General features: G+C 32.6%; 56 protein-coding genes, 1 pseudogene and 1 riboswitch (1 of these 58 only partly in view). Of the genes and pseudogenes, 20 read left to right on the top strand and 37 right to left on the bottom strand.

Going from position 1 to position 57,671, the window contains the following annotated elements; all coding sequences use genetic code 11:
• Positions 1 to 349: 349 nt before the first annotated feature.
• Positions 350 to 1,585, bottom strand: coding sequence for a cell division peptidoglycan polymerase FtsW (gene ftsW, locus KA833_RS05150; RefSeq protein ID WP_046207857.1), 1,236 nt, complete (start codon positions 1,583 to 1,585; stop codon positions 350 to 352).
• A gap of 357 nt (positions 1,586 to 1,942) precedes the next feature.
• Positions 1,943 to 2,218, bottom strand: a complete 276-nt coding sequence (locus KA833_RS05145) for an Fpa/YlaN family protein (RefSeq protein ID WP_019469266.1) — start codon at positions 2,216 to 2,218, stop codon at positions 1,943 to 1,945.
• A 344-nt stretch (positions 2,219 to 2,562) separates the two neighbouring features.
• Here KA833_RS05145 and KA833_RS05140 point away from each other — a divergent pair, with 344 nt between their 5' ends.
• Together KA833_RS05140 and KA833_RS05135 are read left to right on the top strand one after the other, a co-directional pair.
• Entirely contained in the window at positions 2,563 to 3,045 is a 483-nt protein-coding gene (locus tag KA833_RS05140) for a hypothetical protein (protein ID WP_046207858.1), read from the top strand.
• Entirely contained in the window at positions 3,046 to 3,219 is a 174-nt protein-coding gene (locus KA833_RS05135) for a DUF2197 domain-containing protein (RefSeq protein WP_073342466.1), read from the top strand.
• 613 nt (positions 3,220 to 3,832) lie between these two features.
• Here the strand turns inward: KA833_RS05135 and typA are convergent.
• Entirely contained in the window at positions 3,833 to 5,680 is a 1,848-nt protein-coding gene (gene typA, locus KA833_RS05130) for a translational GTPase TypA (RefSeq protein ID WP_046207859.1), read from the bottom strand.
• A 100-nt stretch (positions 5,681 to 5,780) separates the two neighbouring features.
• Between typA and KA833_RS05125 the strand changes: the two genes are divergently transcribed.
• A complete protein-coding gene (locus tag KA833_RS05125) occupies positions 5,781 to 5,972 on the top strand; it encodes a DUF5325 family protein (RefSeq protein ID WP_046207860.1) in 192 nt (63 codons plus the stop codon).
• A gap of 193 nt (positions 5,973 to 6,165) precedes the next feature.
• Here the strand turns inward: KA833_RS05125 and KA833_RS05120 are convergent, their stop codons facing one another.
• Positions 6,166 to 6,981, bottom strand: coding sequence for an inositol monophosphatase family protein (locus KA833_RS05120; RefSeq protein WP_046207861.1), 816 nt, complete (start codon positions 6,979 to 6,981; stop codon positions 6,166 to 6,168).
• A gap of 246 nt (positions 6,982 to 7,227) precedes the next feature.
• Here KA833_RS05120 and KA833_RS05115 point away from each other — a divergent pair, with 246 nt between their 5' ends.
• On the top strand, positions 7,228 to 7,839 hold the full coding sequence (locus tag KA833_RS05115; RefSeq protein WP_046207862.1) for a YktB family protein: 612 nt from the start codon (positions 7,228 to 7,230) through the stop codon (positions 7,837 to 7,839).
• A gap of 403 nt (positions 7,840 to 8,242) precedes the next feature.
• Here KA833_RS05115 and KA833_RS05110 read toward each other — a convergent pair whose 3' ends face one another.
• Complete coding sequence (locus KA833_RS05110) at positions 8,243 to 8,749, bottom strand: DUF4064 domain-containing protein (protein ID WP_046207863.1); 507 nt, start codon at positions 8,747 to 8,749, stop codon at positions 8,243 to 8,245.
• A gap of 238 nt (positions 8,750 to 8,987) precedes the next feature.
• Between KA833_RS05110 and KA833_RS05105 the strand changes: the two genes are divergently transcribed.
• Positions 8,988 to 10,313 (top strand): Nramp family divalent metal transporter, encoded by a 1,326-nt coding sequence (locus KA833_RS05105; protein ID WP_064209130.1) that lies wholly within the window; start codon positions 8,988 to 8,990, stop codon positions 10,311 to 10,313.
• Between the two features lie 227 nt (positions 10,314 to 10,540).
• Here the strand turns inward: KA833_RS05105 and auxB are convergent, their stop codons facing one another.
• The 12 genes from auxB to KA833_RS05045 form a co-directional block, all read right to left on the bottom strand.
• Complete coding sequence (gene auxB / locus KA833_RS05100; RefSeq protein ID WP_046207864.1) at positions 10,541 to 11,722, bottom strand: lipoteichoic acid stability factor AuxB; 1,182 nt, start codon at positions 11,720 to 11,722, stop codon at positions 10,541 to 10,543.
• A 74-nt stretch (positions 11,723 to 11,796) separates the two neighbouring features.
• Positions 11,797 to 12,870 (bottom strand): ABC transporter substrate-binding protein, encoded by a 1,074-nt coding sequence (locus tag KA833_RS05095; protein ID WP_064209099.1) that lies wholly within the window; start codon positions 12,868 to 12,870, stop codon positions 11,797 to 11,799.
• Complete coding sequence (locus KA833_RS05090; RefSeq protein WP_046207866.1) at positions 12,867 to 13,679, bottom strand: ABC transporter permease; 813 nt, start codon at positions 13,677 to 13,679, stop codon at positions 12,867 to 12,869. Before KA833_RS05090 ends, KA833_RS05095 begins: the two co-directional genes overlap by 4 nt.
• A 5-nt stretch (positions 13,680 to 13,684) precedes the next feature.
• The gene (locus KA833_RS05085; protein ID WP_210128072.1) at positions 13,685 to 14,488 is read right to left on the bottom strand and encodes an ABC transporter permease; all 804 of its coding nucleotides are present in this window, start codon (positions 14,486 to 14,488) and stop codon (positions 13,685 to 13,687) included.
• Entirely contained in the window at positions 14,481 to 15,575 is a 1,095-nt protein-coding gene (locus KA833_RS05080) for an ABC transporter ATP-binding protein (RefSeq protein ID WP_046207868.1), read from the bottom strand. The genes KA833_RS05085 and KA833_RS05080 overlap by 8 nt, the downstream gene beginning before the upstream one ends.
• 11 nt (positions 15,576 to 15,586) lie before the next feature.
• Positions 15,587 to 16,126 (bottom strand): helix-turn-helix domain-containing protein, encoded by a 540-nt coding sequence (locus tag KA833_RS05075; protein ID WP_064209102.1) that lies wholly within the window; start codon positions 16,124 to 16,126, stop codon positions 15,587 to 15,589.
• Positions 16,127 to 16,296: 170 nt separating this feature from the next.
• The gene (locus KA833_RS05070) at positions 16,297 to 16,569 is read right to left on the bottom strand and encodes a UPF0223 family protein (RefSeq protein ID WP_046207870.1); all 273 of its coding nucleotides are present in this window, start codon (positions 16,567 to 16,569) and stop codon (positions 16,297 to 16,299) included.
• A 234-nt stretch (positions 16,570 to 16,803) separates the two neighbouring features.
• Entirely contained in the window at positions 16,804 to 18,210 is a 1,407-nt protein-coding gene (gene lpdA, locus KA833_RS05065; protein ID WP_046207871.1) for a dihydrolipoyl dehydrogenase, read from the bottom strand.
• 3 nt (positions 18,211 to 18,213) lie between these two features.
• Positions 18,214 to 19,512, bottom strand: a complete 1,299-nt coding sequence (locus KA833_RS05060) for a dihydrolipoamide acetyltransferase family protein (RefSeq protein ID WP_064209103.1) — start codon at positions 19,510 to 19,512, stop codon at positions 18,214 to 18,216.
• A gap of 145 nt (positions 19,513 to 19,657) precedes the next feature.
• A complete protein-coding gene (locus KA833_RS05055) occupies positions 19,658 to 20,635 on the bottom strand; it encodes an alpha-ketoacid dehydrogenase subunit beta (RefSeq protein WP_046207873.1) in 978 nt (325 codons plus the stop codon).
• A 3-nt stretch (positions 20,636 to 20,638) separates the two neighbouring features.
• On the bottom strand, positions 20,639 to 21,751 hold the full coding sequence (gene pdhA / locus KA833_RS05050; RefSeq protein ID WP_046207874.1) for a pyruvate dehydrogenase (acetyl-transferring) E1 component subunit alpha: 1,113 nt from the start codon (positions 21,749 to 21,751) through the stop codon (positions 20,639 to 20,641).
• Between the two features lie 265 nt (positions 21,752 to 22,016).
• A complete protein-coding gene (locus tag KA833_RS05045; RefSeq protein ID WP_192946507.1) occupies positions 22,017 to 22,643 on the bottom strand; it encodes a YkyA family protein in 627 nt (208 codons plus the stop codon).
• A gap of 122 nt (positions 22,644 to 22,765) precedes the next feature.
• On the opposite strand from KA833_RS05045, the gene def reads away from it, so the two are divergent.
• Positions 22,766 to 23,317, top strand: coding sequence for a peptide deformylase (def, locus tag KA833_RS05040; protein ID WP_046207876.1), 552 nt, complete (start codon positions 22,766 to 22,768; stop codon positions 23,315 to 23,317).
• 53 nt (positions 23,318 to 23,370) lie between these two features.
• On the opposite strand, the gene KA833_RS05035 is transcribed toward def, so the two are convergent.
• The gene (locus tag KA833_RS05035) at positions 23,371 to 23,643 is read right to left on the bottom strand and encodes a hypothetical protein (protein ID WP_064209104.1); all 273 of its coding nucleotides are present in this window, start codon (positions 23,641 to 23,643) and stop codon (positions 23,371 to 23,373) included.
• Between the two features lie 494 nt (positions 23,644 to 24,137).
• Here KA833_RS05035 and KA833_RS05030 point away from each other — a divergent pair, with 494 nt between their 5' ends.
• Positions 24,138 to 24,353 carry a DNA-dependent RNA polymerase subunit epsilon gene (locus KA833_RS05030; RefSeq protein WP_046207878.1) on the top strand — a complete coding sequence of 72 codons (216 nt, stop codon included), beginning with the start codon at positions 24,138 to 24,140 and terminating at the stop codon, positions 24,351 to 24,353.
• Positions 24,353 to 26,224 (top strand): ribonuclease J1, encoded by a 1,872-nt coding sequence (gene rnjA, locus KA833_RS05025; protein ID WP_064209105.1) that lies wholly within the window; start codon positions 24,353 to 24,355, stop codon positions 26,222 to 26,224. Before KA833_RS05030 ends, rnjA begins: the two co-directional genes overlap by 1 nt.
• Positions 26,225 to 26,452: 228 nt before the next feature.
• Here rnjA and KA833_RS05020 read toward each other — a convergent pair whose 3' ends face one another.
• The 3 genes from KA833_RS05020 to KA833_RS05010 all read right to left on the bottom strand — a co-directional run bounded on the left by KA833_RS05020 (position 26,453) and on the right by KA833_RS05010 (position 29,570).
• On the bottom strand, positions 26,453 to 27,112 hold the full coding sequence (locus tag KA833_RS05020) for a potassium channel family protein (protein WP_019467854.1): 660 nt from the start codon (positions 27,110 to 27,112) through the stop codon (positions 26,453 to 26,455).
• 89 nt (positions 27,113 to 27,201) lie between these two features.
• The gene (locus tag KA833_RS05015) at positions 27,202 to 28,218 is read right to left on the bottom strand and encodes a cytochrome d ubiquinol oxidase subunit II (RefSeq protein WP_046207932.1); all 1,017 of its coding nucleotides are present in this window, start codon (positions 28,216 to 28,218) and stop codon (positions 27,202 to 27,204) included.
• Positions 28,218 to 29,570 carry a cytochrome ubiquinol oxidase subunit I gene (locus tag KA833_RS05010; protein WP_064209106.1) on the bottom strand — a complete coding sequence of 451 codons (1,353 nt, stop codon included), beginning with the start codon at positions 29,568 to 29,570 and terminating at the stop codon, positions 28,218 to 28,220. The genes KA833_RS05015 and KA833_RS05010 overlap by 1 nt, the downstream gene beginning before the upstream one ends.
• Before the next feature lie 200 nt (positions 29,571 to 29,770).
• Here KA833_RS05010 and KA833_RS05005 point away from each other — a divergent pair, with 200 nt between their 5' ends.
• Positions 29,771 to 30,010: a glutaredoxin family protein gene (locus KA833_RS05005; protein WP_046207881.1), complete on the top strand. Its 240-nt coding sequence runs from the start codon at positions 29,771 to 29,773 to the stop codon at positions 30,008 to 30,010.
• A 226-nt stretch (positions 30,011 to 30,236) separates the two neighbouring features.
• On the opposite strand, the gene ptsP is transcribed toward KA833_RS05005, so the two are convergent.
• The 5 genes from ptsP to auxA form a co-directional block, all read right to left on the bottom strand.
• Positions 30,237 to 31,952 carry a phosphoenolpyruvate--protein phosphotransferase gene (ptsP, locus tag KA833_RS05000; RefSeq protein ID WP_070038019.1) on the bottom strand — a complete coding sequence of 572 codons (1,716 nt, stop codon included), beginning with the start codon at positions 31,950 to 31,952 and terminating at the stop codon, positions 30,237 to 30,239.
• A 1-nt stretch (position 31,953) separates the two neighbouring features.
• Positions 31,954 to 32,220 carry a phosphocarrier protein HPr gene (locus tag KA833_RS04995; protein ID WP_019467646.1) on the bottom strand — a complete coding sequence of 89 codons (267 nt, stop codon included), beginning with the start codon at positions 32,218 to 32,220 and terminating at the stop codon, positions 31,954 to 31,956.
• A gap of 165 nt (positions 32,221 to 32,385) precedes the next feature.
• Complete coding sequence (locus KA833_RS04990; RefSeq protein WP_046207883.1) at positions 32,386 to 32,928, bottom strand: DUF697 domain-containing protein; 543 nt, start codon at positions 32,926 to 32,928, stop codon at positions 32,386 to 32,388.
• 58 nt (positions 32,929 to 32,986) lie between these two features.
• Positions 32,987 to 34,156 carry a class I SAM-dependent rRNA methyltransferase gene (locus KA833_RS04985; RefSeq protein ID WP_064209109.1) on the bottom strand — a complete coding sequence of 390 codons (1,170 nt, stop codon included), beginning with the start codon at positions 34,154 to 34,156 and terminating at the stop codon, positions 32,987 to 32,989.
• A gap of 210 nt (positions 34,157 to 34,366) precedes the next feature.
• A complete protein-coding gene (gene auxA, locus KA833_RS04980; RefSeq protein WP_046207885.1) occupies positions 34,367 to 35,668 on the bottom strand; it encodes a lipoteichoic acid stability factor AuxA in 1,302 nt (433 codons plus the stop codon).
• Between the two features lie 237 nt (positions 35,669 to 35,905).
• On the opposite strand from auxA, the gene graF reads away from it, so the two are divergent.
• The 4 genes from graF to KA833_RS04960 all read left to right on the top strand — a co-directional run bounded on the left by graF (position 35,906) and on the right by KA833_RS04960 (position 39,595).
• The gene (graF, locus tag KA833_RS04975; protein WP_196296357.1) at positions 35,906 to 36,040 is read left to right on the top strand and encodes a glycopeptide resistance-associated protein GraF; all 135 of its coding nucleotides are present in this window, start codon (positions 35,906 to 35,908) and stop codon (positions 36,038 to 36,040) included.
• Positions 36,041 to 36,609: 569 nt separating this feature from the next.
• A riboswitch (TPP riboswitch) is annotated at positions 36,610 to 36,711 on the top strand.
• Positions 36,712 to 36,786: 75 nt separating this feature from the next.
• Positions 36,787 to 37,362 (top strand): ECF transporter S component, encoded by a 576-nt coding sequence (locus KA833_RS04970; protein WP_046207886.1) that lies wholly within the window; start codon positions 36,787 to 36,789, stop codon positions 37,360 to 37,362.
• A gap of 12 nt (positions 37,363 to 37,374) precedes the next feature.
• Positions 37,375 to 38,796, top strand: a complete 1,422-nt coding sequence (locus KA833_RS04965) for an ABC transporter ATP-binding protein (protein WP_046207887.1) — start codon at positions 37,375 to 37,377, stop codon at positions 38,794 to 38,796.
• Positions 38,789 to 39,595: an energy-coupling factor transporter transmembrane component T family protein gene (locus KA833_RS04960; protein WP_046207888.1), complete on the top strand. Its 807-nt coding sequence runs from the start codon at positions 38,789 to 38,791 to the stop codon at positions 39,593 to 39,595. Before KA833_RS04965 ends, KA833_RS04960 begins: the two co-directional genes overlap by 8 nt.
• Before the next feature lie 206 nt (positions 39,596 to 39,801).
• Here KA833_RS04960 and purD read toward each other — a convergent pair whose 3' ends face one another.
• Genes purD through purE form a run of 11 tightly spaced genes read right to left on the bottom strand, consistent with a single transcriptional unit; the run spans position 39,802 to position 51,037 of the window.
• Positions 39,802 to 41,046, bottom strand: coding sequence for a phosphoribosylamine--glycine ligase (gene purD, locus KA833_RS04955; RefSeq protein WP_046207889.1), 1,245 nt, complete (start codon positions 41,044 to 41,046; stop codon positions 39,802 to 39,804).
• A 22-nt stretch (positions 41,047 to 41,068) separates the two neighbouring features.
• The gene (gene purH / locus KA833_RS04950; RefSeq protein WP_046207890.1) at positions 41,069 to 42,547 is read right to left on the bottom strand and encodes a bifunctional phosphoribosylaminoimidazolecarboxamide formyltransferase/IMP cyclohydrolase; all 1,479 of its coding nucleotides are present in this window, start codon (positions 42,545 to 42,547) and stop codon (positions 41,069 to 41,071) included.
• A gap of 15 nt (positions 42,548 to 42,562) precedes the next feature.
• Positions 42,563 to 43,129, bottom strand: a complete 567-nt coding sequence (gene purN, locus KA833_RS04945; protein WP_046207891.1) for a phosphoribosylglycinamide formyltransferase — start codon at positions 43,127 to 43,129, stop codon at positions 42,563 to 42,565.
• Positions 43,130 to 43,131: 2 nt separating this feature from the next.
• A complete protein-coding gene (purM, locus tag KA833_RS04940; RefSeq protein WP_064209112.1) occupies positions 43,132 to 44,160 on the bottom strand; it encodes a phosphoribosylformylglycinamidine cyclo-ligase in 1,029 nt (342 codons plus the stop codon).
• A complete protein-coding gene (gene purF / locus KA833_RS04935) occupies positions 44,153 to 45,640 on the bottom strand; it encodes an amidophosphoribosyltransferase (protein ID WP_046207893.1) in 1,488 nt (495 codons plus the stop codon). The genes purM and purF overlap by 8 nt, the downstream gene beginning before the upstream one ends.
• On the bottom strand, positions 45,619 to 47,808 hold the full coding sequence (purL, locus tag KA833_RS04930; RefSeq protein WP_210128070.1) for a phosphoribosylformylglycinamidine synthase subunit PurL: 2,190 nt from the start codon (positions 47,806 to 47,808) through the stop codon (positions 45,619 to 45,621). The genes purF and purL overlap by 22 nt, the downstream gene beginning before the upstream one ends.
• Entirely contained in the window at positions 47,801 to 48,472 is a 672-nt protein-coding gene (gene purQ / locus KA833_RS04925; RefSeq protein ID WP_046207895.1) for a phosphoribosylformylglycinamidine synthase I, read from the bottom strand. The genes purL and purQ overlap by 8 nt, the downstream gene beginning before the upstream one ends.
• Positions 48,472 to 48,732 (bottom strand): phosphoribosylformylglycinamidine synthase subunit PurS, encoded by a 261-nt coding sequence (purS, locus tag KA833_RS04920; protein ID WP_019468141.1) that lies wholly within the window; start codon positions 48,730 to 48,732, stop codon positions 48,472 to 48,474. The genes purQ and purS overlap by 1 nt, the downstream gene beginning before the upstream one ends.
• 1 nt (position 48,733) lies before the next feature.
• Positions 48,734 to 49,435, bottom strand: a complete 702-nt coding sequence (gene purC, locus KA833_RS04915; protein ID WP_046207896.1) for a phosphoribosylaminoimidazolesuccinocarboxamide synthase — start codon at positions 49,433 to 49,435, stop codon at positions 48,734 to 48,736.
• Complete coding sequence (purK, locus tag KA833_RS04910) at positions 49,435 to 50,568, bottom strand: 5-(carboxyamino)imidazole ribonucleotide synthase (protein ID WP_064209114.1); 1,134 nt, start codon at positions 50,566 to 50,568, stop codon at positions 49,435 to 49,437. Before purK ends, purC begins: the two co-directional genes overlap by 1 nt.
• On the bottom strand, positions 50,555 to 51,037 hold the full coding sequence (gene purE, locus KA833_RS04905) for a 5-(carboxyamino)imidazole ribonucleotide mutase (protein ID WP_064209115.1): 483 nt from the start codon (positions 51,035 to 51,037) through the stop codon (positions 50,555 to 50,557). Before purE ends, purK begins: the two co-directional genes overlap by 14 nt.
• A gap of 204 nt (positions 51,038 to 51,241) precedes the next feature.
• On the opposite strand from purE, the gene folD reads away from it, so the two are divergent.
• The 7 genes and pseudogenes from folD to rihC all read left to right on the top strand — a co-directional run.
• Positions 51,242 to 52,099 carry a bifunctional methylenetetrahydrofolate dehydrogenase/methenyltetrahydrofolate cyclohydrolase FolD gene (gene folD, locus KA833_RS04900; protein WP_210128068.1) on the top strand — a complete coding sequence of 286 codons (858 nt, stop codon included), beginning with the start codon at positions 51,242 to 51,244 and terminating at the stop codon, positions 52,097 to 52,099.
• A 595-nt stretch (positions 52,100 to 52,694) separates the two neighbouring features.
• Entirely contained in the window at positions 52,695 to 53,012 is a 318-nt protein-coding gene (locus tag KA833_RS04895) for an immunoglobulin-like domain-containing protein (RefSeq protein ID WP_046207900.1), read from the top strand.
• A 263-nt stretch (positions 53,013 to 53,275) separates the two neighbouring features.
• On the top strand, positions 53,276 to 54,397 hold the full coding sequence (qoxA, locus tag KA833_RS04890; RefSeq protein WP_046207901.1) for a cytochrome aa3 quinol oxidase subunit II: 1,122 nt from the start codon (positions 53,276 to 53,278) through the stop codon (positions 54,395 to 54,397).
• Positions 54,397 to 56,385, top strand: a complete 1,989-nt coding sequence (gene qoxB / locus KA833_RS04885) for a cytochrome aa3 quinol oxidase subunit I (RefSeq protein WP_046207902.1) — start codon at positions 54,397 to 54,399, stop codon at positions 56,383 to 56,385. Before qoxA ends, qoxB begins: the two co-directional genes overlap by 1 nt.
• On the top strand, positions 56,375 to 56,980 hold the full coding sequence (gene qoxC / locus KA833_RS04880) for a cytochrome aa3 quinol oxidase subunit III (RefSeq protein ID WP_046207903.1): 606 nt from the start codon (positions 56,375 to 56,377) through the stop codon (positions 56,978 to 56,980). Before qoxB ends, qoxC begins: the two co-directional genes overlap by 11 nt.
• Positions 56,977 to 57,267: a cytochrome aa3 quinol oxidase subunit IV gene (gene qoxD / locus KA833_RS04875; protein ID WP_046207904.1), complete on the top strand. Its 291-nt coding sequence runs from the start codon at positions 56,977 to 56,979 to the stop codon at positions 57,265 to 57,267. The genes qoxC and qoxD overlap by 4 nt, the downstream gene beginning before the upstream one ends.
• 158 nt (positions 57,268 to 57,425) lie before the next feature.
• Positions 57,426 to 57,671: pseudogene (gene rihC / locus KA833_RS04870) on the top strand (ribonucleoside hydrolase RihC) (it continues 663 nt past the right edge of the window).

Raw genomic sequence — 57,671 nt, 5'->3', positions numbered from 1 at the left:
TTTGAATTTTCTAAAAAGTTGAATATAAAATTGATTATAGCAAAATACGAACTATGTATACAGTAAAATAGTTTTCACATTATTTAAAATTACAATAAAACCATTACTTTTATTTTAAAGATAAGACTAACTATTTTATTGTAATTAACACTGAAAAAATGGATACCTATCGTATTTAAGAGAGATTATATCACAAAAACAACATAATATAAAGTTATCATTATTAATAACTTAAACTTATCGAAAGAGTTACACTTATTAACTTTTTCAAAAGTAGCTTGTACAGATAAAAAAATAAGCAAACGTTTCCAACATTTGCATGTTGAATCGTTTGCTTATTTTGCACGTATTAATTATTTTTTGGCACGCTAAAATTTTTAGTATGTTTACGTTGCTGTCTTCTTTTCGATTCATCTACTTTAATTTGTTTAGCTGTAATTAACAATAGTCCCATTGCAATACTTAAGCTAATCATTGATGACCCACCAAAGCTAATAAATGGTAACGGGACACCAGTTAAAGGTATCGTGCCTGAAATACCACCTAAATTGACAAATGTTTGACTACCTATATAACTCGCAACACCTACACAAACTAATTTATAAAAGTATGAGCTTGTTTTACTCGCAAGTTCAAATGCACGATATACAATAAAGAATAATAGGCAAATGACAATTAGCCCTCCAACAAGTCCAAGTTCCTCACAAATAATAGAGAAAATAAAGTCAGTATGTGGTTCCGGCAAATAACCTAATTTCATAATACTATTTCCTAAACCACGGCCTAACAATCCTCCATTACCAATTGCAATTAATGAATTAGAAATGTGGTAACCTGTGCCACCTTCATTACTAAATGGATCTGTAAGGGTACTGAATCTAGCCGTTAAATAATCTGGCACGAGCCCTATGAGTAAAAATAAGCCACCAATAAGTACAACACCTGTAAGAACAATTAAACCATATTTTAGCGATTTTTGAACGCCAATACCTGCATAAAATAAGATTGAGAAAAAAATTATTAAAATTAATAATGTTTGCCCTACATCGCGCTGTAAAAACACAAGGCCAATACAAATAGCAGATAAAATGATTGGTGAAGTCATTAATTTAGGATTTTTAAAAACTTTTGGCCTTTTCTTTTCAATCATATATGGAATATATAATATCAAAGCAATTTTCAACAGTTCTGAAGCTTGTAAATTCATAAAGCCTAAATTAATCCAACTTTTCGAACCATTAATATTACTTCCTACTAAAAGCGTTGCCATTAATAATAAGATAATCCCAAGCATCATCCATTTTTGAAACTTAATTGTTTCCAAAAACTTCACATTCATCACAAAAGCCATAATAAAAACAAGAATGATACTCATAATTACATACATTAATTGCCTAGTGTAAAAATATGTTCCTGTCACAGGTACACCGCCTGTTAAAGAACCTTTAGTGGCTGCAACCATACTTGCACTATATACCATGACTAAGCCAATGAGACATAACAACAAATATGTAATTACTAACGGATAATCAATATATTTAGCATTCTTACTAATATATTGAAAAAAACTCTTTATGTTATTCATTCGACATATCATCCAATTCTATTTTATATATTCTTTACATATTAATCATTTTTAATAAAAGTTTCAGAAACGTTACGTTATTCTAAAAACCGAAATTGTTTTTTAAATTAATTGTACCTTTAACAGTATATCAAAAATTGTATTCATTTTTCGAACAAATATAATTTGTTGTTCAATCATTAATATACTAATACATCCTTTGTTATCAAACAAAAAAAGTGGCTACGATACAATCAATATAATATTGACATCTTAGCCACTTCAAATATCTTATGTAGTTTTTTAACTACTTAATTTCACTTTATATCATTTTATTTAGTAAAAATAAATTTATACTTTTAAAATTACTGAATCCAATTAAACGTTTGTAAATGCCTCATGCAATTTAGACAATTCTTTTTCTAAACGAAGCATTAAATCTTTGCCCGCTTCTCTGTCTACCAAGCCTAGTTCAACAGCAAAATCAACTTCTTTTTGTAAACCAAACATTTGCGTATCAAGAACTTCTTCATACAATGGGCATTGAGGTAATGTAAGATTATCCATTTGAACTTTGATCAATTGAAGAATCCTGTCTGCATCTTTATTTAATTGGTCATATGCCGCACTGTTTAATTTTTGGCCCTTTACCATGACATACTCCCCCTATCAATTGTAACTTTATATGTAAAAGTTTATCTTACTGATACAGAAAAAGCAAGCGAATTCAGTAATATACTAAGGCTAGTTATTTATGATAATATTAGAAATAGTGATATATTTAGTTTAGTTACATATATAATTAATGAAACGAACTACACAAATCATTGTGCTATGAGCGTTCAAGCAATTAGACATTTTTATTTATATGAAGCATCTCTTATGATATAAACTATTTAATTACGTCTAAATTCACAAAAATGTCAATTATTGTAACGGCTGAACTTTTTGTCGATTCGTTTTATTTAAAATTTTTATAATACATTAGGAGTGGGATTATGATTCAAATTAAGGGTGAAGTTAAATTTCCAATTACTTTAGATAGTACAACTTGGATATTTGATGATAGAAAAGTTAAATTAGAAGATTTAGAGAGTGGTGTTTTTGACGGCACTAAACCAATCAATTTCGATGACAATCGGGAATGGAATCGTGCAATTTTAGAAGGACAAACAAATCCTCCAACACTTAATTCAGAAATTAAATATAGAAAAAGAGCAGTTTTAGAAAATTCATTTGTAATTAATATGTCACCATTTTTCAAAAATGCTGAGCCTTATGATCATGCGAAAGCAATACGTTTATTTAATGATAATGACTCAATAGAAGTGCCAATAGATTTACTACCATATCTTTTCTTCCAATTCGCTCGTGATGGTAAAAGACTTTATGAAGATAACTTCGTAGATAGTTTTGTCTATATTCCAGAACAAGGTTATTCATATGAGTTCAAGTATGTTACTCACATCGAGGTGATTTAAATGATAAAAGTGCAATGTATTATCTGTGATACCGAAGTATTCATTGATCAAAATACATTAGAAGCTAAAAGATTAAGAAATGATCCAATGCACACTTTTATGTGCGACGAATGTAAAAGTCGTCTGGATACACCAAAACAACGTAATCAAGCAACAACTTTCGACCATCGATAATCTATTTGTACAGACTTACACATGTTTTAAATCAAAAAGCAAAATATAGCTTCATCATATTAGCAATCGTTAATAGCTTTGATCATCGTCATCGACAGTTAATATTTTATAAGTCAACTGGAACCTTAATCTTAAAATACGCCCTGTGGAAGTTTTTATCACTTTGAAACTTTTATAGGGTTTGTTTTATATCACCATTGCTTATCAATTAACTTTCTTGATGTGAAACAACACTGATCCTGTATACTCAAGCAACTCATGATATACTTTGAAGTTTTATCAGTAACTACTATTCTAGATTTCACGATTACTTATCAAAGATATTCGCTACAAAATCAAAATATTTATCTATCATGAATAAATACAATTAAATGATTTAATTTGATGTCATGTGTATAAAAGTTATAAGTTAATATAACACCTCTGCTTTACTAAAACGCCTAATTAATTAAAAATCGAACTAATTATATTACCAAATACAGATTATTTTTACTACTTAACAAGTGAATATCATAAAAAAAGCAACATCAATCTCTATATTATTCCAATAGAAATTGACATTGCCATGTTAATCAAAAGTATTTATTGCTCCAATACTATGATGATTTACTAATTACTCTTCTTCTTGCATTAATTGTTTGATTCGTTTTGCTTCTTTTTCACGCGCTGCTTTTTCTAAAATTGTTTTTCTAATGCGAATCGTTTCAGGCGTTACCTCTACTAATTCATCATCATTGATAAATTGTAATGCTTCTTCTAAAGTTAATTTTCTTGGGCGTTTCATTGTAACTGTTTGATCTTTTGTAGCTGAACGTACGTTAGTTTGGTGTTTTTCTTTCGTAATATTTACTGTTAAGTCATTTTCACGATTGTGTTCACCGACAATCATACCTTCATATACTTCAGTACCTGGTTCCATAAAGTTCGTACCACGATCTTCTAATCCCATAATCGCATATGAACTTGCTTGACCTTTGTCCATAGACACAAGCGCACCATTTCTTCTACCGCCTATACGGCCTTTAACACGAGGTTTGAATTCTTCAAAAGTATGGTTAATAATACCGTAGCCACGTGTCTGTGACATAAACTCAGTAGTATAACCGATTAAACCACGTGCTGGAACCATAAATATCAGACGAGTTAAACCATTATCAGTAGTCACCATATCTAGCATTTCACCTTTACGTTGACCTAATGATTCTATGACAGCACCTGTATATTCTTGTGGTACTTCACATTGTACACGTTCGAATGGTTCACATTTAACGCCATCAATTTCTCTTAAGATAACTTGTGGTTTTGAAACTTGTAATTCATAACCTTCACGTCTCATATTTTCAATTAAAATAGATAAATGTAGTTCACCACGTCCTGCAACTATCCATTTATCTGGAGATTCTGTTTGAGTTACTTTTAATGATACATCTGTTTCTAATTGTTCATCTAAACGCTCTTGAATTTGACGAGACGTTACGAAGTCACCTTCACGTCCAGCAAACGGTGAGTTATTAACTCTAAATGTCATTTCCAATGTAGGTTCATCTATTCTAAGAACCGGTAAAGGCTCTTGATGATCATTAGGTGTTACAGTTTCACCTACGTTAATGTCTTCCATACCTGAAACAGCAATTAAATCGCCTGCATAAGCTTCTTCAATTTCTTCACGTTTTAATCCGAAATAACCGAAAATTTTAGTTACTCTGAAATTCTTTACAGAGCCATCTAATTTTAATAAAGATACACTATCACCAACACGCATCGTTCCTCTAAATACACGTCCTACACCAATACGTCCAACATAATCGTTATAATCCAACAATGCTATTTGGAATTGTAACGGTTCTTCTCTATTATCAATTGGCGCTGGCACATAATCAATAATTGTTTCGTAAAGTGATTGCATGTTTTCATCTTGTTTTTCAGAATCTAAACTTGCAGTACCATTAACAGCTGATGCATAAACAACAGGGAAATCCAATTGTTCATCATTAGCTTCTAATTCAATAAATAAATCTAAAACTTCGTCTACTACACCTTCAGGTCTAGCTTCAGGTTTATCAATTTTATTTACTACTACTACAGGTTTTAAATTTTGTTCAAGTGCTTTTTTTAATACGAAACGTGTTTGTGGCATTGTACCTTCATAAGCGTCTACAACTAAGATTACACCATCAACCATTTTCATAATACGTTCAACTTCGCCACCGAAATCGGCGTGTCCAGGTGTATCTAAAATGTTGATTCTGTTATCTTTATAATTAATTGCCGTATTTTTAGCAAGAATTGTTATGCCTCGTTCTCTTTCTATGTCGTTAGAATCCATTGCTCTCTCATCAACATGCTCATTTTCACGGAAAATTCCTGATTGTTTTAATAATTCATCTACTAATGTTGTTTTACCATGGTCAACGTGAGCGATGATTGCGATATTACGAACATCTTCTCTTATTTTAGTCATTTTATATAATTTCCTTTCTCGAGTAAATTCCCACTTTTCTTTGCAACTTTTTTATTATATCATATAATTGGTTAAAGAAAACTATAAAGGTGTGGTTGGGATGCAACAAAAAAAATCTAAATCAATATTCTGGGTACTCGCTATCATAGCTGTTATATTTTTGCTTTTGTTTAGCTTTAGTATCGCTGCTACAAATGTTCCAATGATGATTTTAACATTTATACTATTCATTGCAACATTTGGGTGCGGTTTCACTTTAAAAAAGAAATATCGTGAGAATAATTGGTTATAATTATAAAATAAATGAGGACAGAAAATCATTAAAAAATGTATTTTCTGTCCTTTTTTATATGTTAATTTTATTTAAAAATGCTTTAAAGTTTGTATTTAACACGCTACTAATTAAACCATCATTGACTTTCTGTATCACATCACTTACTTTAAAAGTTAAAATTTGATTAGTTATATGATTCAAAACAATCACTTTAATGTTTTAATCGTTTTTGTAATGCTTCTATCATTTCATTATTTTTTTGAAAATGAAATTCTAATAGTTCTGCATGTAATTGAGGATTTGCCATTACTATGGAACTCGGTTCATATATGGACAAGGCATTTCCCATTAAATCTGTGCCTATGCCACCTACTTCTTGCAAAATGATTAAACCACCAGCAAAATCCCAAGGTTGTAATCTAGGTGTAATGTAGCCTCCTAATTTACCCGTAGCTACATGAATAATTTCTAAGGCAGCCGAGCCATAAGCCCTCGCACTTCTAGCTTCATCCACAATTGGTTTGAACACTTCACCTAACTTTGGCTTTGTAAGCCAATTTGGATTAATACCAATTATACTTGTTTTTAAAGGACTCGATTGAATAGTAGATAACGAATTCCCATTTTCAAATGCACCATCTCCAACTTTTGCATGGTAAAGTTTATCATTTATGACATCGTATACAAATCCTGCATATGGTTTGCCATCATTAAATATGCCTATAGAAATTGCAAAATTTTCTTTTTGATGTACAAAATTCAACGTCCCATCGATTGGGTCAACAACCCATACAATACCTGATTCATCTTTAAGGTCATGTCCATGTCCCTCTTCACCAATTACTAAATGTTCTGGATAAGTCTGCTTAATATTGTCAAAAATATACTTTTCAGTCGCTTTATCAACATTCGTCACTAAATCATTGGGATTTGACTTAGTTTCTATTTCTATACCTTGTTTCATGATTTTTTTTACATTGATGCCCGCTTCTAAAATAAGGCCTTTTGCAAACTCATAAACAGTCATTGTATCCCTCTCCTTTTTCACGACTCACTTTTCATTAATATTTAATAAGATAAAGTTTTATATATTTAAAATAGTCAATTGTATGTAATATCATATTAGTTAATAATACTATGTTTTTACCCTGATTCATAGGTTTATACACGTTTCTGTGCAATGTAATATCGTTCAAAGAAAAATGCAATGGCAATGTTTATAGAATAATATTGTGCTAAAATAAAAATAATAATTACATACTAGGAGGTTAAAATGGCTAAATATACATTTAAAGCAAACGATTTTAAAGCATTTACTGTTGATGGTTTAGATAACAGAATGGAAGCTTTGAATAAACATGTTCGACCACAATTACATGAATTAGGAGAATATTTTTCCCAATATTTAGAGGCAACAACAGGAGAAGTATTTTATCCTCACGTTGCTAAACATGCAAGACGAAGTGTAAATCCGCCTAAGGATACATGGGTTGCATTTGCAACTAACAATCGCGGTTATAAAATGTTGCCTCATTTTCAAATAGGTCTTTTTGAAAACCAATTATTTGTCATGTATGGTGTTATGCACGAAGCAAAAGATAAAGCGCAGCGTGTGAAGGTTTTTGAAGAACAATTTCAAACCCTTAAAAACTTACCATCCGATTATAGTTTAAGCTTGGACCACATGTCTCAAGAAAAAACTTACATCGCAAACATGTCAGACGATGATATACAGAGTGCAATTGATCGTGTTAAAAAAGTGAAAAAAGGTGAATTATTTGTTGCACGCACACTTGCCCCAAATGCGAATGAATTAAAAACAGATAAAGCTTTCTTAAACTTTTTAGAAGAGACTTTCGCACAGTTATTAAAATTTTATAAATAATGTTTAACTCCGATTCTATAAAGCAACCAAGGTATAAATAGCTTAGACCTTATAAAAAGAGTGGGACAGAAATTTATTTTTATTAAAAAAATTCGTCGTCCCACTCCAGTTATGCTGATTAGAATGAAAAAAAGAATAATATGAAAGAGTTTAGGTCATCGTTGAGTCGACCTAGACTCTTTTTTTATGTTAATAAATGTACTTTAACGTATTTCGTTAACTAACTTTAAATTAACGGACGAAGCAAAAAAATATATTTATTTAATTTCTATGTCTGTATTCTTATTAAATCCAAAAATTATACTCATAACTAAACTGCTAACATAGACAATACTTTGTTAGCAGTTAGCGTATATTTTCAATTTTTTATAAATCTTTTAATGGTACGAATCGTTCACATAATTTAATAAATATATGGGTCCTCATCTTTTTTCTTTTTTAATTCTTGCTCTGGATTCATGTCACTTTTTTGTCGTGGATCATTATTCTTGCCATTTTCACTATTGTCATTTGACTTCATTTGATATTGTGATTGAATTTTGTCTTTTTTTACTAACAGCATAATACCAGCAATTATCCAAAGTATTAATGCGATAAAATTACCAGTAAAAATACTAATTAAAGCCGCTGCAATTAAAAGACACCCAGCTAAAATTCTGTTTCCTTTAATTGTAAAAACACCACAGAATCCTAGAATCGTCGCGAATAATAAAAATCCACCTTGCATTAATATCGACGCTTTAAGTGCATCTGCTGATATAGACATACCTTGCTGTTCATATATTTGATTTAATGCTTCCTTGGATTCGGGAAAATTCAATAAAATTAACCCCAAAATCATGAGTATTAAAAATAATAAACTAAGACCGTTTGCAATCCAAGCAAGGATTTTTTCTGCTTTCCGATTCATCATTTTTTCCTCCTATTCTTTCATTATCACTATCATAGCAAATTTAACAATATTACAAAATTACAAAGTATTATTTTCTATATTTCAAAATATTAATTTACTAATAAAAAATTAAAAGCAGTAAAATTTTAACCTAACATTTTTTCTTTGTTAGGTTGACCTAATAATTTTTTTGGAGTAATCTATAAAAAGTTAGTTAGAAGTATAGGAGGTATCACTATTGACTAATAATATAAAAATGCATAATAAAAGTTTAGAAGAAATCAACAATACGGTTTCTATTAATACCAATGGTAAATTTAGTCAAAAGTTATTATCTTATTTAGGTCCAGGATTATTAGTAGCAGTTGGTTACATGGATCCAGGTAACTGGATTACTTCAATGCAAGGTGGTGCACAATTTGGATACATTTTGCTATTCGTCATTTTACTCTCTAGCTTATCAGCAATGTTACTACAAAGTATGACGGTAAGATTAGGAATAGCTACAGGTATGGATTTAGCACAAGCTACAAAATATTACTTAAATAAACCATTATCTTTTGTGTTTTGGATTATTGCTGAATTAGCAATTATTGCAACCGATATCGCAGAAGTAATCGGAAGTGCGATAGCATTAGATTTATTGTTTGGCATTCCATTACTTGTTGGTGCGCTTATCACCGTATTAGATGTATTTTTATTACTCTTTATTATGCGATTTGGTTTCCGAAAGATAGAAGCAATCGTAGGTACGTTAATTTTCACTGTACTTGTGATCTTTATATTTGAAGTGTTTATCGCTTCACCACATGTCAATGAGGTTTTAAGTGGTTTTGTACCAAGCAAAGAAATCATAACGAATAATAGCGCGTTGTTTATTGCACTTGGGATTATTGGTGCTACAATTATGCCACACAACTTATACCTACACTCTTCTATTGTGCAGTCAAGAATGTATGATAGAAATAGTCTAAAATCAAAAGCACATGCAATCAAATATGCTACAATGGATTCTAATATTCAACTTTCGATCGCATTTATTATTAATTGCTTATTACTTGTTTTAGGTGCAGCCTTATTTTATGGTGTTAACACTGATCAATTAGGTGGTTTCTACGATTTATATCATGCTTTACAAAACCAGCCTATATTAGGAGCTTCTATGGGGGCAATTATGAGTACCTTATTTGCAATTGCTTTATTAGCATCAGGCCAAAATTCTACAATTACTGGTACGATGGCTGGACAAATTGTAATGGAAGGTTTTTTACACCTCAAAATTCCAAATTGGTTACGTAGACTTGTTACACGTCTACTTGCAATTTTACCAATTATATTCTGTATCATTATTTTTAAAAGTGATGAAGCTAAAATTGAACAATTACTAGTATTTTCACAAGTATTTTTAAGTTTAGCTTTACCATTCTCATTAATACCTTTACAATTGGCAACAAACAATCGTTATTTAATGGGACAATTTAAAAACAGAACTTGGGTTAATACGATATCGTGGTTATTAATCATTATTTTAAGCTTATTAAATGTATATTTAATATTAGAAACATTTAAAGAACTTATGTAAACATATTACTTAAATATATACAGAGTAATAAAACAGCAATTTCTTTATTGAAGTTGCTGTTTTGTTTATTTTTAAATCTAATACCTTTGTTTAATGACGATTTCTGTATGTTTTCATTATTATAGTGATTTTGTGAACGGTCAAAATTGTCAAATATTCATATAAAAAAAGAGCAAATCCAAAATGGATTTGCTCTTTTTTGAGCATAGCATAATAAAATACATGCTTTATTTTTCTTTATCAGTATCTGCTGCTTCGCTTTGCATATTCTTACTTGATTGGTTTTGTTCTTCATCACTCTCTGATGACTCTGCAGATTGACTTGTGATTTTCTTTCGTTCTTCAAAATTCATTCTTCGTTGATTAACTGCACTGGGTTGTTGTTTACGTCTTTCTTTTTCACGCTGTTTACGTGCTTTCTTTTCTTGCTTGATCCGAGCTTTTTCTTCTGCTTTTTCTTGTTTCAATCTGGCAGCTTCCTCAGCCTTTTCTTGCTTGATTCGCTGTTGTTCTTCATATGCTTCTTGTTGAAGTTGTTGTTCTTTTTCAAATGCTTCTTGTCTACGTCTAGCTTCTTCTTCAGAGGCTTGGCTATCAAAGTTTTGATCTGCTTGGTCGTTTTGAAGATTTTCATCATTATCATTTGACTGCTGTTTTGATTTATAATTGTATTTTGCTTGTCGAGATAGTACTTGAGGTTCTTCCTCTTTTGAATTGATATCCGAATTTACTTTATTAGCAACTTCGGAACTATACCCACCTCTTCTTAATTGTTGTTCTTGATTTGATGGTTGTTCTACGTCAGAAGTATCTTGTTGTGCTTTGTATTGTGGGTTTGGTTCTGGTCTTGGTTCTGTCCTTGGTTCAGGGTTTGGTTCTGCTTTTCTTTCTTGTCCATAGTCATTATAACCACCTTGATAACCACCAGAATAATATGCTGGTATCATTTCTACTTTATCTTTGCGTGCAAACATCATAATTGCCACTATTAAAAATAGAATCGGTATAATGAGTGGTACAAATAACAGAACTAAAGGTAAAGTTACGATTGTAGCTATTAAAAATAAAAAACCAGATAATATTCTAATATTCATTGATATTAAAGCTAAAAATGATATTAATAAACAAACAATAAAATATACGATAACTGCCCATATACCATTTTGTAACCAAATAACGAATTGAATCGTATTTAATCCATTATTCGCCAGTATTTGCTGAATAAAATCATTACCATTTAACGACGTTTCTAAATTTTGAATAGAACTTTCACTACTAAAAGAAACTAGTGCAATAAACATTGTGATGATTGTTAATAATAGTAAGAATATCCAGCTCAACCAACCCAATACCTTTTCTGCTAGTCGACTCACTGGACGCCTAACTTGAGTATATTGTTCTCCTGACATTTCTATACAACTCCTTATACTACTTATCAAACTATTATATCGAATAAACGATAAAATAACTACTATACTACGCTTTAATTTAACGACATTTTAAAATTTAAAAAGCGTTCATTATATTCACTTAATGTATCCTTACCTAAATCTTTATAGACTTCTAATCTTGCTTGTGTACGTTTTGAAGGATAAAATCGTTCATCGTCTTTGATATTTTTTGGTAATTGTGCTCTTGCAGTCTTATTAGGTGTTGCATAAGCTACCCATTCCGTATTTTGTTTACTATTCTGTGCATCTAACATAAAGTTGATAAACTTGTGTGCACCTGCTTTATTTTGAGCAGTCTTGGGAATAACCATGTTATCAAACCACAAGTTTGACCCTTCTTTGGGTACCACGTAATCAAAGTCGCTATTATTTTGCACAATTGGCGCTGCTATACCGCTCCACACAACCGCGATATTTGCTTCATGTTGTTCAAGCATCATAGTTATTTCATCACCAACGACACCTTTAATATTAGGACTTATTTGTTTCAAATCATGTTCAACTTCTGCTAAGTGTTGTGTTTTTTTATCATTTAAACTGTAGCCTAATTTGTTTAAACCTAAACCTATAACTTCTCTTGCACCATCCACTAATAAAATATCATTTTCATATTTTGGGTTATATAAACTTTCCCACGAATTAAAGTTATCTTTTGGATACACATTTTTATTATATAAAATACCAACTGTACCAAAAAAGTATGGTACTGAATAACGATTATCTCTATCAAATGACATGTTCATATAATCTTTATCTAAATTTTTTATATTTGGTATTTTCTCATGATTTAAAGGCAATAACAAACCTTCTTTTTTCATTTTTTCTATCGTATATTCACTTGGAAAAGCAACATCATAATTTGTTCCACCATTGCGTATTTTGGCTTCCATAGCCTCATTAGAATCAAACGTCTCGTACACAACTTCAATACCAGTTTCCTTTTGGAATTTTTTTACTAAACTTGGATCAATATATTCTCCCCAATTATACACATATATTTTTTCACCTGAAGCAGAGTGCTCTTTTTCAGTGAGTTTTTGACTTATCCATAGACATAGTAATCCAACAAAAATTGAGAGCAAGATTAATTGTAAAAATCGTTTCATTGTTGAGTCACCTGCTTCAATGCTTTATTTCGTTTGATAATTTTTTGTATCAAATAATATCCAAGAATACCTATGATTATTGTTATAAAAAGTATAGTCGATATCGCATTAATTTCCATACTTATACCTTTTCTAGCCATAGCATAAACTTCTACTGATAATACACTAAATCCGTTTCCCGTAACGAAAAAACTAACTGTAAAATCATCTAATGAATAAGTTAATGCCATAAAAAAACCGCCAAGAATTGCTGGGAATAAATGTGGTAACATCACTTTGTTTAACACTTGTAACTCAGTGGCACCTAAATCTCTAGCAGCATCTAACGTATGTGCATTCATTTCATATAATTTAGGCAACACAATTATCACTACAATTGGAATGCAAAATGCAATATGTGAAATGAGCACAGTGATAAAACCAAGACCTAACCCTGTAAAGTGACCAATTGCCGTAAACATAATCAAAAATGATGCACCAATAACAACATCGGAAGAAACCATTAGCACATTATTTAAAGTTAGTAATGAAATTTTTAATTTCTTATTCCTTAAATGATATAAAGCAATGGCTCCCATTGTTCCGACGACCGTTGCAATTGCAGCAGCTAATAATGCCACTGCAATCGTATTAAAAATAACCGATAACAATCTGTCATTGTTAAATAAAGATAGATAGTGCGCTAATGTAAAATGCTCAAAATGAATCATATTACCTGCTGAATTAAATGAATAAAACATTAAAAACAGTATAGGGATGTACAATACTGCAATTAATATACCGATATATAGTTTGCCATACCATTTCATATGATTCACCCTTTTCCATTTGTAGATTTATTATTTGTGATGATTAAGACAAATGCCATAAAGAGAATGAGAAATAATGCAATTGTAGAACCCATTCCATAATTTTGAATTACAAGAAATTGTTCCTCTATCGCCGTTCCAATATTAATCACTTTATTTCCAGCAATTAACCTTGTAATCATAAACAAAGAAAGTGCAGGAATAAATGTAACTTGCACTCCAGTTAATACACCTCGTTTAGTTAAAGGCATGATTACTTTTTTAAAAGTGGCTAAACGACTAGCACCTAAATCACTTGAAGCTTGTAATAAATTATTTGGTATGTCTTTCATATTATTAAAAATTGGTAAAATCATAAATGGAATATAAATATAACTTGCTACAATTATAAACGCTGGTCCTGTAAATAACAGTTCCGTTCTAGGTAAGTGTAAACTATATAATATTCGGTTGATAATACCATCATGACTGAACAATCCGATAAATGCATAGGTCTTTAGAAGTAAATTAATCCAAGTAGGTATAATTAATATCAATAACCATACATTCTGATGTTTTGATGTACGAATAAAATACGCCGCTGGATAACTAATAAGTAATGTAGTCAGCGTAATAAGTACAGCGTACAATACAGAGTCCCATAACATTAAAAAATATTTGGTTGTCATCATTTGTTTATAATTTTCTAAACTAAAATTACCATGGATATCAATCATAGAAAAATAAATTAACAAAATAACTGGCACAACAATAAATAAAATCATCCACAAAATGTATGGTATAAATAAAAATCTATTTATTTTACGCATTATCATTTACCTCATAACTATTAATGCGTTTATCAAATTCTGCTTCAGTTTCACCTGGTACCATAATATGAATCGCTTCTGGTTCAAAATATAAACCTACTTTACTGCCTACTTCAGTTTTCTTTGTTGAATGCACCATCCACTCATAACCTTTTCTATCTACACAATTGATTTCGTAGTGCACACCTCTAAATAACATGGATTCAACAGTCACTTCAAATAACCCATCCCCAGGAGATACTAATGCAATGTCTTCTGGTCTGATAACGACTTCAACTTGTTGTTGACTCGGAATTCCCATATCAACACACTTAAATGATTGATCGTAAATATTAACGACATAATCTTTGACCATCGTACCTTGCAAAATATTAGATTCCCCAATAAAATCAGCAACAAATCGATTTACTGGTTCATCATAAATATCAATCGGCGTACCAAATTGTTGTATTTTTCCATCTTTCATTACAAATATATAGTCACTTAGTGCCAATGCTTCTTCTTGATCATGTGTTACAAATATAAATGTAATGCCTAATCTAGATTGAATTTCTCTTAATTCATATTGCATTTCAGTTCTTAGTTTTAAATCTAGTGCTGATAATGATTCATCTAGAAGTAAAATCTCAGGTTCGTTTACAATAGCACGCGCAATCGCAATTCTTTGCTTTTGTCCGCCACTCATGCCTTCTATCATTCTGTTTTCAAAGCCAGTTAATTTCACTAATTTTAAAGCATCTTGTACCTTAGTTTTAATGACTTCCTTGTTTAATTTTTTTATTTTTAATCCAAATGCGATGTTATCAAATACAGTCAAATGTGGAAAGAGTGCATAATCTTGAAAAACTGTATTTACTTTTCTCTTATTAGCAGGAACTTGATTAATTGATTTTCCTTGATAAATGATTTGGCCATGATCAACTTGTTCAAAGCCTGCAATCAATTTGAGAATTGTAGTTTTGCCACAACCAGATGGACCTAATAGTGTATAAAAATGTCCAGATTCAATATTTAAATCTATGTTATCTAATATTTGAGTTCCATCGTAAGCTTTGCTTACCGATTCAAATGTCAATAAAGGGTTCATGTATTGTCCTCCTATAAATATGATGCTGTTGCAACAACCATCACTTTCACATCTTGTGACGTAAGGTTCTTTAACCTATGTATTTGGTTTGCTTTAAAATATAACGCGTCCCCTTCTTCAGCGTGATAATAATCACTCCCTAATAAAAGCGAAACCTCACCTTGTAAACAATATATGAATGTGTCGGAATCTGAAGGATCAAAACTTTTATAAGATGCATTAGGTCTTAAAGTAAGTATTAAAGGTTCCATTTCGAAATTATTTGATTGTGTAATTGGCCAATTCAATAAATATCCTCTATCAGATTCATCATAGTGAATTTGCTCATTTTTCTTATATAACACCTTAGTATTCGCTGAATCATTAAAAAATTCACGAGGGGTCGTACCTAACACTTCTAAAATATTAAAAAAAGTTTCCATACTTGGTGAAGCGTGTTCACTTTCTATTTGCGAGACATATCCTTTAGATAAATCTGTACGTTCTGCTAACTCACTTTGAGTAAGTTGTTTAATATTTCTTAGATTTTTTAATTTTTTCCCTATCTTCATTTTGTCACCTTATTTTATAACTTCTACTTTTACACATTTAAAGCTTAATTGTTAATCACAACGTTAGCATGCTCTACACAAAAAAACCATATTTTGTTTACTTTTATCAAACATTATGTTTAGTGCTTAATAAAAGTATCAAAATATGGCTAATATGACAATAGTTAAATTTATTCTGAGCTAAAATATTTTTGGTTAGAAGCCTCTTTGACTGATTTTACAGCTTTGTAGCTATTATAGCCACTTTGCTTCTCAAATTCTTTAAATATTTGCTTTTCTTGAGCTTTACCTGGAACTACTTTTTTAAATTGACTGTAGCGTTCTAACAAAAGCTTGCCCTCAACTTTTGACTCGTAGTATTGCTCAATGGCATTAAAAAAAGCTACCACTTGCATCATTTCTTCATTTGTCCATTCAAGATCAATAGGATATGAATATTCCATATCATTACACTCCCTTTTGTTAACAAGTAGTTATCAAAATTTTAAAAAAGTAAAAAAAAGAGCGGGACAGAAACCAATATATTAAATTGATTTCTTATTCCCGCCCTATATATTTGTTATCGCCTTTAAATGTTTGAACATTGACTTGAAAGTGCGAGAACAGTGTCCCTGTGCATACTTCCTAATCACTTAAGTTAAAACGTCTAAAGCATAACAATTTGTGCTTATAAATTATTACATTGTATGAATTGGTAATCCTAAAGCTTTTTCAGCAGCTTCCATAGACATTTCACCTAAAGTTGGGTGAGCATGTACAGTTAATGCTAAATCTTCAGCATTCATACCAGATTCAATTGCTAAACCTAATTCAGAGATAATATCAGAAGCACCAGTACCAACTACTTGCGCACCAACAAGTGTATTATCTTCTTTAAGTGTTAACAATTTAACAAATCCAGTTGTGTCATCTAATGATAAGGCACGACCGTTAGCTGCATAAGGGAATTTAGAAGCTGTAACTTCTAATCCTTCTTCTTTTGCTTGGGCTTCAGTGTAACCTACTTGTGCTAATTCTGGTTCAGTGAAACATACAGCAGGCATACCAATGTAATCCACTTCTGATGCTTCTCCAGAAATAACCTCAGCAGCTACTTTCGCTTCATAGCTCGCTTTATGAGCTAATGGTAGCCCAGGAACGATATCACCAATTGCGAAAATGTTGTCGATAGAAGTACGGCTTTGTTTGTCTACTTCTAATAATCCACGATCTGCGAATTTAAGACCTAATTCTTCTAAGCCTAATTCATCAGTGTTTGGACGACGACCTACAGTAACTAATACATAATCAGCATCAATCGTTTGTTCTTCACCTTTAACTTCGTAAGTTACTTTAACACCGTTGTCTGTTTCTTCAGCAGATTTAGCCATTGCTTCAGTAACAATTTCAACGCCTTTTTCTTTCATACCTTTTTTAACAGGTTGTGTCATTTGTTTTTCGAAGCCACCTAAGATATCTTTAGCACCTTCTAAAATAGTAACTTCTGAACCAAAGTTAGCAAAAGCAGTACCTAGTTCTGAACCGATATAACCGCCACCAACTACTACTAATTTACCAGGAACTTCTTGTAAATTTAAAGCACCAGTTGAATCAATAACGCGATTGCCAAATTCGAAATTAGGAATTTCAATTGGTCTAGAACCAGTTGCAATAATTGCATGTTTAAAGTTATAAGTTTGAGCGCTCTTCTCATCCATAACACGTAAACTGTTGTTATCTACGAAATAAGCTTCACCTTTAACAATCTCTACTTTATTACCTTTTAATAATCCTTCAACGCCACCTGTTAATTTCTTAACTACTGACTGTTTGAATTCTTGAACTTTGTCAAATTTAAGTGAAACACTTTCAGCAATAACACCTAAATTTTCAGAGTTTTTAGTTTCATCATAACGGTGAGATGCGTGTAATAATGCTTTTGATGGAATACATCCAACGTTAAGACATACACCGCCTAATTCGCCTTTTTCAACGATTGTTACTTTTTGACCTAATTGTGCTGCACGAATTGCTGCAACATATCCTCCAGGTCCTGCTCCGATTACAATAGTATCTGTTTCAATTGGGAAATCTCCAACTACCATGTTTTACCCCTCCATTAATAATAATTCTGGATTATTTAATAAACGCTTGATATGGTTCATTGCATTTTGTCCAGTAGCACCATCGATTTGTCTATGGTCAAAGCTTAATGATAATGATAATACTGGCGCAGCTACAATTTCACCATCTTTAACGATAGGTTTTTGGGCAATACGACCAATACCTAAGATAGCTACTTCTGGATGATTTATCACTGGTGTAAACCATTGTCCACCTGCTGATCCAATATTACTAATAGTACAAGTAGCACCTTTCATTTCATCTGAAGTTAATTTACCATCGCGTGCTTTTACAGCTAATTCATTAATCTCATCTGAAATTTGGAACATAGATTTACGATCAGCATGTTTTACAACAGGGACTAATAAACCTCTGTCTGTATCTGCTGCGATACCAATATTCCAATAATGTTTGTGTACAATTTCGCCAGCTTCTTCATTAAATTCTGTGTTAAGCGCTGGATATTTTTTAAGCGCAGAAACGAGTGCTTTCACAACGTAAGGTAAGAATGTTAATTTAGTACCTTGCTCAGCTGCTACTTCTTTGAATTTTTTACGGTGATCCCATAATTCTTGAACATCGATTTCATCCATTAAAGTAACGTGAGGTGCAGTGTGTTTAGAATTCACCATTGCTTTTGCAATTGCTTTACGCATAGCAGGAATTTTTTCTGTTGTTTCTGGGAATTCTCCTTCACTAGAAACTGGCGCTGATTGTGCTGCGCTCGCAGAAGTTTCTTCTGCAGTTTCAGGTGCGCTCTCAGTTGAAGCTGCACTTGCATCTCCATTTAAGTATGCATCAATGTCTTCTTTCGTTGTACGTCCATTTTTACCTGAAGCTACAACAGCTTTAATATTCACACCATTTTCACGTGCATATTTACGTACTGAAGGCATTGCTTTAACACGTTTGTTTTCATCTACATCTGCATCAGCTGATGATTGTGTCGCAGCTGCTTCAGAACTTTCTTCTTTAGCAGGTTCTGCTTCTGTTTCTTCTGCAGATTCACTGCTATCGCTACCTTTAAATTCCATATCTTCTGCATCAGGTGCGTCAATTTTAACAATTGTATCGCCGACAACAGCTACTGTACCCTCATCTACAAGTACTTCCTCTACTGTACCTGACACAGGTGATGGGATTTCTACTACAGATTTGTCATTTTGTACTTCAGCTAAAACATCATCTTCTTCGATATTATCTCCAGCTTTAACAAACCATTTTACAATTTCACCTTCGTGGATACCTTCACCAATATCGGGTAATTTAAATTCAAATGCCACGTTATTATCCTCCTAAAAATTCATATTTAGTCAAAAATTAGAAAATGAGAACGGAACTTATGATTCGCAATCTCATGCTGTTTTATTATTAATAATTGAAGCTGGGATAACATTTCAAAAGCTATCCCAAACTTATTAATATTTATTAAAATTCTAATGTTGCTTTTGCTTTTTCAATGATATCGTTTTTGTTTGGTAACCAAACATTTTCTGCTTGAGTAAACGGATAAACGGTATCAGCAGCAGCTACACGAGCAATTGGTGCTTCTAATGATAGGATTGCACGTTCAGCTAATTCAGAAGCAACTGTTGCTCCAACACCAGCTTGGCGTTGTGCTTCTTGAACTACAACTGCACGTCCAGTTTTTTCTACTGAAGCAACTAACGTTTCTAAGTCGATTGGTTGTACCGTACGTAAATCAATCACTTCCACTGAATGACCATCTTTTTCTAACTCTTCAGCAGCTTTTAATGATTCTTGTACCATGGCACCGTAAGCAATTAAAGTAATGTCATTACCTTCTTGTTTGACACTTGCTTTACCAATTTCAATTGTATACTCTTCTTCTGGAACTTCTTCACGGAAAGAACGATACAATTTCATGTGCTCTAAATATACAACTGGGTCATTACTTCTAATTGCAGAAATTAATAATCCTTTTGCGTCATAAGGGCTTGATGGAATAACTACATTCAATCCTGGTGATTGCGCTAAGATACCTTCTAAATTATCTGCGTGTAGTTCTGGAGTATGGACACCACCACCAAATGGAGCACGAATTGTTACTGGTGCTTGTTTTGAGTTACCAGAACGGAAACGTGTACGTGCAATTTGACCTGCAACAGAGTCAAATACTTCAAATACGAATCCTAAGAATTGGATTTCCATTACTGGACGGTAGCCTTGTGTAGTTAAACCTAAAGCTAAGCCACCAATTCCAGATTCAGCTAGAGGTGTATCAAATACACGGTCTTCACCGAATTCTTTTTGTAATCCTTCAGTTACACGGAATACACCACCGTTAACACCGACGTCTTCACCGAAAAGTAAGACATTTTCATCATTTTGTAATTCGGTTTTAAGCGCATTGTTAATCGCTTGAACCATTGTCATTTGTGCCATCGGTTACTTCGACTCCTTCTCTTTGTAGATTTCATATTGTTCTGCTAAATGTTGAGGCATTTCTTCATACATATTTTCCATTAAGTCTGTAACTGTTTGTTTTTCTGTATTATCCGCTTCTTTAATAGCAGTTTTAATTTCAGCTTTCGCACGATCGATTACTTCGTTTTCTTTCTCTTCAGTCCATAGACCTTTATTTTCTAGATGTTTTCTAAAACGAACTAACGGATCTTTTTTCTCCCATTCAGAATCTTCGTCTGAAGTTCTGTATTTCGTTGGATCGTCACCAGCCATTGTATGTGGACCATAACGATAAGTAATTGTTTCAATAAGTGTTGGACCCTCACCGTTCACAGCACGATCACGCGCTTCTTTAGTTGCTTGATATACTGCAAGTGCATCCATTCCATCTACTTGTATGCCAGGAATACCTACTGAAATCGCTTTTTGAGCTAATGTTTCAGCAGCTGTTTGTTTACTACGTGGCGTAGAAATCGCATAGTTATTATTTTGAATCACAAAAATTGCTGGCGCTTTGTAAGCTGAAGCGAAGTTAATACCTTCATAGAAATCACCTTGTGAAGAACCACCATCACCAGTATATGTGATTGCTACAGCTTGTTTCCCACGTTTTTTAAGTCCAAGTGCAACACCAGCAGTTTGTACATATTGTGCACCGATAATAATTTGTGGGCTTAGCGCGTTAACACCCTCAGGCATTCTATTTCCTTTGAAGTGACCTCTAGAGAATAAAAACGCTTCAGTTAATGGCAAACCTTGCCAAATTAATTGTGGTACGTCACGATAACCAGGAAGAATGAAGTCTTCTTGTTCTAATGCGTATTGAGAAGCTAATTGTGAAGCTTCTTGTCCAGCAGTAGGCGCATAGAATCCTAATCTCCCTTGTCTATTTAAAGAAATAGAACGTTGATCAAGAATACGTGTCCAAACCATTCTTTCCATTAATTCTACTAATTGCTCGTCTGATAAATCAGGTACTAGATCTTCATTAACGATATTACCGTCTTCATCCAAAATTTGGATCATTTCAAATTGAGATTCAGTATCTTTCAATACTTTCTCTGCATCGAATTGGGCTTTTAATTTCGGAGCCATTCAATTCACCATACCTTTCCCGTATAATAGAAATTCATTTTATCCTTTAACATTGTATCACAAAACTGTTTCACTGTTAAACAAATATGAAAAGTTCTGTAATACAGTAAATAGGTACAGTTTTAAAACTGTATCACTAATTTCAAACTTGCTGTACTATATTTTTCTCAAGTTTCAAAGCGTCAATGTCCAAAAGAATGTAAGCGCCCTCATTTATAATGCTATAGTTATTTACATTAAATTTCAAATTAATAGCATTTTTATGTTAATTTAAATTATCAACATCTTGTTTTTCTTTATTTACTTTTTCCATTGCGTCTTTGTATTTATTAAACGATTTGTCCATAGTTTTATATGATTTGGATACAGCTTCTGTTTTTTTATTCATTTCTTCTTGATTAGCTTGATCACGTGAGCCATATTCAAATAAATCTTTTTCTTTATCCATAATATTTTTATATGAATTTGCATAGTTATCATGTGCCTTATATTTATCTTTCAAAGCATCATTTAACTCTTTCACTTCTTTTTTCTTATCTTTGTCACTAATATTATCTAAATGTTTTTGAGCTTTTTTAAACGCTTCTTCTGAATTATCTAAAGCATTTTCTTCTTTTTTAAATTCTTTTTTTCTTTTCTCAACATTATCTACAATTTTTTCAGAAGTTTGTTTTGCTTCTTGTTGGTCTTTACCATTGATTTTTTTAACAAGTTTTTGTTTTTCTTGCTCTAGTTCGTTAAGTTTTTTGCCTACTGAAGAAACAGGCTTTTCTTCATCAAATGCTTGTTGTATCTTTTCATTATAATCTTTTATTTCACTTTTATCCGTTGTACATCCAGCTATAAGTACTGTGGAAGCTAGTATGGCACCAATACCATATTTAAATTTCATTTTGAAAAATCCTCCTTTTTCGTGTGCTATATTATATAATAAATTTTAATAAATCAAATGAATTACTGTATTTTATTTGGTAATCTTTGGTATATTTTATATTAAGGAAGGTGTATGAACAAATGTTAACAATGAAAGATATAATTCGAGATGGACATCCTACGCTACGCGAAAAAGCTAAAGATGTCGAGGTTCCATTATCAAATGAAGATAGAGAAACATTAAAAGCTATGAGAACATTTTTAATAAATAGTCAAGATGAAGAAACTGCTAATAAATATGGTCTCCGTTCTGGTGTCGGACTTGCAGCGCCACAGATTAATATTTCTAAAAAAATGATTGCGGTTTATTTACCGGATGATGGCGAAGGTAAAAGTTATGACTTGATGTTAGTGAATCCTAAAATTATGAGTCATAGCATTCAAGAAGCTTATCTACCTACTGGTGAAGGGTGCTTAAGCGTAGACGAAAATATACCAGGCCTAGTACACCGTAAATATAGAGTTACTGTTAAAGCAAAAGACATAGATGGTAACGATGTCAAATTACGTTTAAAGGGTTATCCAGCCGTTGTGGTTCAACATGAAATAGATCATATTAATGGCATCATGTTTTATGATCACATAGATTCAGAACATCCATTGCAACCTCATGAAGATGCAGTAGAAGTATAAAAAAAGAACTGTTAGTAAACGTGCCAATCGCGTACGCTTACTAACAGTTCTTTTTACATAAAGTCGTCTCTTCTTTCATGGTATATAATATTGAGCTCTTGTAACTCTTTTTTCAAAGCATTTAATTCTTGAATATCAATAAATACAGGGTCATGATTGTGTTTCACATAATTTTGATCTTCATTTACAGTGTCAATGATTTCATTATAATTGAAAAACATGATAACTTGTTCCGCACGTATTTCAAATGTAATATCTTGAAAGACCTTGTCAGTTCGTTGTTTCTCACTTTTAATATCTTCAACAATACGCTTCACTTTATCCATATCAATCATCCTCATCTCGTCTTTATTACTTTCTACTATTACTTTCTATTTTAAATTATTAATTATTATATTTCCTTTTAATCATAATTAATTTTTATTATTGACTCAAGCTATATGATGATTCATTTAATATTTGAATATATGTAGCCTAAATTTACTTAGTTAAATACCTTTTATAAAGTGAATCACTTTTTTCTACATATTAAGCTTTAGCAGAAAATAAAACTGCTTTATTTATTCTACTACATCATGTAAAATGAGAAATAACTGAAAACATACGAATATGTTCTATTTGTATTTTTCTATACGAACGAATTTAAAATGACCCTAGAAACATACTGGGCAACTGCTCGTATGTTCTCTTTATATAAAACGTAGTTTCAATTCACTTTTAGTGAAATTTATTTTATTTAAAATTGAGAAACTCACAAAATATTATACATTTCAGGGTTTATATAAATAATCTAACCAAAACTTAGGAGGAAATAGATATAATGGCAGTATTTAAAGTATTTTTTCAACATAACAAAGATGAAGTAGTCGTAAGAGAACACACACAAACAATTTATGTTGAAGCTCAATCAGAAGAACAAGTAAGAAGATATTTGAAAGACCGTAATTACAATATCGAGTTTATTACTAAACTTGAGGGCGCACATTTAGAATATGAAAAACAATCAGATCATTTTAATGTGGAGCAAGCTGAGTAATGAAACAAATTCATAAAAATGAAGTTGCGGTATATGCCCTTGGTGGCTTAGGTGAAATCGGAAAAAACACTTATGCCGTAGAATATCAGGATGAAATCGTAATTATAGATGCAGGTATCAAATTCCCTGATGATAATTTATTAGGAATTGATTACGTGATTCCTGACATTACTTATTTAGAACAGAATCAAGACAAAATAGTTGGTCTGTTCATAACACACGGCCACGAAGACCATATAGGTGGTGTGCCCTACCTATTAAAACAAATAAACGTGCCTATATATGGTGGACCATTAGCTTTAGGTTTAATCAGAAATAAATTAGAAGAACATCACTTGTTAAGAACAACAGAACTTGTTGAAATCGAAGAAAGCTCTGTTATTAAATCTAAACATTTCGAAGTTTCATTCTATTTAACAACACATAGTATCCCAGAATCATATGGTGTTATCGTTAATACACCAGAAGGCAATATTGTTCATACTGGTGATTTCAAATTTGACTTTACGCCAGTTGGTGAACCAGCAAATATTGCGAAGATGGCAAAACTTGGAGAAGAAGGTGTCCTTTGTTTACTTTCAGACTCTACTAATTCATTAGTTCCTGACTTTACATTGAGTGAGCGTGAAGTTGGCCAAAATGTTGAAAAGATATTCCGTAATTGTAGTGGTAGAATCATCTTTGCTACTTTTGCATCTAATATATATCGTGTTCAACAAGCTGTTGAAGCTGCAATTAAACACAATCGTAAAATTGTAACTTTTGGTCGCTCAATGGAAAACAATATTAAAATTGGTATGGAACTCGGTTATATTAAAGCACCACCTGAAACTTTTATAGAACCAAATAAAATTAATAGTGTGCCTAAACATGAATTACTAATTTTATGTACTGGGTCACAAGGTGAACCAATGGCGGCTCTATCAAGAATTGCTAATGGTACACACAAACAAATTAAAATTATTCCAGAAGACACTGTAGTATTTAGTTCTTCACCTATTCCAGGTAATACTAAAAGTATTAACCGCACTATAAATGCATTATACCGAGCAGGTGCTGAAGTCATACACAATAAGGTATCAAATATTCACACATCTGGTCACGGATCTAAAGGCGATCAACAATTAATGTTACGCTTGTTACGTCCAAAATTCTTCCTCCCAATTCATGGTGAATATCGCATGTTAAAAGCACATGGCCAATCAGGAATTGAATGTGGTGTGGAACCAGACAACGTGTTTATCTTTGACATCGGTGATGTTTTAGCTTTAACACATAATTCAGCTAGAAAAGCTGGAAGAATACCATCTGGCAATGTTTTAGTGGATGGTAGCGGTATTGGAGATATCGGAAACGTAGTTATCCGAGATAGAAAACTATTGTCAGAAGAAGGCCTAGTCATCGTCGTTGTTAGTATAGACTTTAAAACGAACAAATTACTATCTGGTCCTGACATCATTTCTCGTGGTTTTGTTTATATGCGTGAATCTGGTCAATTAATTTATGATGCCCAAAGAAAAATCAAAACAGATGTTATTTCTAAACTGAATCAAAATCCAGAAATACAATGGCATCAAATTAAATCATCAATCATTGAAACACTACAGCCGTATTTATTTGAAAAAACTGCACGTAAACCAATGATTTTACCAGTGATCATGAAGGTAAATGAAGATAATACATCTTCTCAAAATAAAAAAACACAAAATAAACCAAATCAGAAAAAAGACAATTCAAAAAAACACAATAGTAAATCTCAAAACAAAAATACAAAAGATACTAACAACAAAGATAATAAAAACATCGCTCAGAAAGCAAAACAAAAACAAAAAAATGATGGTAACCAAACGGACCAATCAACCAAATCATAATCAAACTCAATGCTTCATCCATTTGTAATGGATGAGGCATTTTTATATTAAACACTTGCTATTTTGACTGAGTACATTAATTAAAAGTTAAGTTTGAACCTTCGTATAACTTGTCTATTCACAAATATCAAAATCCCTTAAAGAATACACTTTACACAAAAAAGAAGAGTGTGGGACATCACTCACTGTTCTGTTCCACCTCTTCTACGTTAGTTCATATATTAATTTTTATCTTACTACCTTTTTTTCAAATCGGTTTAAGTCATTATCATGACCAATCATAATTAAAATATCCCCAATTTCAATATTTATGTTTGGGTCTGGAGATACGATAATGTCTCTACCTCTTTTAATGGCAATAATACTTATACCATATTGCGCTCTAATATCTAATTCTATAATGGTTTGTCCTGCCATTTTTTCACTAACTTTAATTTCTACTATTGAGTGTTCATCTGCTAGTTCTAAATAATCTAAAACACTAGCACTAGCTACATTATGTGCAATTCTCCTACCCATATCTCTTTCAGGATGAACAACGGTATCTGCACCAATTTTATTTAAAATTTTTGCATGATAATCATTTTGAGCTTTTGCCGTTACTTTCTTAACACCTAACTCTTTTAAAATTAAAGTCGTTAACGTACTCGATTGAATATTTTCACCAATTGCAACAATTACGTGATCAAAATTTCTAATGCCTAAACTTTTCATCACAGCTTCGTCAGTTGTGTCAGCAATTACCGCATGTGTGGCAATATCACTATATTCATTCACACGCGCTTCATCCATATCAATCGCCATAACATCCATATCTAAAGCATTTAATTCTCTAACAATACTACCGCCAAAACGACCTAAACCTATAACCACATATTCTTTATCCATATGCGTCCTCCAAAAATAAGATAATTGAAATATATCAAATATCCGTAGCTTAAACAATAAACATCGCTACTATATTTAAGTATATTCGTCTATTTTTTACCTTCAACATATTTTTTATCAAAAACAAATAATCTCAATAATAATATTAGCGATGGAATTAGTAAAAGTAAACCTAAAATAAATGCGATGATTAAAGCAATAGCCATCCCACTATTCACAACATGTTCATCTATACGAATATATGGATATAAAATGTATGGTAACTTACTTACACCATAACCGAAGAACGCAAAAGCCATTTGTAAAATAACTAAGACAAATGCAAAACCATGCCATTTTTTCATCAATGTGAGTAACATTGTACCAGCAAAACATAAAAAGCTGAGTGCAAACATCCACCAATAATCAAATACCGCTGTATAGAAATGCGTTTCATTTTGCAATCTTAACGATAAGAATACAAATAATGAAATAGCGATCATTGGTGGTCCCCAAAATAAGAACCAGTATCTTAATAAATCATAAGCTGGTTTATCATTCGCTTTAGAAGCATAATAAGTTAAAAATCCAGATGAAATATAAAGTACAGATATGATTGCAAGAAATACAACTGACCATGAATATGGACTTAACAATAATTCAAACCAATTTAAATCTAAATGGTTGCTTGAACCGGTAATATAACCACCCTCAGAAATCGTTAATGTAGTGGCTAATGCAGCTGGTATGAATAATCCTGCTAAACCATAAAGTGCAAGCCATGGTAGTTTTGTGTCTGGTCCATAGTTTTCAAAAGCATAAAAGCCACCTCTTATGGACAACAATATCAACGCAATTGATGCTGGTAAAAGCAACACTGTACCAAAATACATCGCGGAATCTGGGAAAAACCCAACCATTCCTACGAAGAAGAATACGAAGAAAACATTCGTTACTTCCCAAACCGGATTAAGGTAACGTGCAATCAAATGGTTTATTTTTTTATCTTGTTTTGTCAATTTAGCATGTAACGTAAAGAAACCAGCACCAAAATCAATTGATGCAACAATAATATAACAAAATAAGAATATCCATAGTACTGTGATACCTATATATGCGAATATCATCATGCATCACCTCTTTCCGATGAAGTTACTTCAAATTCTTTATATGCTGGTTTATTTTTAAACATCCTTATTAGTACATAAGAAGAAGTAACAATCAATATTAAATATAATATACCAAATAATATTGTTACGAACGTTAAACCACCTGCTTGAGTGGCAGCTTCAGCCACTTTTAGATAACCACGCACAATCCAAGGTTGACGACCTTGTTCCGTTAAGAACCAACCAAATTCTATTGCCAACATCGCTGCAGGTCCAGTTAATAAAGCGCCATATAGCATTGGTTTGGAATAAGTGAATTTTCGTAATTTTTTAAAGCATAATGTTAGTACAAAAGCAGCTGAAACAATTAAACAGAACACGCCCATCGACACCATTAAGTCAAAATAATAATGGACAATCATCGGTGGATGTAGTTCTTTTGGAAATTCATCCAAGCCTTTCACCTTAGTATTAACATTATTATCAGCCAAGAAGCTAAGTAGACTCGGAATTTTAATTGCACCAGTTACTTCTTGTGTTTCTTCATTTAAAGAACCAAAAAGCACTAAATCAGCATTGGATTCCGTATCAAAATGCCATTCATACGCAGCTAATTTTTCTGGTTGTTCTTGATGTAAAAATTTTGCAGATAAATCTCCTGCCAACATAGAACCTAACGTAAAGACAACGCCAAGTATCATTGTTAATTTTAAAGCTTTTTTATGATATTCTGCATCTTTTTTAAACTTATTTTTCACTAATTTGAATGCAGCAATGGCAGCTAGTACAAAAGCCATCGTCATAAAAGCAGTCGTTACAACGTGAAAAGATCTTATTAAAAATGAGTCGTTAAACATTGCCACCCAAGGTTCAACATTTATCATTTTACCATTTTTAATTTCAAAACCAGCCGGTGTATTCATAAATGAATTAACCGCTGTAATAAAGAAGGCAGAGAAAGAACCTCCAATAATCACTGGTATACTAATTAAAAAATGCGTCCATTTACCCTTAAATCTATCCCATGTATATAAGTATATACTTAAGAAAATCGCTTCAAAGAAAAATGCAAATGTTTCCATAAATAATGGTAATGCAATCACATGACCACCCATTTGCATAAATGTTGGCCATAGTAATGACAGTTGTAAACCTATAATCGTACCTGTTACAACCCCCACTGCCACAGTAATCGTATAACCTTTAGACCATCTTTTGGCTAACGTTATATAATGGGGATCATTCTTTTTAATCCCTAAAAACTCAGCAACTGCAAACATCAATGGTACACCTACACCTATTGTTGCAAATATGATATGCACTGCAAGTGTCATTGCAGTTAGAAAACGAGCTAATTCAACTGAATCCATAATATCACCTTTTTAATTTATTTGTGACAAAAATCACAACGTCCATTCATTATAAACCCAATGGCTATGTTTTAAAATTAGTTAAACTCAGAATTAAGTGACAAATTAATGACCAATTACATGTAATTTTATAGCTTGAATTATAATTAAAAGTCACTTACTATTAAAGAAAATGACTTTGTAGAAAGGATTGATGCTGAATGACTGATATCATCATTTACACACAAAATGATTGTCCTCCTTGCACCTTTATAAAAAACTATTTAACTGATAAAGGTTTTAAATATATAGAAAAAAACATTGCTAATCAGCAATATCGAAATGAAATGATTGATTATGATGCATTTGCAACACCCTTTATATTATTGAATGGTGAACCAATATACCAAGTTGATATGGATAAAATTAACCAAGTTTTAAATATTGAAACAACACATTAAATTTCACAACTCTATAAAATTATCTAAATCAACTAGGCTAATAAAGTAATTCATCGCTTTAGTTGTTTTAACTAACCATAACCTAATTTCAGCTATATTAAACAAAATGAGCAAGTAGATAGATGCTCCTTATCCACTGTTATATGTATATCTGCTTAGTATTAAAATAAATCGCAATATAACTAAAAAACTGGTAATCCATTATATAATGAATTACCAGCTTTTTTTATTTCGTATAATTACTTACTAAATCTTGTACTTCTTCAGAAGTAGCACAGTTAATCGCTTTTTGCGCTAACTCTTCCATCTCATTTTTACTTAATCCTTTAATTTGACGACGTGCTTTAAGAATTGATGTAGCACTCATAGAGAATTCGTCTAATCCTAGGCCCAATAGTAATGGAATAGCAATTTCATCTCCGGCCATTTCTCCACACATTCCAGTCCATTTGCCTTCTTTATGAGAAGCATCAATCACTTGTTGTACTAAACGTAAAATTGCTGGATTGTATGGTTGATACAAGTAAGATACTCGCTCTGACATACGATCTGCGGCCATTGTATATTGAATTAAATCATTCGTTCCGATGCTGAAGAAATCTACTTCTTTAGCAAAAACATCTGCTAATGCTGCAGTTGAAGGAATTTCTACCATGATACCAACTTCTATATCATCAGATACTTCAATACCTTCATTTGTTAAATTTTCTTTTTCCTCTAATAACAATGCTTTCGCATCACGGAATTCTTTAATTGTCGCTACCATTGGGAACATAATATTTAATTTCCCATAAGCTGACGCACGTAATAAAGCACGCAATTGTGGTCTAAAAATGTCAGGTTGATCTAAACATAAACGAATCGCACGGTATCCTAAGAATGGATTCATTTCTTCTGGTAAATTTAAATATGGGAGTTCCTTATCTCCACCAATATCTAAAGTACGAACAACAACGCGTTTATCTTCCATTGTTTCAAGTACTTTTTTATAAGCTTCAAACTGTTCATCTTCAGTCGGCATTTCGTCTCTACCCATATATAAAAATTCAGTACGATATAATCCGACACCTTCAGCGCCATTTTCAATTACACCTTTCAAATCATTTGGTGTACCGATATTAGCAGCGAGTTCAGCATGAGCACCATCAACAGTTGTTGTTTCTTCATCGCGTAATTTTTGAAGTTCCTTTTTATCTTCAAAGAAACGTTCACGCTTGTTTTGATATGCAATGACTTCGTCTTCTGTAGGATCAATAATCACTTCGCCAGTTAAACCATCAACAATAATCATATCACCTTGTTTAACTTCTTGCGTGATTGATTTCGTTCCTACTACTGCAGCAATTTCAAGTGAGCGACTCATAATTGCTGAGTGAGAAGTTCTACCTCCAATATTTGTAACAAAACCTTGTACAAATTCCTTGTTTAATTGAGCAGTATCAGAAGGTGTTAAATCATTACCTATAATAACAACGCTTTCATCAATCATACTAGGATTTGGTAATTCCACACCCAATATATGTGCTAAAACGCGTTTTGACACATCACGAATATCTGCAGCGCGCTCTTTCATGTATTCATTATCCATCGCTTCAAAAATAGTAATGAATTGTCCAGTTACATCAGAAAGCGCAGTTGGTGCGTTAACTTGTTCATTTTTTATTTTATCTTCAATCGGTTGAATTAACTCTGGATCATCTAAGACTAGTAAATGTGCATCAAAAATAGCGGCTTTATCAGCACCAAGATTTTTTTCAGCATTATTTCTAATTTTTGTTAATTCAACTTTAGATGTTTCAATAGCATTTTGAAACTTAGCAATTTCTGCGTCGACATCTCGAATCTTCTCACTATCGTATGAAAGATCAGGTTCAACTAATAAATATGCTTTAGCAATTGCTACACCATCTGAAGCAGCAATGCCATTAATATAATTAGACATATTATTTAGTTAATCCTTCTTTAGATAAGATATCAGTAATCGCTTCCATTGCATCTGTTTCATCGCTACCATCAGCATAGATTGTAATTTCAGCATCTTTACCTACACCTAAACTCATAACACCCATGATTGATTTCAAGTTAACTTTTTTACCGTTATATTCTAATTGAATATCTGAATCAAATTTTGATGCAGTTTGAACAAGCATTGTAGCTGGACGTGCATGAATACCTGTTTCGTCAATAATTACATATGATTTTTGTTCCATAATATGATGTCTCCTTCGTATAGTTAGAATCGTTAGTTTATTATAAAACCTAGCATAGTTTTATATAATAACATTACCAAATTATACATATAAATTCAATTCGTTGCACCCATGATATGACAATATTCAATGAATATTGTTACTTTTTATGAAAACGCTCCACCATTACATTAAAGATTTAACAACCTTTTCACATTTTTCAATATGATCATCACCGATTTTTTTCATAAAGTAATAACTGATTGAAGCCGAAATAGCTTGCCCTACAAGTGGGAACCATTTTGTTTGTTTAGCAGCCATACGTTTTGCAACATCTCTAATAACGACTTTTAATATGGCATTAGATACTTTTCTACCTATAAATTGACTACCCTGTATTGCAGCAGCTGTAAAAATACGTTCTTTTACATCTTCTCTCATTGAATTTACTTGTTTGTGATCTAAACCATAGATTTTATTAACGTCTTCTATAATATCTCTCATTAGCTTGATATCGACACCAAAGTCAAGGCCTGGTATTGGTACAATACTAACACTTGAAGATAACATTGATTTTTTTCTCACTATAGCTTGAGCGCGTTGACGACGTTCATCTAATTCTATGTTAGTCGTTGGTATATCGCTTTTATTTTTTATATCTTCAATATTTAAAACTTTATTTCCGACTTTCTGTGTTACATTATTAGTTATTTTATTTTTAAAACTCATGATATTCACTCCTTGGTAAAATCTTGTACTGTAAAAATATTACCCTCTTTCACAGAAATTACTGTATATTTACAAAAATAGCCTTCAAATATTTTGATGGTTTATAGTGTGGATGTGTTTTAAAATCTTTTGGTAATCCCATTACCTCTGATAGTTCAAAATCAACTTCTGCATTATTCAATGTATCTTTAATCATTTTTTTAAATGCTTTTAATGAAAATGTACTATTATTCGTACACAATAATAAAGTTCCATTTGGCGAAAGTACTTCCAAAGCACCTAGTATTAATTTATCGTAATCTTTCAATACTGAAAATGTTTTTTTCTTATTTCTTGCAAAACTAGGTGGATCAATAACGATTGTGTCATAAAGTAAATCATGACGGCGCGCGTAATTAAAATAATCAAAGGTATCCATTACAAATATATATTGTGTCTTTGGATCAATTGCATTTAAGCCAAAATTTTCTTCTGTTAATGTGCGTGATCTGTTAGCTAAATCAACGCTAGTAGTGACTTTGGCCTTTTCTGCTGAGACAACTGAAAAAGCACCAGTATAACTAAACACATTTAACAAATACCTATCCTCAGCAAAATGATCTCTTAATTTCTTTCGTACTTCTTTTTGATCCAAGAAAATACCTGTCATAGGGCCATCATTTAAATCCACATTATAAAATGTGAAATTTTCTTCGATTATAATAGGAAATTCTGGTGCTTCCCCATCAACAAACCCTCCAGCTATTTGAGCATCTTTAAATCTCATTTTTTCAAACACAGATTTATATTCTAAGGTATTTTTTAATGCATTTAAAATTTGATAACGGTATTTATAAATACCTTTAGAATACCATTGTATTAAAAAGTGTCCGTTATAATTATCAATAGTTAGACCACCTACACCATCACCTTCACCATTAAATATTCTAAAAGCATTAGTACCTTCAATATTATAAAAATACGCTCTTTCTTGTATTGCGATTTCAAAAAGTCTCTCAAAAAATTGAGTATTAATCACTTCATTTTCATCATAGCTCAATACCCATCCAAGTCCTTTATGTTGCCTTCCGACGTACGCAGTTGCAATATAGGTTTGTTCATCATTTACTAACGAGAATAAATCGCCCTCTTTTAAATGGTCATGCGCATACACGTCATCATCATCGATTAATGGATATCCATTTAGATATTTCGTTTCTTTACCTTTATTTAATACGGCAGTTTTCATAATTATATGTCAGCCTTTCTTCTAATTTTATAATTTATGCTTTCTTATTCTATCATCTCAAGAAATATCGTAACATCATTTATCTATAATTGAATGATTTCTCAATTCAAACATTATATTATTGTTTTTAATCTTTTGTGTTATATCAATCATGAATCAAAAAGGACTGGCATTTAGCTATAGCCAGTCCTTTAAAAATTTATTTACTTGTTAATCTTTTGAAGGTTCACGCAATTTAATAATAAATGATACAATTACTGCGATTAACATCACAAACAATATTGGCGTAATGAAAATTGACAATAGTAGGCCATGAACCATAATATTCATAAATTCTGTTAACAATTTGAAAAATAATATACTAACCATAAACAACTGCAGATAATAGAATTTATCTCTCAAGAAGTTCGTTAATGTCGTTAATATATAAGCAATAATAATCAGCATTAGTAATAATAAGGTAATCCATTCAATCACATATTGTGTTTGAGAAATTTCCCAATTACCTGAAACAAATAAAGCATTTCTATTATTAAATTCTATAATTGTAAAGAATAATAATACAACACCACAAAATATTTCTACATAAGCTGATTTAACCCATTTTGGAATTTTCATCCAATTTGGAATATCATCCTCTTGTATATCAATAATATTCTTCCATTTTTCGATAAATTTGTCTTTTTTATCTCTTAATTTTTGAATATCAACACTTCTACGTGTTTTCCGAGTAAACTCAGTTGTCTTATCTTGTAAACTTTTCAAATGCTCTTTCGTTTGGTTTGTAACTGTACCTTTGCTTGTTCTAGATAATTCAGGTTCTTCTTCACCTAATTCTTGTTTTGTTAAAGGAAGTGCCCTTCTTAAAAACAAGAAATTCCAAATTGACATTTGACCTAGTAACCACATTATTAAAAAGAATGTATTTACACTCAAAATATCAATAGGGATAATTTCGTCACTATCTATTCTTCCATATAATACGATTTGCGTAATTAAATAACTTATCCCATAACTGAAAATAATTAATAAATAATGATATTTTCTGTGATTTGGATTTAGTTCATCTTTATATACAATATACCCAATATGAACTACAAATGGGATAATAAAAATGATAGCAAAGAAGCTATAAACTTGTGTCATTAAAATAAGTGTTATAATGAAGAACAGTATACCTATCACTAAGAAGAAGATTGAAACATCATAATCATATCTTGTTGTTCTTAATAGCGTGAATCCGAGTAAGATGACTGCAATACCAAATAAAATAATTAATACTGCACTTATAACAGGGAAATTCCCTATATAATTACTCATGACTCTTATGATTTCTGCAAAAAATGCATTTATAAAATCCCAAACATTATGAATATGTAATTCAATTTTACCTTTATCCTTTAAGTCATGGACCATAGATAAATTTATTAAAATGATGAGACCTGTGAAGAGCGAAACGATGCCTATTATATAACTATATAATATCTCAGCGTGTTTCTTTAAAAAAGACATACCATTCACCTCAAAGTTATTATATATTAACATTTAGTTCTTGTCTTTAATAAATCAATAAATAAGTCTATAGTATGATAGAAAATAGTTGTACAGTCAAGTTTCCACCAAACATAATCGATTAAACAAATATTTCAAATTTAACGTAATATACAGTTAGATCTTTGTGGTTTAGTTTCCAAATAAAGTGGTATATTGAAAACATAAGTCATTTGAATATTGAAGGAGTGTTTAACTATGAGTAAAGAAGAATTAAATAAAAAAGCAGCTGAAAAAGCAAAAGAAGCTGAAGATAAATTGAAAGATAAAAAAGAATCTGCTGAAGATAGTACTGAAGAAACGAAAAAAAATATTCAAGATACTTTAGATTAAACTAAATGTGCTTGATTTCTATATGAACATTACAATTTAAATTAAAAGAGAACAATAGCATTTAATTTTTGTTCATTCTATCAAGGTTAATATTAAAAAATCTGAAACATCAATCTCATAATTAGTCTAAAGGACTAAAACCACTTTTACATGGTTTTAGTCCTTTATTTAATATCATGTCATTTGATTTTCATACTTCTTACTCAAAATATGATTCGAGACTATACTCTGACACACATATGAATAAATGGATGAAGCACACAACAACATCTTAACAATGATATATTTGGACAATAATTAAAAACACTTTCTTATAAATTACACTACATCATGTATTTATTGTGATATGTAACTGAACTTGACAATTCCCTTTTTCATAAAAAACGATGAATTAAACAAACTTTAATTAACAAAACCACACTGCCACATCACTCAATGCACTATACAAAAAGTCTTTATTTAACCTTACGTTATGTGTTGTGATTGAAGTCATAAATATCAAATTCAACGTTAATACACCTTGACATAACTAATTAAAAGTCATACATTATAGTTAAAATTAAATTTAATATTCGCACTAGGGGTGTTTAGTGACTGAGATGAGGTATACCCTCAAACCCTTTGAACCTGATCTAGATTAAACTAGCGTAGGAAAGTGTATCGTGATATGTTTTTTGGTATCCGTATGCCTATATTTAACGCGCAACTTCTAGATGGTTGTGCGTTTTTTTATTGGAGGAGAATTTATGTCAAAAGGTTTAAAACTATCAGAAATTTTAGTAACCGTACTTATAGCTGTTGTGTTTGCTATCGTCTATAATATTTGGACTTTAGTATACAAGGCAGTGCAAGTTTCTGGTCTTCATATTGAAGAACTAACATATGGTGCATGGTTTATGGCTGCAATTGTTGCATATTTGATTATACCAAAAGCTGGTATTGCGATTTTAGCTGAATTTGCTGCTGGTGCAGGTGAAACAATTGTCATGGGAAGATTTGATATTCCAACAATGGTCTATGCATTACTTCAAGGATTAGCATGTGAGATTATTTTCGCTATTTTCAGATATAAATCACGTTCGGCAATGGTAGCTATGTTAGCAGGATTTTTAGCATCTGTTGCGACACTTCCTCTTGATTTTGCTTATGGTTATTTAGGAGAAATTGCAGGATGGAACTTAACACTTTATATCGTATTTAGATTGATTAGCGGTATTGTTGTGGCTGGATTGTTGTCCTATTATATTGTGAAAATATTAGATCAAACTGGCGTAACCAAATTATTCAGACCTGCAACACAAAAAGATTATGACAATTTATAAGGAGCATAAAAGTTGATAGTCACTGAAAATCTACGTCTTAAATATCCAAATGGACAAAAGAAAATATTCGACAATTTATCACTTGAAATTAAAGATAAAGAGAAGGTGCTTATACTTGGTCCCTCTGGTTCAGGTAAAAGCACGTTATTGAATGTTTTAAGTGGTATCGTACCAAATCTCATTGATTTGCCAATGAAATACGATAAATTAGAGATTGATCAAGATTGTGGTGTTATTTTTCAAGAACCTGATAGCCAATTTTGTATGCCAAAGGTATATGAGGAACTCGCCTTTGTCCTTGAAAATTTACAAACGCCACGACATAAAATGGATGCATTGATTGAATCAGCACTCGAGTCTGTTGATTTAAACGTCAATAAAGACCAATATATCAATAATTTAAGTGGCGGTATGAAACAAAAATTAGCAATTGCAGAAACATTATTACAACAAGCTAATACTTTATTTCTAGATGAACCAACCGCGATGTTAGATGTAACATCAACAGAAGAATTATGGAATAAGATTAAAGCGTTATGGCAAGATCAAACTGTGATTATAGTTGAACATAAAGTAGAACATATATGGCAGCATATCGATCGTGTAATATTATTAAACTATGATGGTGTTATTATTGGTGATGCCTCACCAGCTGACATATTAAACAACTATGAACACCTTTTATCCGAATATGGCGTTTGGCATCCAAAAGCTTGGGATGAAGCACCTTTACCTATAGATTTACAGCAATCTAATATTCAATATGCCAATGAGCATCTATTTCTTTTTGAACAAGGCACTATAAAAAGAAGTAAAAAGACACTTATCGATATACCAAAACTTAATATCACTAGTGGCGAATGGATTACAATCACCGGTACAAATGGCTCAGGCAAGACTTCTTTATTAGAATCGATGATGCAACTTATTAAATATGAAGGCACAATGTCTTTTGATGGCAAAAAGCTTACTAAAATCAAAGAAGCTGCTAAAAATATGTATCTTGTATATCAAAATCCTGAAATTCAATTTATTGCGAATTCAGTATACAAAGAAATTTTTATACAAAACAAAGCTAATTATCCTTCTATATCAGAAGCTGAAGAAAAAACAATTCAAATGCTTAAAATGTTAAATTTAGAAGATGTTCAATCACAACACCCTTATGAACTGTCAATCGGGCAGAAACGTAGACTGAGTGTAGCTATAGCTTTAAGCTCTACATCAGAATATATTTTATTAGATGAGCCAACATTCGGTTTAGATAGTCATAATACATTTAATTTAATTAAATTATTCCAACAACGCGTTAGAGATGGCCAAACAATTATTATGGTTACACATGATCCTGAAATTATCGCACGCTATCCAACACGTAAATTGTGTGTAAGTCAAAAACAAATTCTAGAGATAGCAGGTGAGCATCATGTTTGAAATGTGGAAAAAACACTACTCTTTCATGGATGATGTGAATATCATTACAAAGTTAGCATTAGCTGTTTTTTTGTTTTTCTTTGTTATATTTGTACATCAATTCGATTTTATGATTTATATTTGTCTATTGATGTTCCTGTTTTTATTAATGTTCAATGGTATAAAATTTAAAATAACATTTGCTTTTATTTTCTTTACTATAACTTTCAGCCTAATTTCAGCTTTATTCATGATTTTTTATGGTGAAGGCACTCATATATTGTTTAAATTAGGATTTATTCAAATTAGTACTGAAAGTTTAGTTAGAGGGCTGCATTTAGCGTTACGTACAACAACCGTTTCATTTTTCGGTATTTTAATTGCTTTCACTTCTGAAATTGTAATGGTCTTTTACAGCCTAATGCAACATTTAAAAGTTAAGCCTAAAGTTGCTTATGCTTTTATGGCTGCTATAAGAATGGTGCCATTAATGATTAGCACTTTAGTTCAACTTAGAAAGTCTTTAAAAATGAGATATCAAATTATCTCTCAACAAAATTATAATTTATTTAGTAGAATCAAACATCTTATGATTCCACTTTTAAGCCAAAACATTAGAAAAGCTCATCAACTTGCTGTTGCAATGGAGAAAAAAGGTTTTAAAGATGGTCCGCGCACCTACTATTATCATACACCTTTCTCGTATAAAGACTTTCTATTAATCATCGTTTTTATCATCATTTTGGTTGTTGCTTATTTCTTAGCACTTCACTTACCGATTACAGGTATAAACGATGTTCGTATAAAAAATATATATTAACGATTACCTTATTATATCCAAAATTCATTACTTTCCAATTAAGAAAAGATAAGATAAAAACTAAACCACTTTGTCTTATCTTTTTATATGTCAATTAACATAGATTGATCTGTGAACACATAGCTTTTAACGATATACAGTTTCAAAATTTAAAAAGTCGTAATTTCTATACACTTCTAAATAGAAATTACGACTTTTTTTAATATTTATAAATGTTTTATTGCTTTATTACTAATATCTTTTCGATAAAATAGTCCATCGCTTTGAATTTTTTCTGCAGCTTTATAGGCATTTGCTTTAGCACTAGTAATATCATGACCTTCTCCTAATGCTAAGATGACACGACCACCATTGGTGACAAATTTATCCTTATCTCTTTTCAAACCACTGACAAAATAATTACCATTTAAATCAAAACCTGAAACAGTCTTACCTTTTTCGTAATTTCCAGGGTACCCTTTAGAAGCAAGCATTACACCAACGACAGACGAATCTTTCCATTTAAATGCTATTTTCTTTTTAGCCTCTAAATCTAAGATATGTTGCATTAAATCACTTTCCAATCTCGTTAGTAATACTTGTGCTTCAGGGTCGCCAAATCTAGCATTAAATTCTATTACTTTCGGACCATCTGCTGTTAAAATCACACCAATATAAAGGACGCCAAAAAATTCATAACCTTCTTTATACATTGCTTGAGCTATAGGTTGTGCAATGATTTCATTCGTGAGGTTAAGTACTTCCTTATCTATATGAGGTACAGGACAATACGCCCCCATACCACCTGTGTTAGGCCCTTTATCGTCATCATATGCACGTTTATGATCTTGCGCAATACAATCAAATGGCACGGCATAATCACCATTTACAAATGTCATCAATGAGAATTCTTCACCTTCTAAAAATTGCTCAAAGACAACTGTACCAAGCTCTTGTGGATACAATGAATGAACCGCTGCTTCAGCTTCACCATAATTCTCAGCTATAATTACACCTTTACCAGCTGCCAAACCATCTTTCTTTAATACGATAGGATACTGGCATGTTTCAATATAATTTAGTGCATCAGATTTGTTTGATATTTCTTTATATTCTGCAGTAGGAATATGATATTTCTGCATTAACTGCTTTGCGAATAATTTTGATCCCTCAATCTGAGCCGCTGCTTGGTTTGGCCCAAACACTTTAATTTGTTTTGCGTTTAATTTATCTGCTAAACCTTCTGTAAGTGGTTGTTCAGGGCCAATAATCACCCACGAAATATCATGCTCAACAGCAAATTCAACAATCTGAGTGTGGTCCGTTTCCGCTATTTCACAATGTACATCTGCAATGTCTGACATTGCGTCATTCCCTGGAATTGCAAAAATTTCATTTACGAGTGAAGATTGTTTTAACTTGTGTGCTAAAATATGTTCTCTTCCGCCTGTGCCAATGACTAATACTTTCATAAATAATTTTGCCTCCAATATTTTAATGTTTAAAGTGTCTAACGCCAGTCGTTACCATTGCAATGCCATATTTATTAGCCATATCTATTGAATCTTGATCTTTAATTGAACCCCCTGGTTGAATGATCGCTTTAATACCATGTTGCGCAGCTAGTTCTACCGTATCATCCATCGGGAAGAAACCATCTGATACCATTACGACATTATCATTAATTTCAATCGCACGTTCTATTGCAATTTGTGCTGATCCTACCCGATTCATTTGACCGGCACCAATACCGACTGTTTGTTTATCGTTACATAGGATAATCGCATTACTTTTAACAGAGGCAACCACTTTCCAACCAAGCAACATTGCATCCCATTGAGTTTCTGTAGGTGCATTTTCTGTAACGACTTTTAAATCATCACGTTTGATTAATACATTGTCTTTATCTTGTATTAAATAACCACCTGAAACAGATACTATTTCTTGCTCATTATTATCAATTGTCATATCAATTTCTAATAATCTAATATTTTTCTTTTTATTTAAAATCGCTAACGCTTCATCGGAAAATTTCGGTGCAATAATCACTTCCAAGAATATGCTGTGCAGCGTTTCAGCCAAAGTAGCATCAACGGTTCTATTTAAAGCAACGATACCTCCAAAAATGGATTGGCTATCCGCTTCAAATGCACGCTGATAAGCTTCATAAATATTTGTTCCAATACCTACACCACAAGGATTCATATGTTTAACTGCAACTGCAGCAGGTGTTTCAAATTGCTTAACTAAAGATAACGCCGCATCTGCATCTTTAATGTTGTTATAACTCAATTGCTTACCATGCAACTGTTTCGCGCCACCTAACGTATGATTGGCATCAGATGTTCTTACAAATGATGCTTGTTGTTGTGGATTTTCACCATATCTTAAACTTTCTTTATTTTCTTTAAAGAAATCAACAATTGCATTATCATATTGATTCGTATGTTCAAATACTTTAATCATCAATGATTTTCTATAAGATTCATCTAATTGATTTGATTTTAGTTTTTCAATCACTTCATTATAATCCGATGGATGAACAATAGTAGTAACGTGTTTAAAGTTTTTAGCTGCTGCACGTAACATAGTAGGCCCACCAATATCTATATTTTCAATCGCGTCATTTTCTGTAACATCAGGATTGGCAACAGTCTCCTTGAATGGATATAGATTTACAACAACCATGTCTATTAAATCAATTTGCTGTTCTTTTAATTGTTCTAAATGTTCTGGTTTATTACGATCAGCTAAAATACCACCATGAACGGCTGGATGTAATGTCTTGACTCTCCCATCCATAATTTCGTCAAAATGTGTAAGTTCTGATATAGATTTAACTGCAATATTTTCATCGACTAACGTTCGCATCGTACCACCAGTCGAATATAACTCATAACCTAACTGTTGGAGTGATTGTGCAAAAGGTACAATGCCTGTTTTATTAGATACGCTTAAAATTGCCTTTTTCATGTTTATTGGCACCTCTTATTGAATAATTTTTGAAATAACTTCTGGATACAATTCATGTTCAATTGCTTTTATTCTTTCTTCTAATTGTTCTTTCGTATCATCCGGTTTTATTTCACATGTACGTTGTTCAATAATTTCTCCTGTATCCATCCCACTATCTACAAAATGTACTGTTGTGCCTGTGATCTTGTCACCACTATTTAATGCTTGACCAATCGCGTCTTTACCACGATATTTCGGCAATAATGAAGGATGAATATTAATGATACGTTTTTGATAGGCATTTAATATATTTTCACCGATTAATTTCATATAACCAGCTAAAATAATCCATTCAACTTTTTCGGTTGTTAACCATTCAATGATTTTCCGCTCATAATCTGCTTTAGAATCAAAGTTTTTAAGCTCATTAATATGTACATCTAAATGATATTTTCTTGCTCGCTCAATACAATAAGCATTAACCTGATCCGTATATAAAGCAGTCACTTCAATGTTCGGCAAATGACCTGCTTCTATTTGTGACATGATACTTTCAAAGTTACTTCCTGACCCTGAAGCAAAGATAGCAATTTTTGTCACTTTCATACCCCCGTCAAATGAATTGGCGCTTCACTTTTAACAATTTCACCAATTCTATATGCATTTACTTGTGCTTGTTGTAACGTATTTAATACTTTAGCTTCATCATTAGCATCAACAACTAAGGTGAAACCGATCCCCATATTAAATACATTGTACATTTCTTTAGTCGAAATATTGCCTTGTTTTTGCAACCATTCAAATATCTTTGGTGTTGGAAATTGAGTTACATCAATTTTTGCACCTACACCCTCAGGCAATGCTCTTGGGATATTTTCAATAAATCCGCCACCAGTAATATGCGTCATCGCATGTATGTTTACGTGTTCTTTTACAGCTAATACAGGCTTGACATATAGTCGTGTTGGTTCTAAAAAGATATCTAAAAATGTGTGGTTTTGATCAAATTTGTCTTGTAGATTAATACCTGATTTTTTTATTAAATTACGTACCAAGCTGTAACCGTTAGAGTGTATACCACTTGATTCAAGACCTATTATTACATCACCTGGTTTCACGGCTGAACCGTCTATATACGCTTCTTTTTCAACAGCTCCTACAGCGAATCCTGCTAAATCATATTCACCTTCATGATACATTTCACCCATTTCAGCTGTTTCGCCACCAATCAGTGCTGTATTTGTAGCTTCACAACCGTCACTAACCCCTTTAACAATCTGTTCAATAACTTCTGGAACAACTTTATGTGTTGCAATATAATCTAAGAAATACAATGGTTCTGCACCAGTTGTTAAAATATCATTGACACACATCGCTACTGCATCAATGCCTATCGTATCGTGTTTGTCATTATCAATCGCTAACTTTAATTTAGTACCAACACCATCTGTTCCAGATACGAGTAATGGTGCTTTCATATTTAACTGTGATAAATCGAATGTAGCACCAAAACCGCCTAATCCACCTAAGACTTCTTTACGCATTGTTCTTTGAACATGACTTGACATACGTTCAACCGCTTCATAACCTGCACTAATATCAACACCTGCTTGTTGGTATGCTTTAGACATTTAAATTACCCTCTCTATCAAAGTATTGTTTATGATTTGCTAAATATTCTTTTTGACGTTCGCTTAAATGTTCAAAATAATCTTGTTCATAATCATAAAGACCAGCAGGATAATCACCTGTAAAACTTTCTACACATAATCCTTTATAAGGAGCATCTACATCAAGACCAATTGAATCTATTAAACCAGCTACAGTTAGATAGGCCAGAGAATCTGAACCAATATGTTCACTGATTTCTGATGGTGATTTGCTCGCTGATATGAGTTCAGCAGTAGTTGAAACGTCTATACCATAAAAGCTTGGAAACATAAATTCAGGAGAAGCAATACGTACATGCACTTCATTAGCTCCAGCATCTTTTAGCATTTGTACTATACGCTTACTTGTCGTGCCTCTAACAATAGAATCATCCACTAAGACGATATTTTTGCCTTGTACGATATCCTTTACTGCCGATAATTTGACCCTTACACCTTGCTCTCTTAATTCTTGAGTTGGTTGAATAAATGTACGCGCTACATATTGATTTTTGACTAACCCCATCTCATATGGCAAACCACTTTGTTCAGCATAACCAGAGGCTGCTGAGAGTGAAGAATTAGGTACGCCAATAACCATATCTGCATTTTCAACTGGACTTTCTAACGCTAATTGTTTACCAGATTGTTTACGAATCGCATGAACATTTTTTCCTGCAATAGTTGAATCTGGTCTAGCAAAATAAATATACTCCATAGCTGATATCGCCGTATTCGTATGTCTCGTATAAGACTCTACTCGAATACCTTCATCATTGATAACCACATATTCACCTGCATGGATATCTCTTACATACGTTGCACCTAAAACATCTATAGCACAAGTTTCACTTGCGATGATGTAAGCACCTGTTTTCATTTTTCCTACAACTAAAGGTCTGATTGCATTTGGATCAACAGCACCATATAATGCATCTTTTGTTAATAACGCAAATGTAAAACCACCTTTTATTTTTCGTAAACTTTCCTGTAACGCTGCTTCAAAGGTTGGCGCTTTACTTTTACGAATTAAATGCATGATTACTTCAGTATCTGAAGAAGAATGGAAAATAGAACCTTGATGCTCAAGAGATTTTCTTAAACTTTGTGCATTTATAAGGTTTCCGTTATGACAAACTGCGACACTCATATCATAAAAATGGTACAAAAATGGCTGAATATTCTCTATACCTTTATTCCCCGATGTCGCATATCGTACATGACCAATCGCATGTTGATAGGACTTAAATGATTCCAACTGTGCATCTGAAATGGCTTCAGTCAATAAGCCAAGCCCTCTTTCTCCAGTGAGTTTTTGTCCATCAGAACACACCATACCTGCGCCTTCTTGACCTCTATGTTGTAAACTATGTAAACCCATATACGTCAATTGTGCTGCTTCATGATGATTCCAAATACCAAAAACGCCACATTCTTCGTTTAATCCGTTGTAGTCATACATTTAGGAATTGCTCCTTCCCACTGTTCATTCAATTGTTTCACATCACGTGAAATTAACGTGTCCCCGTTAGAAACTACAAATTTTCCATCTTCTGTTAATGTACCAACTTTAATAGCATCTGCGATATCTAAAGGTTGGTCACCTTTTACTGCTACTACATAACGCCCTTGCGTTTCACTGAATAATTGCTCATTTTTTAGATTTAAAGTTACATTTAAGCCCATTTGATAATGTGCACTGATACGAGCAAAAGTCATTAACAGGCCACCTTTACCCACTGTTTGTACGTGGGATGCTATACCATTACGTATTGCCCTTTTAATCGACTCTCCTCTTTTGACTTCATTTGATAAATCAATGGTTTCAACTTCATGATTCACCTTACTGAAAAGTAATTTCTCAATTTGACTCCCACCAAAATCGCTAAATGTATCGCCTACAACATAAAGCGTATCACCCACTTTTGGCGTAAAATCATTGAAATAATCAATTTCTTCAATCAAACCAACCATACCTACGACTGGTGTTGGGAATATTGAAGTTTCTTTTGTTTCGTTATACAAGGATACATTGCCAGAAACGACTGGTGTCTTTAATATTTCACAGGCTTCAGCCATACCTTTAGTAGAATCTGCTAATTGTTGATAAATTTCTTTTTTCTCCGGTGATCCATAATTCAAACAATCGGTCATCGCTAAAGGTGTAGCACCTACAGAAATCAAATTACGGTATGCTTCTGCTACTACCATCTTTCCGCCTTCGTATGGATGATTAAAGACATATCGTGCTTCACCATCTATCGTAGAAGCAATTGCTTTATTTGATCCTTCAACACGAACAACTGATGATTGTAAGCCCGGTTTGACAATAGTATTCGCACCAACTTGTTGATCATACTGCTCGTATAAATAACGTTTTGAAGCAATCGTTGGATGAATGAGTAAACGATTAAATACATCTTCGACATCTATGTCACTGTATTCATTTTTAGGTTCATTATATTGAGGAGTTTCACCTTCAAGCACGTAAACAGGTGCTTCATCTGACAATGGCTGTACGGGTATATCAGCGAAAATTTCATCTTCATATGTAAGTACAAAACGATCTGTATTTGTAACTTCACCGATAACAGCACTATCTAATTCATGCTTATCAAATAAATTTAAGAATTTATCTTCAGATCCTTTTTCAACTACTAATAACATGCGTTCCTGAGTTTCAGAAAGCATCATTTCATAAGGTGAAATACCTTTTTCTCTTGTTGGAACTTTTTCTAATTGTAGATGTAAACCACTTCCACCTTTAGCAGCCATTTCAGAAGATGATGATGTTAATCCTGCTGCCCCCATATCTTGGATACCTACTAGCTCATCAAATGTTATTGCTTCTAAAGTTGCTTCCATTAATTTTTTTCCAACAAATGGGTCACCAATTTGTACTGAAGGTCTCTTACTTTCACTATCTTCACTTAGTTCTTCAGATGCAAAAGTAGCACCGTGAATGCCATCACGTCCTGTTTTTAATCCCACATATATAACTGAATTACCGGAGCCTTTAGCAGTACCTTTTTGAATTTTATCGTGATCAATGATACCTACGCACATTGCATTGACCAATGGATTGCCATCATATCTATCATCAAATTCTATCTCACCCGCAGTTGTTGGAATCCCAATACAATTGCCATAACCGCCAATACCGGCTACTACACCACGTAATAATCGACGATTTTGTTTTTCTGACAATTCACCAAAGCGTAAACTATTTAATAAATTTATTGGTCTAGCACCGATTGAAACAATATCTCTTATAATGCCTCCTACCCCAGTAGCAGCACCTTGATATGGTTCAACAGCAGAGGGATGATTATGTGATTCAACTTTAAATACTACTGCTTGGTTGTCACCAATATCTACGACGCCTGCACCTTCACCAGGCCCCATCAACACATGTGATCCTGACGTTGGAAACTGAGTTAAAAATGGCTTGGAATGTTTATAAGAACAATGTTCACTCCACATGACAGAGAAAATACCAGTTTCAGTAAAATTGGGCTCACGACCTAAAATATCACATACTTTATCGTATTCTGACTCCGATAAACCCATATCTTTATATCGTTTTTCTAATTTGATTTCTTCCACACTTGGTTCGATAAACTTAGACATTTTGTTCCCTCCAACTATTAACCATTGCTTCAAATAACTTAACGCCACTATCAGTACCTAATAAAGATTCCATCGCACGTTCAGGGTGCGGCATCATTCCACAAACATTTCCGTTTTTATTTACAATACCTGCAATATCATTGTAAGAACCGTTGGGGTTATCCTTGTATTTTAAAATGATTTGATTGTTTTCTTCTAATCTGTCATACATTTCTGATGTACAATAGTAATGACCTTCCCCATGCGCTACAGGATATACTACATTTTCATTCTCTTCATATAAATTAGTGAAAGGTGTATGATTATTGACTACTTTTAGTAGTTCATTACGACTTACAAATAAATGTGAATCATTATGCAATAATGCACCTGGCAGCAAACCTATTTCTGTAAGAATTTGAAATCCGTTACAAACACCTAATACAGGTTTCCCTTCTTTAGCGAAACGTTTCACTTCTTCAGTGATAGGTGCAACACTTGCCATCGCACCTGAACGTAAATAGTCACCAAAAGAGAAACCACCAGGTATTAAAACACCGTCAAAACCTTCTAAAGATGTATTTCTATAGTCGACATATTCTGCTTCTACACCAGATTTCAATGCTGCATTATACATGTCCCTATCACAATTGGATCCTGGGAATTTTAGCACTGCAAATTTCATTATGCTTTCTCCCCTTCTTCCAATACTTTGTAGCTATATTCTTCAATAACGGTGTTTGCAAAAAGTTTTTCGCTTAAAGTTGTAACGACATTGTGAACTGCAGCATCAGTAGCTTCATCAACTGTCATGTACAGTAATTTACCAACACGTATATCATTAACTTGTGTGTATCCTAAATCATGTACTGCGCGATTTAAAGCTTGTCCTTGTGTGTCTAATACTTGTGGCTGTAATGTGATATGCAATTCAATTGTTTTCATTTTATAGTTCCTCCAATTTATTAAGAAAAGTTTGATAAGTGTCTATGATTGAACCAGTATCTTCACGATAAACGTCTTTATCGAAATTTGTATCACTATATTTATCCCAAATGCGACATGTATCTGGTGAAATTTCATCTGCTAATAAAATTTGGCCATTCGTGCTACGTCCAAACTCTATTTTGAAATCTACGAGTCTTAGATCCATATCATCCATTAATTCAAGCAATACTGAATTAATTGTTATTGCTGCATCTTTTAATTTTTCAATTTCATCTTTACTAGCTATATTTAATAATTGTATGTGATCTTCTGTAATTAAAGGGTCATTTAAATCGTCGTTTTTATAAAAGAATTCAACTAATGGGCTTTCAAACTTATGACCTTTATCAAAGCCTAATCTCTTTGTTATAGAGCCCGCAGCAATATTTCTAACTACGACCTCTAATGGAATAATGTCTACAGATTTTACGAGTTGTTCAGTTTCTGATAGTTGTTCGATAAAATGACTATTAATATCACGATCTTGAATAAGACTGAAAATTCTAGAAGTAATTTGATTATTTAAACGGCCTTTACCTTCTATAAAATCTTTTTTGGCACCATTACCAGCTGTGACTTCATCCTTATATTCAATTCGAAGTACATCTGATTGTGCCGTAGAAAAAATTCTTTTCGCTTTTCCTTCATATAACAAAGACATTAGCCATGTCTCCCTTCAAAATGATTTAGTAAAGTTTGTTCTGTTTGTTCTACATTGTTTGTAAGCATTGTAAGATGACCCATTTTACGGTCAGGTTTACGACTTGATTTTCCATAAATATGTACATGCCATTCAGGATGATCGCCGAATTTATGTTCTAACAGATCTAAATCTCTTCCTAATAAGTTCATCATTACACTAGGTTTTAATAATTCGATTTTTTCTGGTAAGTGTTGACCTGTCACTGCTAATATATGTGTATCAAACTGCGAATAATCACACGCTTCAATTGAATAATGTCCTGAATTATGAGGTCTAGGTGCAATTTCGTTCACAAACAATTGATTGTTTGAATCGATGAAAAACTCCACTGTAAACGTACCTACAAAGTGAATATGTTTGATGATCTTTTCAACTTCATTTCGTGCTAATTGTTCAATTTGTGAATCCACACGTGCAGGCACAACAGTCTTAAATAATATTTGGTTTTGATGTTCATTCTCTTGTAACGGGAAGTACGTAATTTGATTATTGTTACCAATCGTTACCGTTAAAGAAACTTCTTTTTGTAGATTTAAAAATTTTTCAGCGACACATTCTTGCTTTTCAATTAACGCTTTTGCATTGTCCAAATCTGTTTCATTTGTAATAAGTAATTGTCCTTTTCCGTCGTATCCACCAAATCTTGTTTTTATCATAAAAGGAAAACCAATTGTTTCTATAGCTTGAGATAACTCATCTGGGTCAGATAATTTTATAAATGGTGCTACTTGAGTTCCAGCACCTTGCAAGGTTTGCTTTTCAATCAATCTATCCTGTAACAGTTGTATAGCTTGATAACCTTGAGGAATATTATATTGAGAAACTAATGTTTGTAATTGATGCGCAGAAATATTCTCAAACTCATATGTGATAACGTCGGACAATTCACCTAGTTGAATAAGCGATTGTTCGTCATCATAGTTTGCTTTTATAAATTGATGCGCTACATATTGACATGGACAATTTTCATCAGGATCTAAAACGATAACTTTATAACCCATTTTCTGTGCAGATTGTGCCATCATTTTTCCTAATTGCCCGCCACCAATAATTCCAATCGTTGATCCAAATGTTAGTTTATTGAAGTTCATGTTGCATATCACTCACTTTCTCAACCAATAATTTTTCATAATTTTCCAAATTCTTTTGGATAACTTTATTACCAATGCTGAGCATTCTTGCAGCAAGTATTCCTGCATTTTTGGCTCCAGATTTGCCTATAGCTGTCGTTGCCACTGGAATACCACCCGGCATTTGGACAATAGATAGAAGAGAATCTAATCCTTTTAAACTTTTAGATTCTATTGGCACACCAATTACTGGTAATGTCGTCATTGAAGCAACCATACCTGGCAAGTGTGCTGCTCCACCAGCACCTGCAATAATGACATCATAGCCATTGTCTCTAGCTCCTTTTGCAAATTCATACATTAATTGAGGCGTACGATGTGCGGAAACAACTTTCTTTTCGTACGGTATATCTAGTTGTTCTAACATTTGACAACTTTCTTTCATAGTCTCCCAGTCGGAAGAACTACCCATTATGACTACCACTTTCAAAATGAACACCCTTTCAGAAATTTGAAATGTTACGTCTATTAGATGTATATTACAGATATAGCATAACAACTAAAAATCGCTTTTTCAATCAAAAATCGAACTTTAAAGCAAAAAAATCTTTAAATTTTCGTCTTTTGGTTGAAAAACATGATGTTAATTATGTTAAAGTTAAGTAAAGTTCATACATTGGAGGAGGATTTTTTCATGGTCGCAAAAATTTTAGACGGGAAACAAATCGCAAAGGATTATAGACAAGGTCTAAAAGATCAAGTCGAAGCTTTACAAACTAAGGGTTACACGCCAAAATTATCAGTAATATTAGTAGGTAATGACGGTGCTAGTAAAAGTTATGTGAATTCTAAAAAGAAAGCTGCAGAAAAAATAGGCATGATTTCTGAAATCGTACATTTAGATGAAAGTGCTAGTGAAGAAAAAGTATTAAGTGAACTTCAACGCTTAAATGAGGATGACAGTGTCAGTGGCATATTAGTTCAAGTGCCACTACCAGATCAAGTTAGCGAACAAAAAGTTCTAGAATCAATTAACCCCGCTAAAGATGTTGATGGATTCCATCCTGAAAATATAGGTAAATTATACATTGACCAACAAACTTTTGTACCTTGTACACCTCTTGGTATTATGGAATTGCTAAATCATGCTGACATTGATTTAGAAGGAAAAGATGCTGTTGTTATAGGTAGAAGTCATATTGTAGGTCAACCAGTATCAAAACTATTATTACAAAAAAATGCATCAGTAACGATACTGCACTCAAGAACTAAAGACATGCACCAACATTTAAAAAACGCTGATATTATCGTTAGTGCTGTTGGACGTCCTGGACTTGTTACTAAAGAAGATGTTAAAGAAGGTGCAGTTGTAATTGATGTTGGTAATACACCAGATGAAAACGGAAAATTAAAAGGTGATATTGCCTATGATGAAGTTAAAGAAATTGCTAGTGCTATTACACCTGTACCTGGTGGCGTTGGCCCAATGACTATTACAATGGTATTAAACAATACACTTATGGCCGAAAAAATGCGTAGAGGTATTGAATAACAATCACACGCTTAATTTAAAAACATTTTAAAAACAGGCAAAACTGAGATTTCATATCTCAAACTAATGAATAAACGTCAATTTCTAAGTGATTACAATAGAAATTGACGTTTATTTTACTTTTATGAAATATAGGCCGTGTTGATCTACTATCTTCCTTATATAAAACTTCAAATCATTTTTTACAAAACGAACAAATTGCGTAAGTGAGAATTGTTTGTAAGCTGAAGTTCAATTAAATATTTTATACTTTTCAATTCAAATCATATATGGCCAGATAAGCAGACAAAATCTTTTTTCGTAAAATCAGATTTCTGCCCCACGCTCATATTCATTTTTAAACCATCTCCTAAAACATCTCTTATTTTATTAAAACATCCATCAATAAGGTTTTATTCAAAAACACTCAATTTTCTTTAGTAGTTTTTACGTTTTTCAAAAATTTATTACAGTTAACTGAATTTTTTCGAAAAATTATAACTTAATTTACACAATTACGTTATATTAAGACTATAGTACGATGTAATTTCTATCAAAATAAAATATAGTGTATTTAAGATACAAAATAAATGACGCTCATACGGAGGTTTACGTTATGAATAAATTAATGCAGTCATTATCAGCACTCGGGGTATCTGCAACCCTTGTTTCACCTAATCTAAGTGCAGAAGCTACAGAAAATTCTATCCCCGAATTAAAAGGAACAAACGATGTTATCATCGATAAAGGAAATAACTATAATTTATTAAATGGCGTACGTGCCTATGATAAAGAAGATGGTGACTTAACGCACAAAATTTCAGTAGATGGAAATATTAACACTGAAAAAGAAGGCAAATATAAAATTGAATATACTGTAGAAGATTCAGAAGGTGCAACGAATAAATCAATAAGATATATTGAAGTAAAATAAATAGTATATCAATACATATGTCATAATGAAATTCACTCAAACAATTAATTTTGGTGTGAAATTATCCTATCGCCTAAAATATGACACTTTTCACAAAATGTACACATAATTTTAACAAATCTTTGAAAGCCCGTCAGACGTTGAGTTTGTTGGGTTTCTTTTAATTTTACAATAATTTTTTTTGCACAAACACTTGTAAATATTGCGTAATATCTTAAAATTGATGGTAAGCCCTACAATTGTAGTATTAGGAGGTCAAAAAAGTGTCAAAATTTAAGTCTTTGCTTCTACTCTTTGGCTCACTAATTATACTTAGTGGTTGTTCAAATGTAGAAGTTTTAAACCCAAAAGGGCCGGTAGCAAGTGACTCGAAGTTCTTGATTATTTATTCAATCATCTTCATGCTTGTTATTATTGCCGCCGTACTTATCATGTTTGCTCTGTTCCTATATAAATATAGATTACACAAAACAGACGAGTCTGGTAAGATGCACCACAATTCTTTAATTGAAACAATTTGGTTTATCATTCCGGTGATCATCGTTATCGCTTTAGCGATTCCTACAGTAAAATCACTTTATATGTATGAAGCTAAACCGGAAAAACAAGACGATCCACTTGTTGTCTATGCAACAAGCGCTGGTTATAAGTGGTTCTTCAGTTATCCTGAAGAAAAAATCGAAACTGTTAACCACCTAACAATACCTAAAGATCGCCCTGTTGTCTTCAAACTCCAATCAATGGATATGATGACAAGTTTCTGGATACCACAATTAGGTGGTCAAAAATACGCGATGACTGGTATGACAATGGATTGGACATTAACTGCTAGCGAAGAAGGTACGTTCCGAGGACGTAACTCAAACTTCAACGGTGAAGGATTCGCTCGTCAGACATTTGATGTTAATTCTGTTAGCCAAAGTAAATTTAAGGATTGGGTAAAAGATGCTCAAAGTCAAAAGAAATTAGATCAAGATACTTTTGATAAACAACTTTTACCAACTACTGAAAATAAAAACTTAACTTTCAGTGGTACGCACATGGCGTTTGTTGATCCAGCAGCTGATCCTGAGTATATTTTCCATGCTTATGATCGTTTCAATTACGTACAGAAAGATCCAAACTTCAATACACCTGAAGAAATTAAAAAAGATGTATTGGATAAACCGAATAAACCTGCACGTAAACCTCAAATCACAAACGCAAACTATGAACGTCATGGTATGAAAGCTATGATTCTAGGCAATAATGAACCATATGATAGTGAATTCAAAGATGAAGAATCACATAATATGGATGAAATGGAAAAAATCTCAGAAGGTGCTAAAGATGAAAAAGCATCTAAAGCTGAGAAAAAAGACCATGAACATGGAGGTGGACATTAATGAATTTCCCATGGGATCAATTACTCGTTCAAGGTAACTGGATGATTACAATGGCGCAAATTGGTGCACCGTTTGCTATCATCGCAGTAATCGCAGTAATTACTTACTTTAAATTGTGGAAATATCTATACAGAGAATGGTTCACGTCTATTGACCATAAAAAAATTGGTGCTATGTATTTAATCTGTGCTGTATTAATGTTCGTACGTGGTGGTATTGATGCCCTAATGATGCGTACACAATTAGCAATTCCAGATAATACATTCTTAGAAGGAAATCACTATAATGAAGTCTTCAGTACGCACGGCGTAATAATGATTATCTTTATGGCGATGCCTTTCATCTTTGGTTTATGGAATGTTATTGTACCTCTTCAAATTGGTGCAAGAGACGTTGCATTCCCTGTATTAAATAACGTAAGTTTCTGGTTATTCTTCTCTGGTATGTTGTTATTCAACCTATCATTTATAATCGGAGGCTCACCTGCAGCTGGTTGGACTAACTATGCACCACTCGCAGGAGAATTCAGTCCAGGACCTGGGGTTAACTACTACCTTATCGCAATACAGATTTCTGGTATAGGTACCCTAATGACTGGTATTAACTTCTTTGTAACAATACTTAGATGTAAAACACCTACGATGAAATTTATGGAAATGCCAATGTTCACGGTTACTACTTTCATTACAGCATTAATCGTTATTTTGGCTTTCCCAGTATTGACAGTTGCGCTAGCACTGTTTACAACAGATAGAATCTTCGATACTGCATTCTTTACAGTCGCAAATGGTGGTATGCCAATGCTATGGGCTAACTTCTTCTGGGTATGGGGGCACCCCGAAGTTTATATCGTTATCCTACCGGCATTCGGTATTTATTCAGAAATTATTCCAACATTTGCACGTAAACGTCTGTTTGGTCACCAAAGTATGGTGTGGGCAACAGCAGGTATCGCATTCCTTAGTTTCTTAGTTTGGGTTCACCATTTCTTCACTATGGGTAATGGTGCATTAATTAACTCATTCTTCTCAATCACAACTATGCTGATTGGTATACCAACAGGTGTTAAATTATTTAACTGGTTATTCACTTTATATCAAGGTAGAATTACATTTGAATCGCCTATGCTATTCGCATTAGCATTCATTCCTAACTTCTTACTTGGTGGTGTAACTGGTGTTATGCTTGCAATGGCAGCAGCCGACTATCAGTACCATAATACGTACTTCTTAGTTGCTCACTTCCACTACACATTAGTAGCTGGTGTTGTATTTGCTTGTTTAGGTGCACTCATTTTCTGGTGGCCTAAGATGACTGGATTTAAGTTAAACGAGACATTAAACAAATGGAGTTTCTGGTTATTCATGATTGGATTTAACGTTTGTTTCTTACCTCAATTCATCCTTGGATTAGATGGTATGCCACGTCGTTTATACACTTATATGCCAGAAGATGGATGGTGGTTGCTAAACGCAATCTCTACTGTCGGTGCATTAATGATGGCACTAGGCTTTATGTTCTTAGTTGCTAGTATCGTATATAGTTTCTTCAAAGCACCACGTGAAGCTACTGGTGACAACTGGGATGGCTTAGGACGTACATTAGAGTGGTCAACAGCTTCAGCAATGCCACCTAAATACAACTTTGCTATTACACCAGATTGGAATGACTACGATACATTTGTAAATATGAAAGAACACGGTAGACACTACTTAGATAATCACAATTATTCTGATATCCATATGCCAAATAATACGCCAGTTGGTTTCTGGATGGGAATTTTCTTCACAATCGGTGGATTCTTCCTTGTCTTTGAAACTATACTTCCAGCCGTTATTTGCTTAATAGGTATCTTTGGTACTATGATTTACCGCAGTTTCCAAGTAGACCACGGTTATCATATTCCAGCTTCTGAAGTAGCAGAAACCGAAAAACGTTTACGTGAAGCACGTATTAAAGAAAGGGAGGCTGTAAGTCATGAGTCATGATGCAAACACTATTGATCAACGTTCGCATGAAGGTAATTTAAATAGACTTGGCTTTTGGGTATTCCTTACAGCGGAAGTCTCATTATTCGGTACGCTATTCGCAACCCTATTAACGCTTCAACACGGTGGCGATTATGGCGGTAAAATGACAACTGAAATGTTCGAATTACCCCTAATTTTAATAATGACATTTGCGTTATTAATTAGTTCTTACACTTGTGGTATTTCTATTTACTATATGAGACAAGAAAAAGCAAAATTAATGACAATATGGATGATTATCACTTTACTATTCGGAGTAGTGTTCGTAGGCTTTGAAATTTATGAGTTTGCTCACTATGTCTCAGAAGGTGTTAACTTAACTATTGGTTCTTACTGGTCTAGTTTCTTTATTCTTTTAGGAACACATGGTGCCCACGTATCTCTAGGGATTGTTTGGATTACATGTCTATTAATTCAAGTTGCAATGCGTGGATTAAATAAAGATAATGCTCCTAAATTATTTATAGTAAGTTTATATTGGCACTTCTTAGATGTTGTTTGGATCTTCATCTTCACTGCCGTATATATGATAGGGATGGTGTTTAGCGGATGAATACAATTGTAAAACACACAGTAGGTTTTATTGGCTCAATCGTTTTGACTATTTTAGCAGTATTCGTAACCCTATACACATCAATGGCACTAAATGCTAAGATTACAATCATCTTTGGCTTTGCCTTTATCCAAGCTGCAGTACAATTATTAATGTTCATGCACTTAACTGAAGGTAAAGATGGAAATGTACAAGGGTTTAAAGTTATATTTGCGGTTATCATTACTCTAATTACAGTTATTGGTACGTATTGGGTAATGCAAGGTGGACACTCAAGCCACTTATAATCCCAAAAAGACTTCTCGAAAGAGAAGTCTTTTTTTTATTCCCGTATCCATCTCCCCTATACCTTTCATTAAATAATTTACTTTGTAACATTTCTTTCTCCAAAAGATGTAGAATATAATTGATAATGCTATTTTTGTAACAGGAGGATTAGATAATTATGAAACAACCAATTATTATTGATACAGACCCAGGTATTGATGATGCAGCAGCGATTAGCTTTGCTTTAAACCATCCAGAATTTGATTTGAAAATGATTTCTACAGTCAATGGTAATGTTGGAATCGAAAAAACAACTGCTAATGCATTAAAAATCAAACGTTTCTTTAATAGCGATGTACCTGTACATAGAGGTGCTTCACAACCACTTTTATCAGCTATTGTAGATGCAAGTGAAGTACATGGT

Origin of the sequence: Staphylococcus sp. GDY8P67P, assembly GCF_017892545.1 — a bacterium.
In the GTDB taxonomy this organism is placed as follows: domain Bacteria; phylum Bacillota; class Bacilli; order Staphylococcales; family Staphylococcaceae; genus Staphylococcus; species Staphylococcus ureilyticus.
This window is presented reverse-complemented; position numbering and strand designations above follow the sequence as displayed.

What these genes read in the sequence shown, in the direction of transcription:
- ftsW (WP_046207857.1), bottom strand. Translation starts at nt 1,585, where the DNA reads ATGAATAACATAAAGAGTTTTTTTCAATATATTAGTAAGAATGCTAAA.
- KA833_RS05145 (WP_019469266.1), bottom strand. Translation starts at nt 2,218, where the DNA reads ATGGTAAAGGGCCAAAAATTAAACAGTGCGGCATATGACCAATTAAAT.
- KA833_RS05140 (WP_046207858.1), top strand. Translation starts at nt 2,563, where the DNA reads ATGATTCAAATTAAGGGTGAAGTTAAATTTCCAATTACTTTAGATAGT.
- KA833_RS05135 (WP_073342466.1), top strand. Translation starts at nt 3,046, where the DNA reads ATGATAAAAGTGCAATGTATTATCTGTGATACCGAAGTATTCATTGAT.
- typA (WP_046207859.1), bottom strand. Translation starts at nt 5,680, where the DNA reads ATGACTAAAATAAGAGAAGATGTTCGTAATATCGCAATCATCGCTCAC.
- KA833_RS05125 (WP_046207860.1), top strand. Translation starts at nt 5,781, where the DNA reads ATGCAACAAAAAAAATCTAAATCAATATTCTGGGTACTCGCTATCATA.
- KA833_RS05120 (WP_046207861.1), bottom strand. Translation starts at nt 6,981, where the DNA reads ATGACTGTTTATGAGTTTGCAAAAGGCCTTATTTTAGAAGCGGGCATC.
- KA833_RS05115 (WP_046207862.1), top strand. Translation starts at nt 7,228, where the DNA reads ATGGCTAAATATACATTTAAAGCAAACGATTTTAAAGCATTTACTGTT.
- KA833_RS05110 (WP_046207863.1), bottom strand. Translation starts at nt 8,749, where the DNA reads ATGAATCGGAAAGCAGAAAAAATCCTTGCTTGGATTGCAAACGGTCTT.
- KA833_RS05105 (WP_064209130.1), top strand. Translation starts at nt 8,988, where the DNA reads ATGCATAATAAAAGTTTAGAAGAAATCAACAATACGGTTTCTATTAAT.
- auxB (WP_046207864.1), bottom strand. Translation starts at nt 11,722, where the DNA reads ATGTCAGGAGAACAATATACTCAAGTTAGGCGTCCAGTGAGTCGACTA.
- KA833_RS05095 (WP_064209099.1), bottom strand. Translation starts at nt 12,870, where the DNA reads ATGAAACGATTTTTACAATTAATCTTGCTCTCAATTTTTGTTGGATTA.
- KA833_RS05090 (WP_046207866.1), bottom strand. Translation starts at nt 13,679, where the DNA reads ATGAAATGGTATGGCAAACTATATATCGGTATATTAATTGCAGTATTG.
- KA833_RS05085 (WP_210128072.1), bottom strand. Translation starts at nt 14,488, where the DNA reads ATGCGTAAAATAAATAGATTTTTATTTATACCATACATTTTGTGGATG.
- KA833_RS05080 (WP_046207868.1), bottom strand. Translation starts at nt 15,575, where the DNA reads ATGAACCCTTTATTGACATTTGAATCGGTAAGCAAAGCTTACGATGGA.
- KA833_RS05075 (WP_064209102.1), bottom strand. Translation starts at nt 16,126, where the DNA reads ATGAAGATAGGGAAAAAATTAAAAAATCTAAGAAATATTAAACAACTT.
- KA833_RS05070 (WP_046207870.1), bottom strand. Translation starts at nt 16,569, where the DNA reads ATGGAATATTCATATCCTATTGATCTTGAATGGACAAATGAAGAAATG.
- lpdA (WP_046207871.1), bottom strand. Translation starts at nt 18,210, where the DNA reads ATGGTAGTTGGAGATTTCCCAATTGAAACAGATACTATTGTAATCGGA.
- KA833_RS05055 (WP_046207873.1), bottom strand. Translation starts at nt 20,635, where the DNA reads ATGGCACAAATGACAATGGTTCAAGCGATTAACAATGCGCTTAAAACC.
- pdhA (WP_046207874.1), bottom strand. Translation starts at nt 21,751, where the DNA reads ATGGCTCCGAAATTAAAAGCCCAATTCGATGCAGAGAAAGTATTGAAA.
- KA833_RS05045 (WP_192946507.1), bottom strand. Translation starts at nt 22,643, where the DNA reads ATGAAATTTAAATATGGTATTGGTGCCATACTAGCTTCCACAGTACTT.
- def (WP_046207876.1), top strand. Translation starts at nt 22,766, where the DNA reads ATGTTAACAATGAAAGATATAATTCGAGATGGACATCCTACGCTACGC.
- KA833_RS05035 (WP_064209104.1), bottom strand. Translation starts at nt 23,643, where the DNA reads ATGGATAAAGTGAAGCGTATTGTTGAAGATATTAAAAGTGAGAAACAA.
- KA833_RS05030 (WP_046207878.1), top strand. Translation starts at nt 24,138, where the DNA reads ATGGCAGTATTTAAAGTATTTTTTCAACATAACAAAGATGAAGTAGTC.
- rnjA (WP_064209105.1), top strand. Translation starts at nt 24,353, where the DNA reads ATGAAACAAATTCATAAAAATGAAGTTGCGGTATATGCCCTTGGTGGC.
- KA833_RS05020 (WP_019467854.1), bottom strand. Translation starts at nt 27,112, where the DNA reads ATGGATAAAGAATATGTGGTTATAGGTTTAGGTCGTTTTGGCGGTAGT.
- KA833_RS05015 (WP_046207932.1), bottom strand. Translation starts at nt 28,218, where the DNA reads ATGATATTCGCATATATAGGTATCACAGTACTATGGATATTCTTATTT.
- KA833_RS05010 (WP_064209106.1), bottom strand. Translation starts at nt 29,570, where the DNA reads ATGGATTCAGTTGAATTAGCTCGTTTTCTAACTGCAATGACACTTGCA.
- KA833_RS05005 (WP_046207881.1), top strand. Translation starts at nt 29,771, where the DNA reads ATGACTGATATCATCATTTACACACAAAATGATTGTCCTCCTTGCACC.
- ptsP (WP_070038019.1), bottom strand. Translation starts at nt 31,952, where the DNA reads ATGTCTAATTATATTAATGGCATTGCTGCTTCAGATGGTGTAGCAATT.
- KA833_RS04995 (WP_019467646.1), bottom strand. Translation starts at nt 32,220, where the DNA reads ATGGAACAAAAATCATATGTAATTATTGACGAAACAGGTATTCATGCA.
- KA833_RS04990 (WP_046207883.1), bottom strand. Translation starts at nt 32,928, where the DNA reads ATGAGTTTTAAAAATAAAATAACTAATAATGTAACACAGAAAGTCGGA.
- KA833_RS04985 (WP_064209109.1), bottom strand. Translation starts at nt 34,156, where the DNA reads ATGAAAACTGCCGTATTAAATAAAGGTAAAGAAACGAAATATCTAAAT.
- auxA (WP_046207885.1), bottom strand. Translation starts at nt 35,668, where the DNA reads ATGTCTTTTTTAAAGAAACACGCTGAGATATTATATAGTTATATAATA.
- graF (WP_196296357.1), top strand. Translation starts at nt 35,906, where the DNA reads ATGAGTAAAGAAGAATTAAATAAAAAAGCAGCTGAAAAAGCAAAAGAA.
- KA833_RS04970 (WP_046207886.1), top strand. Translation starts at nt 36,787, where the DNA reads ATGTCAAAAGGTTTAAAACTATCAGAAATTTTAGTAACCGTACTTATA.
- KA833_RS04960 (WP_046207888.1), top strand. Translation starts at nt 38,789, where the DNA reads ATGTTTGAAATGTGGAAAAAACACTACTCTTTCATGGATGATGTGAAT.
- purD (WP_046207889.1), bottom strand. Translation starts at nt 41,046, where the DNA reads ATGAAAGTATTAGTCATTGGCACAGGCGGAAGAGAACATATTTTAGCA.
- purH (WP_046207890.1), bottom strand. Translation starts at nt 42,547, where the DNA reads ATGAAAAAGGCAATTTTAAGCGTATCTAATAAAACAGGCATTGTACCT.
- purM (WP_064209112.1), bottom strand. Translation starts at nt 44,160, where the DNA reads ATGTCTAAAGCATACCAACAAGCAGGTGTTGATATTAGTGCAGGTTAT.
- purF (WP_046207893.1), bottom strand. Translation starts at nt 45,640, where the DNA reads ATGTATGACTACAACGGATTAAACGAAGAATGTGGCGTTTTTGGTATT.
- purL (WP_210128070.1), bottom strand. Translation starts at nt 47,808, where the DNA reads ATGTCTAAGTTTATCGAACCAAGTGTGGAAGAAATCAAATTAGAAAAA.
- purQ (WP_046207895.1), bottom strand. Translation starts at nt 48,472, where the DNA reads ATGAAATTTGCAGTGCTAAAATTCCCAGGATCCAATTGTGATAGGGAC.
- purS (WP_019468141.1), bottom strand. Translation starts at nt 48,732, where the DNA reads ATGAAAACAATTGAATTGCATATCACATTACAGCCACAAGTATTAGAC.
- purC (WP_046207896.1), bottom strand. Translation starts at nt 49,435, where the DNA reads ATGTCTTTGTTATATGAAGGAAAAGCGAAAAGAATTTTTTCTACGGCA.
- purK (WP_064209114.1), bottom strand. Translation starts at nt 50,568, where the DNA reads ATGAACTTCAATAAACTAACATTTGGATCAACGATTGGAATTATTGGT.
- folD (WP_210128068.1), top strand. Translation starts at nt 51,242, where the DNA reads ATGGTCGCAAAAATTTTAGACGGGAAACAAATCGCAAAGGATTATAGA.
- KA833_RS04895 (WP_046207900.1), top strand. Translation starts at nt 52,695, where the DNA reads ATGAATAAATTAATGCAGTCATTATCAGCACTCGGGGTATCTGCAACC.
- qoxB (WP_046207902.1), top strand. Translation starts at nt 54,397, where the DNA reads ATGAATTTCCCATGGGATCAATTACTCGTTCAAGGTAACTGGATGATT.
- qoxC (WP_046207903.1), top strand. Translation starts at nt 56,375, where the DNA reads ATGAGTCATGATGCAAACACTATTGATCAACGTTCGCATGAAGGTAAT.
- qoxD (WP_046207904.1), top strand. Translation starts at nt 56,977, where the DNA reads ATGAATACAATTGTAAAACACACAGTAGGTTTTATTGGCTCAATCGTT.